The sequence below is a fragment of the Roseivirga sp. YIW32 genome (assembly GCF_057219245.1).
Window position 1 is genome coordinate 1,152,990 of sequence record NZ_JBXVVG010000002.1, and the last position, 56,328, is coordinate 1,209,317.

At 43.4% G+C, this 56,328-nt stretch carries 58 protein-coding genes, 1 tRNA gene and 1 other RNA gene (2 of these 60 running past the window's edge); 28 read left to right on the top strand and 32 right to left on the bottom strand.

Features of this window, described 5'->3' with window-relative positions:
* Positions 1–158, top strand: the 3' end of a protein-coding gene (locus AC2D6U_RS13910) for a hypothetical protein (protein WP_484721594.1). It extends 3,547 nt beyond the left edge of the window; 158 of the gene's 3,705 nt are visible here — the last part of the coding sequence; the start codon falls outside the window, past its left edge; it ends in the stop codon at positions 156–158.
* Here AC2D6U_RS13910 and AC2D6U_RS13915 read toward each other — a convergent pair.
* From AC2D6U_RS13915 to AC2D6U_RS13970, 12 genes are all read right to left on the bottom strand, one after another.
* On the bottom strand, positions 155–724 hold the full coding sequence (locus AC2D6U_RS13915; protein WP_484721595.1) for a 5-formyltetrahydrofolate cyclo-ligase: 570 nt from the start codon (positions 722–724) through the stop codon (positions 155–157). The two genes, AC2D6U_RS13910 and AC2D6U_RS13915, sit on opposite strands and share 4 nt — an antisense overlap.
* On the bottom strand, positions 717–2,303 hold the full coding sequence (bshC, locus tag AC2D6U_RS13920; RefSeq protein WP_484721596.1) for a bacillithiol biosynthesis cysteine-adding enzyme BshC: 1,587 nt from the start codon (positions 2,301–2,303) through the stop codon (positions 717–719). The genes AC2D6U_RS13915 and bshC overlap by 8 nt, the downstream gene beginning before the upstream one ends.
* Positions 2,304–2,363: 60 nt before the next feature.
* Positions 2,364–3,677, bottom strand: a complete 1,314-nt coding sequence (rimO, locus tag AC2D6U_RS13925; protein WP_484721597.1) for a 30S ribosomal protein S12 methylthiotransferase RimO — start codon at positions 3,675–3,677, stop codon at positions 2,364–2,366.
* Positions 3,678–3,815: 138 nt separating this feature from the next.
* Positions 3,816–4,076 carry a hypothetical protein gene (locus AC2D6U_RS13930; RefSeq protein ID WP_484721598.1) on the bottom strand — a complete coding sequence of 87 codons (261 nt, stop codon included), beginning with the start codon at positions 4,074–4,076 and terminating at the stop codon, positions 3,816–3,818.
* Positions 4,077–4,245: 169 nt separating this feature from the next.
* A complete protein-coding gene (ftsY, locus tag AC2D6U_RS13935; RefSeq protein ID WP_484721599.1) occupies positions 4,246–5,199 on the bottom strand; it encodes a signal recognition particle-docking protein FtsY in 954 nt (317 codons plus the stop codon).
* 77 nt (positions 5,200–5,276) lie between these two features.
* Complete coding sequence (locus tag AC2D6U_RS13940; RefSeq protein WP_484721600.1) at positions 5,277–5,432, bottom strand: DUF4295 domain-containing protein; 156 nt, start codon at positions 5,430–5,432, stop codon at positions 5,277–5,279.
* Positions 5,433–5,434: 2 nt separating this feature from the next.
* Entirely contained in the window at positions 5,435–5,617 is a 183-nt protein-coding gene (rpmG, locus tag AC2D6U_RS13945; RefSeq protein WP_484721601.1) for a 50S ribosomal protein L33, read from the bottom strand.
* Between the two features lie 140 nt (positions 5,618–5,757).
* Entirely contained in the window at positions 5,758–7,224 is a 1,467-nt protein-coding gene (locus tag AC2D6U_RS13950; protein WP_484721602.1) for an aminopeptidase P N-terminal domain-containing protein, read from the bottom strand.
* Between the two features lie 28 nt (positions 7,225–7,252).
* Positions 7,253–7,492: a 50S ribosomal protein L28 gene (gene rpmB / locus AC2D6U_RS13955; RefSeq protein WP_484721603.1), complete on the bottom strand. Its 240-nt coding sequence runs from the start codon at positions 7,490–7,492 to the stop codon at positions 7,253–7,255.
* Between the two features lie 94 nt (positions 7,493–7,586).
* Positions 7,587–9,098, bottom strand: coding sequence for a PH domain-containing protein (locus tag AC2D6U_RS13960; RefSeq protein ID WP_484721604.1), 1,512 nt, complete (start codon positions 9,096–9,098; stop codon positions 7,587–7,589).
* A complete protein-coding gene (locus tag AC2D6U_RS13965) occupies positions 9,070–9,609 on the bottom strand; it encodes a PH domain-containing protein (RefSeq protein WP_484721605.1) in 540 nt (179 codons plus the stop codon). Before AC2D6U_RS13965 ends, AC2D6U_RS13960 begins: the two co-directional genes overlap by 29 nt.
* Positions 9,606–9,767: a C1orf53 family protein gene (locus AC2D6U_RS13970; RefSeq protein ID WP_484721606.1), complete on the bottom strand. Its 162-nt coding sequence runs from the start codon at positions 9,765–9,767 to the stop codon at positions 9,606–9,608. Before AC2D6U_RS13970 ends, AC2D6U_RS13965 begins: the two co-directional genes overlap by 4 nt.
* 73 nt (positions 9,768–9,840) lie before the next feature.
* On the opposite strand from AC2D6U_RS13970, the gene rocD reads away from it, so the two are divergent.
* A complete protein-coding gene (gene rocD, locus AC2D6U_RS13975) occupies positions 9,841–11,112 on the top strand; it encodes an ornithine--oxo-acid transaminase (RefSeq protein ID WP_484721607.1) in 1,272 nt (423 codons plus the stop codon).
* Positions 11,113–11,235: 123 nt separating this feature from the next.
* Entirely contained in the window at positions 11,236–11,439 is a 204-nt protein-coding gene (locus AC2D6U_RS13980; protein ID WP_484721608.1) for a hypothetical protein, read from the top strand.
* Positions 11,440–11,442: 3 nt separating this feature from the next.
* Here AC2D6U_RS13980 and AC2D6U_RS13985 read toward each other — a convergent pair whose 3' ends face one another.
* Complete coding sequence (locus tag AC2D6U_RS13985; protein WP_484721609.1) at positions 11,443–14,316, bottom strand: outer membrane beta-barrel protein; 2,874 nt, start codon at positions 14,314–14,316, stop codon at positions 11,443–11,445.
* A gap of 65 nt (positions 14,317–14,381) precedes the next feature.
* On the opposite strand from AC2D6U_RS13985, the gene AC2D6U_RS13990 reads away from it, so the two are divergent.
* Positions 14,382–14,720 (top strand): DUF4870 domain-containing protein, encoded by a 339-nt coding sequence (locus tag AC2D6U_RS13990; RefSeq protein WP_484721610.1) that lies wholly within the window; start codon positions 14,382–14,384, stop codon positions 14,718–14,720.
* Between the two features lie 4 nt (positions 14,721–14,724).
* Positions 14,725–15,699 (top strand): porphobilinogen synthase, encoded by a 975-nt coding sequence (gene hemB, locus AC2D6U_RS13995; RefSeq protein ID WP_484721611.1) that lies wholly within the window; start codon positions 14,725–14,727, stop codon positions 15,697–15,699.
* Here the strand turns inward: hemB and AC2D6U_RS14000 are convergent.
* The 7 genes from AC2D6U_RS14000 to AC2D6U_RS14030 all read right to left on the bottom strand — a co-directional run bounded on the left by AC2D6U_RS14000 (position 15,696) and on the right by AC2D6U_RS14030 (position 23,979).
* Positions 15,696–16,796: a fatty acid desaturase family protein gene (locus AC2D6U_RS14000; protein WP_484721612.1), complete on the bottom strand. Its 1,101-nt coding sequence runs from the start codon at positions 16,794–16,796 to the stop codon at positions 15,696–15,698. The genes hemB and AC2D6U_RS14000 overlap by 4 nt on opposite strands.
* A gap of 118 nt (positions 16,797–16,914) precedes the next feature.
* A complete protein-coding gene (locus AC2D6U_RS14005; RefSeq protein ID WP_484721613.1) occupies positions 16,915–17,289 on the bottom strand; it encodes a co-chaperone GroES in 375 nt (124 codons plus the stop codon).
* An 83-nt stretch (positions 17,290–17,372) separates the two neighbouring features.
* Complete coding sequence (locus AC2D6U_RS14010; RefSeq protein ID WP_484721614.1) at positions 17,373–18,680, bottom strand: DNA recombination protein RmuC; 1,308 nt, start codon at positions 18,678–18,680, stop codon at positions 17,373–17,375.
* 43 nt (positions 18,681–18,723) lie between these two features.
* Positions 18,724–21,090, bottom strand: coding sequence for an alpha/beta hydrolase family protein (locus AC2D6U_RS14015; protein ID WP_484721615.1), 2,367 nt, complete (start codon positions 21,088–21,090; stop codon positions 18,724–18,726).
* Between the two features lie 46 nt (positions 21,091–21,136).
* On the bottom strand, positions 21,137–21,547 hold the full coding sequence (locus tag AC2D6U_RS14020) for a RidA family protein (RefSeq protein WP_484721616.1): 411 nt from the start codon (positions 21,545–21,547) through the stop codon (positions 21,137–21,139).
* Positions 21,548–21,593: 46 nt separating this feature from the next.
* On the bottom strand, positions 21,594–22,886 hold the full coding sequence (locus AC2D6U_RS14025) for an aminopeptidase P family protein (protein WP_484721617.1): 1,293 nt from the start codon (positions 22,884–22,886) through the stop codon (positions 21,594–21,596).
* Between the two features lie 58 nt (positions 22,887–22,944).
* Positions 22,945–23,979 (bottom strand): glycosyltransferase family 9 protein, encoded by a 1,035-nt coding sequence (locus tag AC2D6U_RS14030; protein WP_484721618.1) that lies wholly within the window; start codon positions 23,977–23,979, stop codon positions 22,945–22,947.
* A 108-nt stretch (positions 23,980–24,087) separates the two neighbouring features.
* Here AC2D6U_RS14030 and AC2D6U_RS14035 point away from each other — a divergent pair, with 108 nt between their 5' ends.
* Genes AC2D6U_RS14035 through AC2D6U_RS14050 form a run of 4 tightly spaced genes read left to right on the top strand, consistent with a single transcriptional unit; the run spans position 24,088 to position 28,821 of the window.
* Positions 24,088–25,323: a M16 family metallopeptidase gene (locus tag AC2D6U_RS14035; RefSeq protein WP_484721619.1), complete on the top strand. Its 1,236-nt coding sequence runs from the start codon at positions 24,088–24,090 to the stop codon at positions 25,321–25,323.
* Positions 25,323–25,964: an O-methyltransferase gene (locus AC2D6U_RS14040; RefSeq protein ID WP_484721620.1), complete on the top strand. Its 642-nt coding sequence runs from the start codon at positions 25,323–25,325 to the stop codon at positions 25,962–25,964. The genes AC2D6U_RS14035 and AC2D6U_RS14040 overlap by 1 nt, the downstream gene beginning before the upstream one ends.
* Positions 25,964–27,853, top strand: a complete 1,890-nt coding sequence (locus AC2D6U_RS14045; RefSeq protein ID WP_484721621.1) for a LysM peptidoglycan-binding domain-containing protein — start codon at positions 25,964–25,966, stop codon at positions 27,851–27,853. The genes AC2D6U_RS14040 and AC2D6U_RS14045 overlap by 1 nt, the downstream gene beginning before the upstream one ends.
* A 20-nt stretch (positions 27,854–27,873) precedes the next feature.
* Entirely contained in the window at positions 27,874–28,821 is a 948-nt protein-coding gene (locus AC2D6U_RS14050; protein ID WP_484721622.1) for a DUF3078 domain-containing protein, read from the top strand.
* Here AC2D6U_RS14050 and AC2D6U_RS14055 read toward each other — a convergent pair.
* Together AC2D6U_RS14055 and dnaX are read right to left on the bottom strand one after the other, a co-directional pair.
* A complete protein-coding gene (locus AC2D6U_RS14055; protein ID WP_484721623.1) occupies positions 28,818–29,267 on the bottom strand; it encodes a hypothetical protein in 450 nt (149 codons plus the stop codon). The genes AC2D6U_RS14050 and AC2D6U_RS14055 overlap by 4 nt on opposite strands.
* A 179-nt stretch (positions 29,268–29,446) precedes the next feature.
* Positions 29,447–30,562, bottom strand: a complete 1,116-nt coding sequence (dnaX, locus tag AC2D6U_RS14060; RefSeq protein WP_484721624.1) for a DNA polymerase III subunit gamma/tau — start codon at positions 30,560–30,562, stop codon at positions 29,447–29,449.
* A 166-nt stretch (positions 30,563–30,728) separates the two neighbouring features.
* Between dnaX and AC2D6U_RS14065 the strand changes: the two genes are divergently transcribed.
* Positions 30,729–31,157, top strand: a complete 429-nt coding sequence (locus tag AC2D6U_RS14065; protein ID WP_484721625.1) for a hypothetical protein — start codon at positions 30,729–30,731, stop codon at positions 31,155–31,157.
* 92 nt (positions 31,158–31,249) lie between these two features.
* Here the strand turns inward: AC2D6U_RS14065 and AC2D6U_RS14070 are convergent, their stop codons facing one another.
* Complete coding sequence (locus AC2D6U_RS14070; RefSeq protein ID WP_484721626.1) at positions 31,250–31,954, bottom strand: hypothetical protein; 705 nt, start codon at positions 31,952–31,954, stop codon at positions 31,250–31,252.
* Positions 31,955–32,007: 53 nt separating this feature from the next.
* Here AC2D6U_RS14070 and ssrA point away from each other — a divergent pair.
* Positions 32,008–32,374, top strand: a transfer-messenger RNA (tmRNA) gene (gene ssrA, locus AC2D6U_RS14075).
* A 298-nt stretch (positions 32,375–32,672) separates the two neighbouring features.
* Entirely contained in the window at positions 32,673–32,909 is a 237-nt protein-coding gene (locus AC2D6U_RS14080) for a GIY-YIG nuclease family protein (protein ID WP_484721627.1), read from the top strand.
* Between the two features lie 9 nt (positions 32,910–32,918).
* Here AC2D6U_RS14080 and AC2D6U_RS14085 read toward each other — a convergent pair whose 3' ends face one another.
* Together AC2D6U_RS14085 and pcaF are read right to left on the bottom strand one after the other, a co-directional pair.
* Complete coding sequence (locus AC2D6U_RS14085; protein WP_484721628.1) at positions 32,919–35,096, bottom strand: helix-turn-helix domain-containing protein; 2,178 nt, start codon at positions 35,094–35,096, stop codon at positions 32,919–32,921.
* A 118-nt stretch (positions 35,097–35,214) separates the two neighbouring features.
* On the bottom strand, positions 35,215–36,420 hold the full coding sequence (pcaF, locus tag AC2D6U_RS14090) for a 3-oxoadipyl-CoA thiolase (RefSeq protein ID WP_484721629.1): 1,206 nt from the start codon (positions 36,418–36,420) through the stop codon (positions 35,215–35,217).
* 130 nt (positions 36,421–36,550) lie between these two features.
* On the opposite strand from pcaF, the gene AC2D6U_RS14095 reads away from it, so the two are divergent.
* The 3 genes from AC2D6U_RS14095 to AC2D6U_RS14105 all read left to right on the top strand — a co-directional run bounded on the left by AC2D6U_RS14095 (position 36,551) and on the right by AC2D6U_RS14105 (position 38,598).
* Positions 36,551–36,796, top strand: a complete 246-nt coding sequence (locus tag AC2D6U_RS14095) for a hypothetical protein (protein ID WP_484721630.1) — start codon at positions 36,551–36,553, stop codon at positions 36,794–36,796.
* A 67-nt stretch (positions 36,797–36,863) separates the two neighbouring features.
* Positions 36,864–37,670, top strand: a complete 807-nt coding sequence (locus AC2D6U_RS14100; RefSeq protein ID WP_484721631.1) for an alpha/beta hydrolase — start codon at positions 36,864–36,866, stop codon at positions 37,668–37,670.
* 28 nt (positions 37,671–37,698) lie between these two features.
* On the top strand, positions 37,699–38,598 hold the full coding sequence (locus AC2D6U_RS14105; RefSeq protein ID WP_484721632.1) for a lysophospholipid acyltransferase family protein: 900 nt from the start codon (positions 37,699–37,701) through the stop codon (positions 38,596–38,598).
* A 45-nt stretch (positions 38,599–38,643) separates the two neighbouring features.
* Here the strand turns inward: AC2D6U_RS14105 and htpG are convergent, their stop codons facing one another.
* On the bottom strand, positions 38,644–40,539 hold the full coding sequence (gene htpG, locus AC2D6U_RS14110) for a molecular chaperone HtpG (RefSeq protein WP_484721633.1): 1,896 nt from the start codon (positions 40,537–40,539) through the stop codon (positions 38,644–38,646).
* A gap of 184 nt (positions 40,540–40,723) precedes the next feature.
* On the opposite strand from htpG, the gene AC2D6U_RS14115 reads away from it, so the two are divergent.
* Positions 40,724–41,257: an FKBP-type peptidyl-prolyl cis-trans isomerase gene (locus tag AC2D6U_RS14115; protein ID WP_484721634.1), complete on the top strand. Its 534-nt coding sequence runs from the start codon at positions 40,724–40,726 to the stop codon at positions 41,255–41,257.
* 43 nt (positions 41,258–41,300) lie between these two features.
* Here the strand turns inward: AC2D6U_RS14115 and AC2D6U_RS14120 are convergent, their stop codons facing one another.
* Positions 41,301–41,795: a DUF4293 domain-containing protein gene (locus AC2D6U_RS14120; protein WP_484721635.1), complete on the bottom strand. Its 495-nt coding sequence runs from the start codon at positions 41,793–41,795 to the stop codon at positions 41,301–41,303.
* 190 nt (positions 41,796–41,985) lie between these two features.
* On the opposite strand from AC2D6U_RS14120, the gene truA reads away from it, so the two are divergent.
* The 3 genes from truA to AC2D6U_RS14135 are packed head-to-tail and all read left to right on the top strand — an operon-like array spanning position 41,986 to position 45,035.
* The gene (truA, locus tag AC2D6U_RS14125; RefSeq protein ID WP_484721636.1) at positions 41,986–42,729 is read left to right on the top strand and encodes a tRNA pseudouridine(38-40) synthase TruA; all 744 of its coding nucleotides are present in this window, start codon (positions 41,986–41,988) and stop codon (positions 42,727–42,729) included.
* Positions 42,730–44,505 carry an ABC transporter ATP-binding protein gene (locus tag AC2D6U_RS14130; RefSeq protein ID WP_484721637.1) on the top strand — a complete coding sequence of 592 codons (1,776 nt, stop codon included), beginning with the start codon at positions 42,730–42,732 and terminating at the stop codon, positions 44,503–44,505.
* Positions 44,506–44,507: 2 nt separating this feature from the next.
* On the top strand, positions 44,508–45,035 hold the full coding sequence (locus tag AC2D6U_RS14135) for a hypothetical protein (protein ID WP_484721638.1): 528 nt from the start codon (positions 44,508–44,510) through the stop codon (positions 45,033–45,035).
* 94 nt (positions 45,036–45,129) lie between these two features.
* On the opposite strand, the gene AC2D6U_RS14140 is transcribed toward AC2D6U_RS14135, so the two are convergent.
* Positions 45,130–46,917 carry an ABC transporter ATP-binding protein gene (locus tag AC2D6U_RS14140; RefSeq protein WP_484721639.1) on the bottom strand — a complete coding sequence of 596 codons (1,788 nt, stop codon included), beginning with the start codon at positions 46,915–46,917 and terminating at the stop codon, positions 45,130–45,132.
* A gap of 147 nt (positions 46,918–47,064) precedes the next feature.
* Between AC2D6U_RS14140 and AC2D6U_RS14145 the strand changes: the two genes are divergently transcribed.
* From AC2D6U_RS14145 to coaE, 7 genes are all read left to right on the top strand, one after another.
* On the top strand, positions 47,065–48,168 hold the full coding sequence (locus tag AC2D6U_RS14145; protein WP_484721640.1) for a Glu/Leu/Phe/Val dehydrogenase dimerization domain-containing protein: 1,104 nt from the start codon (positions 47,065–47,067) through the stop codon (positions 48,166–48,168).
* Between the two features lie 101 nt (positions 48,169–48,269).
* A complete protein-coding gene (nusB, locus tag AC2D6U_RS14150; protein ID WP_484721641.1) occupies positions 48,270–49,415 on the top strand; it encodes a transcription antitermination factor NusB in 1,146 nt (381 codons plus the stop codon).
* Positions 49,416–49,721, top strand: coding sequence for a YtxH domain-containing protein (locus tag AC2D6U_RS14155; protein ID WP_484721642.1), 306 nt, complete (start codon positions 49,416–49,418; stop codon positions 49,719–49,721). It abuts the gene before it with no gap.
* Between the two features lie 13 nt (positions 49,722–49,734).
* Positions 49,735–50,262, top strand: coding sequence for a DUF1573 domain-containing protein (locus tag AC2D6U_RS14160; RefSeq protein WP_484721643.1), 528 nt, complete (start codon positions 49,735–49,737; stop codon positions 50,260–50,262).
* 7 nt (positions 50,263–50,269) lie between these two features.
* On the top strand, positions 50,270–50,593 hold the full coding sequence (gene yajC / locus AC2D6U_RS14165; protein WP_484721644.1) for a preprotein translocase subunit YajC: 324 nt from the start codon (positions 50,270–50,272) through the stop codon (positions 50,591–50,593).
* Positions 50,594–50,677: 84 nt separating this feature from the next.
* Positions 50,678–51,562, top strand: coding sequence for a YbbR-like domain-containing protein (locus AC2D6U_RS14170; RefSeq protein ID WP_484721645.1), 885 nt, complete (start codon positions 50,678–50,680; stop codon positions 51,560–51,562).
* On the top strand, positions 51,559–52,155 hold the full coding sequence (gene coaE, locus AC2D6U_RS14175) for a dephospho-CoA kinase (RefSeq protein WP_484721646.1): 597 nt from the start codon (positions 51,559–51,561) through the stop codon (positions 52,153–52,155). The genes AC2D6U_RS14170 and coaE overlap by 4 nt, the downstream gene beginning before the upstream one ends.
* Here coaE and AC2D6U_RS14180 read toward each other — a convergent pair.
* Positions 52,141–52,398, bottom strand: a complete 258-nt coding sequence (locus AC2D6U_RS14180) for a hypothetical protein (RefSeq protein ID WP_484721647.1) — start codon at positions 52,396–52,398, stop codon at positions 52,141–52,143. The two genes, coaE and AC2D6U_RS14180, sit on opposite strands and share 15 nt — an antisense overlap.
* Positions 52,399–52,424: 26 nt before the next feature.
* Entirely contained in the window at positions 52,425–52,802 is a 378-nt protein-coding gene (locus tag AC2D6U_RS14185; RefSeq protein ID WP_484721648.1) for a hypothetical protein, read from the bottom strand.
* A 200-nt stretch (positions 52,803–53,002) separates the two neighbouring features.
* Between AC2D6U_RS14185 and AC2D6U_RS14190 the strand changes: the two genes are divergently transcribed.
* Positions 53,003–53,545, top strand: coding sequence for a hypothetical protein (locus AC2D6U_RS14190; RefSeq protein WP_484721649.1), 543 nt, complete (start codon positions 53,003–53,005; stop codon positions 53,543–53,545).
* Between the two features lie 93 nt (positions 53,546–53,638).
* Here AC2D6U_RS14190 and AC2D6U_RS14195 read toward each other — a convergent pair.
* Positions 53,639–53,714 (bottom strand) — tRNA-His (locus AC2D6U_RS14195).
* Between the two features lie 76 nt (positions 53,715–53,790).
* Positions 53,791–55,128 (bottom strand): dihydroorotase, encoded by a 1,338-nt coding sequence (locus AC2D6U_RS14200; RefSeq protein WP_484721650.1) that lies wholly within the window; start codon positions 55,126–55,128, stop codon positions 53,791–53,793.
* 64 nt (positions 55,129–55,192) lie between these two features.
* Here AC2D6U_RS14200 and AC2D6U_RS14205 point away from each other — a divergent pair, with 64 nt between their 5' ends.
* A protein-coding gene (locus AC2D6U_RS14205; RefSeq protein WP_484721651.1) for a DEAD/DEAH box helicase crosses the window boundary here: on the top strand, positions 55,193–56,328 show its 5' portion. Its footprint extends 169 nt past the window's final position; the window shows 1,136 of its 1,305 coding nt (coding positions 1–1,136); its start codon is at positions 55,193–55,195; the stop codon falls past the right edge of the window.

Below are 56,328 nucleotides of genomic sequence, written 5' to 3' on the forward strand. Positions count from 1 at the left end.
CAGAGGGGAGAATGATTCAACAAAGGACTGTTGCAAATTACCAACAAGACCAGGAAGTTCTTGTGGATTTGCGCCTAGTACCTGACGGTCTTTATGTAGTGAAAGGCAGAAAGGGAGCTGATGAACTGACGGTAAAGCTCCTCAAGCGGACCAATTAAAAGGAGTAGACCTTAAGGTGGGTGATGCAATGATCCAATTTAATGTCTAGTTTTTCTATGTAGGGAATCTCATCTAAAGGAGGGGAGAGGCATAGTCCTATTTTGAGACAATCGGGGCTAACCTGACTTAAAAAGACGTCATAGAACCCACCACCATACCCAATGCGGTGGCCAGCTTTATCGAAGCAGATCATCGGAACAAAAACAACATCTAGTATGTCAGCAGGAAGCGATTCGTTTGAAATGGGCTCAGCGATTCCCCATTTGTTCGTGTGCAATGGATCTCCTTTTCTGTATTGATGATGCGTAAGTTGTCTGTTTGAACCGGTTCTGGGTAAAATAACTTCCGCATTATTCTCGTGTAGCCAATGAATTATGGGCCAAGTATTGACCTCGTAATTTTCTTGTATGCTACTGAAAAGATGAACTTTTCTGTGCTCCTGGAGATACTTTTCAAGAAAGCCTTTGCTCTTTTCAAAGATCAGGGAATTCCTTCGCTCAAATTCTTTATTCGTTAAGGTTTTGCGCTTTTCAAGATATACTTTCCGAAGTACTGATTTATTCATTCGTCGCAATCAAATGGAAGCGATAATCAAAAGGGTCAAAGGCTTCCATGCACAAGTCTATAAAATTCGGATCATTCAAGAAAAAATTGAGAAAATTGTCTTTTCTCTCTTGGGGAGCGCCCCCTGGAAAAAGAGATTCTTTGATGGCACTAATTCGGTTGACAAGTACTTCTTGATTTTTACGCTCTGCTTTCAGTAATTTCTTTTCCAATCGCTCGAGTGTCTTTTCTGCTTTCCGATGTTCCCCTTGTACAGTGCGTTCCAAGGTGGTGTCAATTTTTCTGGCTTGATCAAGGGCTTCTTCAAAGAGATCGTGCAGTCGCTTTTTCTGGTCATTCAGGTCGAGACTAAACTGTGTTTTTTGAGCGACCTTATCATTGATCAAGGTGTGCTCATTTTTGAAGAGATCCTCCCAGCTAAGTTCTGATTGGATAATTTTTCGTTGGGTAGACCGATTGATCACACCGGCAAAATTTCGTGGCATGAGCAAAGGAAAGCATACATCAAAATGATCAAAGTTATCTTTCAGCTGAAGCCAATACACCAGTTCGGATGGGCCTCCAACGTAAGCCAAATTAGGTAGAATATATTCCTGATAGAGTGGGCGGAGCACCACGTTTGGGCTAAATCTTTCCGGGTGTGTTTGGATCTCTGCTCTTAGGGTTTCTTCCGTAAATGAGATGTCACTGTCAACCACGATAAATGCATCGTTCACCTTTTCTATGCGGGCACGAAGATTATCTTTGAGGTAGAAGAAATTGATCTCACGAGCGTGCACTTGGGTTTTATACCCCAAATCTTCCAAGGCACCTGTGGTCTTTTGAACAGTTTGTTGTGGGCTATGCTCAAAAAGATCTGCTGTGATCACCTCATTGAATAACGATTTGAGCGCGGCCTCATCGGCATCAACCACCACCAATCCATGCTCACCGAAAAGGTGGTTCACGTATTTTCTCACGGCCTCTGCCAAGTTGCTGCTCTTGAGATACGCCTCTTGAAAAAAAGCAGGAATACCAGGGAATTCATCGATGAGTGTTTTCAGCTCTTTGGGATCAAAGTGACCTACGGCACCTGTTTGCTCCGTGTTCCACTGAAATTTTCTACCGTTATAGCGGAAATAGCTGATTTCCTCAAAATCATGATCTTCAGAGGCCATCCAATATACAGGCACAAAGTTATGCTCAGGATGAGCCTTTTTCAGTTCTTGACAAGCTCTGATCACCGTAACGATCTTGTAGATAAAGTATAGAGGACCAGTGAAGATGTTCAGTTGATGTCCAGTAGTAATGGTAAAGGTGTTTTTATCCTTCAGTTTGGAAAGGTTAGCATCTAGCAAGGCACTGATTTCTAAGCCTTCGTATTGCCTTGAAATAACGTCATGTAAGACTTGTCTGTTGGCATCTTTGAAATTTCGTTTTTTGATCTGCCTTCCTAAATTTTCAACGGTAGGGAGCCCATTATGAAAAGGCTCGAGGACTTTATTGCCTGAAATGTAGTCTAAGAAAAAGTCTGAAAAACTGTTGGTCTGTTCAAAGTTGGTCTTGTGTAGTAAACAGGCAGGTTGGTCCGAGACTTCCATAAAATGTTAAAAACGATTTCTGTAAAACTATTCAAAAGTTCTGTGTAGACAACCCCAAAATCACACAGACGGTTCGCCATAAAGGTCAAATTCAGTGGCATCGGTAATGCGAATTTCAGCGAAATCACCCACTCTGAGGTAATGTTTGCTGGCATCTATCAGCACTTCATTGTCAACTTCCGGGCTGTCATGTTCAGTACGGCCTATAAAATTTCCGCTTTCTTTTCTGTCTATCAACACTTTGAAGGTTCGGCCAACTTTGGCCTCATTAATTTCGCGAGAAATGCCTTCCTGCAAGTCCATGATGGCATTAGCCCGCTCTTGCTTGACCTCATCCGGCACATCATCCGAGTAACTGAATGCGTGCGTGTTCTCTTCGTGGGAATAGGTGAAGATACCCAGTCTGTCAAAACGTGACCTTTGGACAAAATCATACATCTCCTGAAAATCAGCATCTGTTTCACCCGGGTGTCCAGCAATCAACGTTGTGCGGATAGCGATGTCAGGAACTTTGCTTCTCATGGTATCAAGAAGGGCTTCTGTTTTTTCTCGGGTTGTTCCTCGCCTCATGAGCTTGAGCATTTTAGTGGAACCGTGTTGCAGCGGAATGTCAAGGTAATTGCAAATGTTATCTCGCTCGTTCATGACATCCAAGACATCCATCGGAAAACCTGTTGGGAACGCATAATGCAGCCTAATCCAATCAATACCTTCGACGTCGGAAAGGTGGCGCATGAGATCGGCAAGGTTACGCTTTTTGTAAAGATCCAACCCATAGTAGGTAGAATCTTGTGCAATGAGTAACAGCTCTTTTGTCCCATTTTTCGCCAAGTTCTTTGCTTCCGTAACGAGTTCTTCGATGGGGCGTGAAACATGTCCGCCGCGCATTAAAGGAATGGCACAAAAAGAACAAGGTCTGTCGCAACCTTCGGCGATCTTCAAGTACGAAAAGTGACTGTTCGTGGTGGTGATGCGCTCCCCAATGAGCTCATGTTTGTAATCGGCTTTGAATTTTTTTAACAGGTTCGGCAGCTCACGGGTACCGAAAAAGGCATCGACCTGTGGGATCTCTTTTTCTAGATCGTTTCTATAGCGCTCTGACAAGCATCCAGAGACATAGACCTTTTCTACCAAGCCCTCTTCCTTGGCATCAACATAGCGAAGGATGGTATCGATCGATTCTTGCTTGGCATTATCGATAAAACCGCAGGTGTTGATCACCACCACATTGGCATCGTCATTCTGCGCTTCATGGGTCGTTTCGATGCCGTTCCCTCTTAGCTGGGTCAACATGACCTCTGAGTCTACTAAGTTCTTAGAGCAGCCCAGTGTTACAATATTGACCTTTGTTTTCTGATTTCCCTTCGCCTTCATGCCTATAAATTAGTCTGCAAATGTACGGATAAATGAGCAGAGAACTATGGAGGACTTTAGGAGTAAAAAATAGGCGGCACGTGGCACAGAAGGTACTTACATCATAGTCCGTAACTCTTTGATCACTGAAATTTAGAATCAAACGCGCTTTTTACGGAAGGTGATCGGCACCAATTCATCCGTGGGCAGTCCTATCTGATAGAGCTCCCATTGGGGGTCGTATGTTGCCAAAATCTGACGAATGCAATCTACGCGATCGTCGCTGGGGTTTTCGCAGTCTGCCCAATAGAAAACCTCTACACGGTAATTGTAAGATCTCTTTTGTCCGTTGATTTTTACTTCTACCTCGATCTCCTGTTCGCCGGATATCTGAGGGATTTGAATGGCTATCGCGCTCATGGTTCGTTCATTTACTTTGTTGAAATCTGTAAATGGGTTTACAACTTACTTGCCAAACTCATAAAATATTGATAAACAATTGATTATGATTTTCGGAAAATCAAAGTTGAACGATATGATACACCAACATGTACGTTTCTGTGCAGGCTGACTGAATAGAGTGACAGTTTTACTTCTTAAAAAGCGAATCCACAAATTCGGCCTTATTGAAGACTTGTAAGTCGTTTACTTTTTCACCTACTCCGATGTACTTCACTGGAATTTTGAATTGATCGGAGATACCGATCACGACGCCACCTTTGGCTGTTCCATCTAGCTTGGTAATTGCCAATGAGCTCACGTCCGTAGCTTTTGTGAATTCTTTCGCCTGAATAAAGGCATTTTGACCTGTTGATCCATCGAGCACTAGCATGATCTCATGTGGTGCTTCTGGAATGAACTTCTGCATGACGCGTTTGATCTTCGAAAGTTCGTTCATCAAATTCACTTTGGTATGCAGACGACCCGCGGTATCAACAATGACCAAGTCCGCACCGCTTTCAACGCCTTCTTTTACGGCATCGTACGCAACCGCACTCGGATCGGTGTTCATGCCGTGAGCGACCACGGGAACACCCACACGTTCTCCCCATAGTTTCAATTGATCAACAGCCGCCGCTCGAAATGTGTCGGCAGCGCCAAGTACCACGGATTTCCCCTTTGCTTTGAATTGAGCCGCTAGCTTACCAATGGTGGTGGTTTTACCCACACCATTAACGCCTACTACTAGGATCACGTAGGGTTTGGGTCCTGCAGGTAATTCAAAATCAGCTAGGTCTTCGGTATTGTTTTCCGTTAAGAGTCCGGCAACTTCGTCTCGTAAGATCTGGTCGAGTTCCGATGTGCCCATGTATTTGTCTTTCGCTACACGTGCTTCGATTCGTTCGATGATCTTGACAGTAGTTTCTACCCCAACATCAGAAGTAACCAAGATCTCTTCCAATTCATCCAAGACCTCATCATCTACCTTGGATTTGCCGGCAACCGCCCTGCCAAGTTTTGAAAAGATGCTTTCCTTGGTCTTTTCCAGACCTTTATCTAAGGTTTCTTTCTTGTCTTTGGAGAATAATCCGAATAGGGCCATGTGATTGAGAATTAAAGTGTCGCGAACAAAAAAGTCCCTCAATGGGGACTTTAATTTATTACTTAAAAAGTAAAGTTTTATTTATCGGCTAAAACTTGTTTAACCATGTCTTCAGTAACCATTTCTTCCTTGAACGTGTAAGCACCTGTTTTTGGAGATCTTACCGCTTTGATCACTTTGGCGTATTTTACACCACCTTCTTGTTTCAGGGTTGCAACTACTTTCTTCGCCATAATTACTTAATTTCTTTGTGTACAGTGTATTTCTTCAAGATCGGGTTATACTTCTTCAACTCCAATCGTTCAGTTGTGTTCTTTCTATTCTTAGTCGTAATGTAACGAGATGTACCCGGCTTACCACTCTCTTTGTGTTCGGTACATTCTAGTATCACTTGAACTCTGTTGCCTTTCTTAGCCATTTCTCTATGCTTTCAAAATTCGGACTGCAAATATACGGAACTAGTTCTTATATAAAAACAGGCTATTGAAAATTATGTAGTTTTTTCAATCGAGGTGAAGTGCTTCACCAGTCCACCTAGTCTCTTAACGCTAGAAACGCCTATTTTCCACCTTTTAATTCAGGTAATTGAAAGGCCTCCAGAGGACTTGGTTCTTTCATCAAGGCCTCGATCTCTTCTGTGGTTCGGGGAGCGAAAGCCGAGAGCAACTCATAGCTGTCTTTTGTGATCAAAATATCATCTTCTATGCGAACAGCGATGCCCCACCACTTTGGATCGCAGTCGGCGCCTTCCGGAATGTAGATGCCGGGCTCCACAGTGATCACCATGTTCTCCTCTAATTTGTTGTATTCACCTTTATCGTGAACATCTAAACCGATGTGATGGGCGAGGCCATGGGGGAAGTACAGGTGTCGTGCACTTGGGCTATCAATAATGCCAAGCTCAGCAAGTCCCTCGTTAATGATCTGTTTGGAAACGGCGGTCATACTTGTAAAGGTAGTGCCGGGTTTGGCCATGTCCATTGCAGTTTGCTGCGATTTGTAGACAAGGTCATAGATCGCCTTTTCTTCTGGCGAAAATTTACCGTCTACAGGAATGGTGCGAGTTACATCTGCTGTATAGCCGTGGTATTCAGCACCAAGGTCCATCAGAATCATTTCTTTGCTTGTGACCAAGGGCTTGTTGTTCTCAATGTAATGCAAAATACAGCCGTTATTGCCTGCACCCACTATCGAAGGATAGCCCTCGTACTCGGAGCCATATTTTTTGAACACAAACTCATGAATTCCTTGTATCTCTGTTTCGGAAAGACCTGGTTTCATCGCCTTCATTACCTCCCGCTGACCAACAGTTGAAATGAACACGGCTTTTCTGATCAGGTCGAGCTCTTCTGGAGTTTTTATGCCTCTCAGCTCGTTCATGTATTGGTCGAGTGTCCGCATGTCGAGGTTGTTCTTCTTCGGTTCCACCCCAAGGGAGTTTGCTTCCATGCCATAGCCCACCTTAGTTTTGAACTGCTCGATGAGGCTGTAAAGATCTGCTTGATCTCTTGGGTTGTCTCTTACATCATTTTGGAAATCATAGAACAGGATCTTATCGAATTGCTCAAAGTTGATCTCAAAGTCTTTGAATAGGGAGCCGTTGAATGTGTTGAGTATAGCCAGTTGTTCTTTAACACCTTCGTCGCCAAGCCTGCGACCGTTCCACATTTCGGCCATGGGATTTCTTTCTTGCACAAAGAATAGCTCGTTAAAGGATTTACCCTCGTTCTCTTGCGCTTCTTTGAAGATGAAAAGCACAGCATGCGGTTCTTTGTAGCCGGTTAAGTAGTACAGATTGGGGTCTTGATGGTAGATGTAATCGACATCATTCGCACGGTTACGCACCGGGTTTGCAAAGAATACAGCCACAGAGTTGGCTGGCATTTTGGCCCTCAATGCTTCCCTGCGTCCTTTGTGAAATTCAGGTTTGAGGTAGTCTGTGGGAACAAGAACCTCTTGGGCAGAAATAAAAAATCCTGATAACAAGAACGTTACCAGGACAAATGTTTTTATCAATAGTTTCATGGTAGTACAATAACGTTCTAAGACGCTATTATACTAAAATGTTACCGTTTTGTCTTGCTTTTTTCAGTACAGCAGTGATTCCATTTTTATTAATGGTTCTTAACGCTGAAGTAGATACTTTCAGCGTGATCCATTTATCTTCTTCCGGAAGATAGAATCTCTTCTTTTGAAGATTCGGATAGAATTTTCTTTTCGTCTTATTATTTGCGTGAGAAACGTTGTTTCCTACTTGTACTTTCTTTCCAGTAATATCACAAACTCTTGCCATGATCTTGTTTAATTAGCCGCTTTCTGTAAACGGATTGCAAATATCCGAATTATTTTCAAACTGACAAACCTAGGCCAGTAAATAAGTCAAAAAATCACATCCATTCTCGCTTGTCTGATTCCACTCGATAAAGGATGTATTTTTCTAGAGCCCTAGCCATTTCAATTGGGATAAATGGAACGCTGAGCTCTCCCGAAGCGGTAGTCAATTCTATATCGGCCAAGTTTTTTCGTCGTTGGTACCAACTTTGCGTGATTTCTATGGCTTGTACTTTGTGGAGTTGTGTAAGTTCAAAGCGTGTTCCAAAAGCACCCGTGTTGTTTTTGAATACTTCTTCACTGATCTCAAAAGAGCGTTTTTGAAAGTAAAGATGTATGTAAAGGCTTGTGAAGATGGGCCAGCCAATGAACCAAAGGACGCGCCAATCGATCCAAATGAAGGCCACCAATGAAAGCAAGAAGGGCATTAAACTGACAAAGAAGAGTAGGCGATATTTTAAAAGAATGGAAACCTTGTGCTTGGTCAAGACAAAGTCTCTCATTTTTGGTAAGACCACTTCGAGTACCTTATCTACTTGCTCAAGGTAGCAGCCGGGTACGTTGATCTTTGATTTGACCTTTGCTGCATCTTCACTACTGGCTTGTTCTAAGGTTAACGTCCACATCTTGAACAATCGACGTATGGGGTTATCGCTCCAACTGACGACTTGAATTTTATGCTTATTGATTGAGGTTTCTTCTCGATTCAATAAGCCTTTCACAAGCTTCAGGCCTTTGTTGCTCAGATTGAGCTTAAGGTCATAATTGCCTAGTATGGTCGTGATCAGTGAATAGATGAAGGAGATGACCAGTATGACCACAACAAAGAACAAGAAGATCAACCATTGACTGTTGAGGATCAGGTCCGCTTGGCTACTAAGCTCCTTTTCTACGACCCCTTCAAAACTCTCGTTGAGGTCGTTCAAAATTGTGAGTGCGAAACCAAAAAGGATAGCCATTGAACGCAAATGGTTTTGGCTTACGCCCACTTTGATCAAGTCGCTGACCGATAGATGCAAAATGGTTCTTTCCATTGAGGCTTGCTCTTCATGACTTGTGTCAATGCGTTCTTGCAAGATCTCAGAGCGCATCGCCATGATATATTCACGAAGTGCCTCGGCATCTTTTTTGTCAATGGCATCGATGGTCAATTCGGCTTTGCTGGCACCCGCCGTGTCTATCTCGACGCTGACCACCCCAAAAAATTGATGCACCAAATTTTGTTTGAAGTTGATCGATTGGATTCGCTCAAACGGCACATTGGTTTTCGATCGCTTCAAAATGCCTTTATCAATACTGATGGCGTCCTTTTCGAGCTGAATGTAATACCTGAAATAACTCAGCACAGATCCACCGAGATTTAAAACAGAAATAACGATCACAAATATGCCGAGATAGATATCGAAGCGGTCTGATTTGCTGCCAATAAACAAGGAGAGTGCCAGCGGCCAGAAACTCTTGACGGTTTGTTTCAGGAATTTTAAGAGGATGATGAGAATGGCTATTCCTGCCTGTCGTTGTGGTTCTGCAAAACGTTGTTCAATGCGCTCCATCCTCTTCTTCTTCAATTTTATTGAGAATGAACTCCTTGAGCTTTTTTGCTTTCTCTTCGGTGAGACCAGGGATAGAAAGGTCGCTCGAACTACCGCCAGCTGTAAAAACGTTGAGATTATGTAGTTTATAGATGCGTTCGATAGGCCCTTGCTTCACTTCTGCATGTTGAATACGATTGAAGGGTACGGTAATTCGCTTGTGCCATAGCAAACCGGTCGAATAGATCAAGTCCCGTTGCCTTAGTACGTATTTCTTTCTTTTGATGGCCTTCGTCACCCATAGGATGTTGAGTCCCCAAAGCAATGCTGCTGTGCCGGTACTGGCAACATAATAGTGCCATTCGCTTTTTATTTCTTCTACGAACCAAAAAACAATGGGAGGACCAACGAGTAAAATGAAGTAAAATATACCCCAGGCGATCAGGACTACTTTCCTGTAATTGGGTGCAATGGATTCAAAGTCTTTTTCTTCTGCCTGTGGCAGGTCATCGAGATTGATGGGTAAGTTTTCGAAAAAGTCCGTCATTTTTTAAAGCCATATGGACAGTGCTTGCATCCATTTTGGCAACAATACCCTCTTTTTGTTAGGTAATGGGCTGTAAAAACAAATCTACCGTCTTTATCAATGTAGTAATCTTCTGTTTTACTGGCAAAAAGCTTTTTAGGTTTTGAGGGCTCCGACATTTTTTATGGCTGAAATAAACTCTATACCTTTGGTGTAGTTGCATTGTTATAAAAACCAGTAAAAAAATATCCTATGGAAATGGTACAATCAAGTGAAGCCGCAATTAAGTTAGAAAACAAACATGGAGCCCATAACTATCATCCACTACCCGTGGTCTTATCCAAAGGGGAAGGGGTCTTTCTTTGGGATGTTGAGGGGAAAAAGTACTACGACTTTCTTTCGGCCTACAGTGCAGTGAACCAAGGGCACTGTCATCCACGGATCATAGGAGCAATGAAGGAGCAGGCAGAAAAATTGACCTTGACCTCACGTGCTTTTCACAATGACATGCTCGGGCCGTATGAAAAGTATGTCACAGAGTATTTTGGTTTCGACAAAGTGCTGCCCATGAATACCGGTGCTGAGGCCGTCGAAACAGCCATAAAGATCTGTAGAAAATGGGGGTATGAAAAGAAAGGCGTTGAAGAGAATGAGGGTAAGATCATTGTATTTGATCAGAATTTTCACGGCAGAACTACCACCATCATTTCATTTTCTAGTGATCCGGATGCACGAAAGAATTTTGGACCTTTTACGCATGGGTTTATTAAATTACCGTATAGCGACAAAGAAGCACTAGAGGAGGCGTTGCAGAATGACAACGTCGTAGGCGTGTTGATCGAACCGATTCAAGGAGAAGCTGGGGTCAACGTGCCTGGTGAACAATTCATGAAAAACGTGGCGAAGCTGTGTAAGGAATATAATGTATTGTTCATGGCGGATGAGATTCAAACGGGTATTGGAAGAACCGGTGGGCTTTTGGCTGTGTGTGGAAACTGTACTTGTGAGGGACACTGCGAGAGGCAAGCCACCTACACAAGGCCCGATGTACTGATTTTAGGAAAAGCCATTTCAGGAGGTGTTTATCCTGTCTCTGCCGTTTTAGCTGACGACGCCATTATGAATGTCATCACACCGGGTACACATGGTTCTACATTCGGTGGAAATCCGGTGGCAGGTGCCGTAGCCACCACTGCCTTAGAAGTGATTCGAGATGAAAAGCTTACTCAGAATGCGCGCAAATTAGGGGTGCTGTTTAGAGAACGAATGAAGAAACTCATAGAAAAGTCTGACCTGGTGACTTTGGTTAGGGGTCGAGGCTTGTTGAATGCCATCGTGATCAATGACCATCCGTCGAGCTCGACGGCTTGGGACATTTGTGTTGCATTGAAGGAAAACGGATTGCTGGCTAAACCGACGCACGGAAATATCATTCGTTTTGCTCCTCCCTTGGTGATGACGGAAGAGCAATTGCACGAGTGCTGTGACATTATTGAACGAACAATTCAGGCCTTCGAAAAGTAGGTCTTAGTCTTGTTCATTTTGTGAAAAAGCCAAGGCACCTTGGCTTTTTATGTGTTCATACCGTGGATTTTTGTCTAAGGGTTTGGGTCTCCCTGAATTGTTTAAGAACCAAACGATAGAATTTTGCTGTCTTCAACCAAACGACGTATTCTGAATATCATCAGTTTATCCTTGGCCATTTTGGCTTTAGGAACTGGTTTAGTTATGCGTTATTCTACGCCCGATCCGGGTTTTGAGATGGTTGACTTGGGAGATGTAAAAGAACTAGTGGTAGAAAGAGACACAACAGTTTTTACAAACCCTTACTCTCAAGCAGACCCAAACTAATTTTTATCCTCTGCCCATCCCTCTCCTCATCTGAGGGCTTCCTTGATTTAATGCGGGTTCAGCACCTGATTTGAAATTTCTTATGTTAAAGACAAAGCTCAGCATAAAATATTGTGTAATGATTTGCGTCTGCCTGTCTTCAATGTAGGAGCCGTTGATGGTCCTGTTGATGTTTTGGTTTTCCTTGAGTAAATCAAAGATGGTTAATTTCAATTCGGCTTTGTCTTTGATCAGCTTTTTGCCAAGCTCCATATTCCATAAGATGAAGTTCTGATCAAAACCATCACTTAAGCCAGTGGTGTAGGTATGGTTGATCGTTGAACGAAAGACGAGGCCATGATCAAAGATCAAATTGAGTCGCAATCGTGTGGCCTGGTTAATGAACTGATTGTCGTTAACAGTTTGTGTGGTGTTGGTCACATTGCTGTAGCTGGTATTACTCGATAAGGTGAAATCTACCTTTTCGCTGATGTTGCTGCTGAAGACCAATCCAAAGCCAAGTGTCGGTGCCTCGGCATAGTTTAGCACACCATTGATTTTTTCAGGTGTTCTGTTGAACGACAGGTTACCCGTAAAGTTAATATTCGACTTGAGGCCACCGACCGGAAGACCATAAGCAACAAATGAGCGCAAATTCAGCTGACCCGGTAGGTTTTCCGGTTTGATGTAACGGGCGCCGGGGGCTAACGTGATCCCATCGATGTCTATTGGTCGACTACCCGCCACTGTCGTGTTATTCCCAATGAAATTGTCAGAGTAATTTGCCGAGAGGAGGGTGAAGAACGTGCGTGAGGACTCCATGTTCACTTGATTGTAGCGGATGGTCGCTGTATGCGTGTAGTTCTGATCCAGTAATGGATTTCCTGCCCGAATATTTAAGGGGTCACTGTTGTCCAACACATTTTGAAGCTGAACCAGGCTTGGAGGACTTGTCCGAGCGCGGTAATTGAAGTTGATGGATTTGCCTCTGTCAAAACGATAGCGATACACAACATTGGGAATAAAGTTGTCGAAAGTTCTTTCCACTTGGCCTTCTGTAGGAAAGGTCTGTTGATTGTCTATTGTTGCCGTTTGAAAACTTCCTCGTGCTGTTAAGGTGCCTTTTTCTCCACGCAGGTTATAACCCATTGTAGCCAAGTGAGAAATGTAGTTATTCTCGAATGTGTTGGACAGTAGTGGGTTTAGGTCAATGTAGTCATTGGCTGATTCATTAAAATCAAATGCTTCCTTGTCAGAATCGTTGAATTGATACCCATAGCGATAGGTCCATAGCAATTGACTTCGTTCTGAGATGGGTTCAGTGTAGGTAGCCGTTAGGGCAAGATTAAGGCCATCTTGAAGCAAGGTAGACTGTTGGTCAAATGGTACTTCAGTTCGACCTCCATTGTAAAATATATTTTCTGAAAGTAGTTGTGCGTTGCCGGTATTTTGATTCAGGCTGGTGTTCAGGTTCAGTGAGAACGTCCTTCCTCTTTTTTCAAAGGAGTGCCTCCAAAGGATGTTATTATTCAGCGTATAGGCCGAGAGATCGGAGCTATTCAGGGTGGTCGTTTCATTCAAAGGGCTTCCATTGAGATCAGTAAACCCGCGTGTAAAGCTGCTACCGTCATTTGCTTGAAAAGTGAACCTTGGACGCATAATGATCGAATTCCTTTCATTGATCTTATATTCTAGCTCGGCACTAATGCGATGGTTGGTGTTATTACTTTGGTTCAATGAAGATTCATCATAGGTCTGTCCCTCATTTTGCGGAATGATGAATTCTCTAAAAATGGATTCATTCGCATTGTTGTCGGACTGATTAAAAAAATAGCTCGCGCTAACCTTGAATTTACCTCCATCTTCAAAAGAATAGTTAATGCCTGCAGCACGTGTTTCGGAAATACCTGCCTGTTGGCCGACAAGGAAATCAGCGGTGTTTCCACCAGCTGCTCCGCCGCCTCTACCACCTCTTCCTCCTCCGGCACCGCCAGCAGCACCTCCACGACCTCCGCCACCACCTCTTCGACCACCACCTGAGGTAATGCCGAGAAGATCGCTCGTAGAGAAATTCTGAATGTTGATGTTATTGGTCTGTCCTAAAATGGTTGTCCTTGAATTCGGACGAAAAAGATTAATGCTTCCTCCGATATTGTAACGGTCATCCGTGCCGGCTCCTGCATAGACTTTCCCAAATTCACCATTTCGAGCGCTCACCTTTGTGATGATGTTGAGCGTTTTGGAAGTTTCACCATCTTGGAATCCTGTGAACTGCGCTTGGTCACTCGATTGATCGTACACCTGTATTTTTTCAATAATGTCGGCGGGTAAATTTTGTAAGGCTGCATTGGGGTCATTTCCAAAAAACTCTCGACCGTCAACCAATACCCTGGTGACGTCTTCTCCTTGGGCCTGAACTTGGCCATTTTGAATGGTAATACCGGGCATTTTTTCTAAGAGATCACCTGCGGATGCGTCGGGGTTCACTTTGAAGGCTTTGGCGATCAGCTCGGTAGTGTCTCCGTTTTGGATCACTCGGTCCTCAAGACCCTCGACGGTGATGTCGTCCAATCTTTTGGAATCAAGTGCGAGGATGATACTACCTAAATCAAGGCTCGCATTGTTGACGGTCAAGCCAAGTTGGTAGGTTTGAAAACCAACAAAGCGGACGGCTAATTGATAATTTCCATTGACAACACCTGTGATCCGAAAATTCCCATCCAAATCGGTAGACCTGACTTTAATGGTGGAATCTGCTTGGTTGAGTAAAATGACCGTGGCTTGTGCCAATGCCTGTTGCTCCGTGCTGTCTTTTACATTTCCCTTTACTACCCAGAATTGGGCCTGACTAAAAAACGTTAAGAAACTGCCGAAAAAAATGATGTAAAGTACTCTCATAGAAGGTCGAATGGCGTTTAGACAGTACTTTAGTGAATAGGTTTAACTTTAAGTAAAAAACAAGAATGACAGCAAACGAAAGACCCTGGGTGCTTGGCGCCCACATCGGTACGTTATTAGGCTATTCCATCGCATTTGGGAATTTTTTAGTGCCTCTGATTATTTGGTTGACGAAAAAAGAAGAATCGGAAACCATTGCTCAACATGCCAAGGCTTCATTGAATTTTCAACTTTCCATGGCCTTGTACTTGATCATCTCTGCATTTTTTGCCTTTCTGCTTATTGGAATTCCATTTTTGGTGATCATTCCTCTTGTCAATTTGATTTGTGTAATTTTGGCAACAATTGACGCAAGTAATGGTAGATTATATCGGTACCCCATTACCATCAATTTTGTGAGATAGCTTTATGGAGATTAGACCTAGACGAAATAGAAAATCAAGTGCCATTCGTGCCTTGGTGGAAGAAACCAAGCTTAGTACAGACGATTTCATTTTTCCATTGTTCTTACTAGAGGGCGCCACAGATCGAGTTGAGGTGGCGTCAATGCCGGGTATTTTTCGGATGGGAATTGAGCCTATGCTCAAAGAGATCGATTCGTGTATGTCCTTAGGCATCAAAGGATTTGATGTGTTTCCCGTTGTCGCCGAACATTATAAGGATAAGAGTGGAAGCCGTTCTTTTGACCCTGACTTTTTCTATCAACAAGCCATCAAAAGAATCAAAGCGGAGTTTCCTGAAGCTGCGCTTATGACGGATGTAGCCTTGGATCCTTATAATTCGGATGGGCATGATGGTCTGGTGAATGAGCAAGGAGAGATACTCAATGATGAAACGCTCGAGGTATTGGGAAAGCAAGCACTTTCACAAGCGCAAGCAGGAGCGGATATTATTGGACCTTCCGATATGATGGATGGAAGAGTGGGTTACATCCGGGAGGTATTGGATGACAATGACTTTACGAATGTATCAATCATGTCGTATACTGCGAAATATGCCAGTGCCTTTTATGGGCCATTCAGAGACGCTTTAGATTCTGCACCGAAAAGTGGTGATAAAAAGACATACCAAATGAATCCTGCCAATCAACGAGAGGCTTTAATAGAAGCCGATTTGGATGTTGATGAAGGTGCGGATTTCCTAATGGTAAAACCAGCCTTGGCTTATCTTGACGTCATTAAACTATTGAAAGACAACTACAGTCAACCGATAGCGGCCTACAACGTTAGTGGAGAGTATGCCATGCTTAAGGCAGCAGACGATAAAGGCTGGCTTTCTTATGATCACGTCATGCCAGAGACCCTTTTGAGTATCAAAAGGGCAGGGGCGGACATCATATTAACGTATCATGCAAAAGAGTTCGCGCTCATGCAAAAGCACTAGGCAAAAGATTCTTCTCTTCCCAGTTTTTTCAACATTTGGCCATGCGCTTTTAAGGCAGCAAAGAACGTCTCTTTTGAATGGTAAGGAAGTCCATACTCTCTTGCCTTCTCTTGAACGATCTTACTGATCTTCTGGTAGTGCACGTGGCAAATGTTCGGGAATAAATGGTGCTCGATCTGAAAATTTAACCCCCCCACATACCAACTGAACAATTTGTTGTTTGGTGCAAAGTTGGTGGTTGTATGTAGCTGATGAACAGCCCAGTTATTTTCCATATTCCCCTTTTCGTCCGGCATTGGATAGTCAGATGTTGGCATGACATGCGCTGGTTGGAAAATCATACCCAAGGCTAAACCTGTGATGTAATGCATGATAAAAAAGCCGATCAATATGATGTACCAAGGTGCTTGAATAAATACCATAGGGATTACCAATGCATAACCGTAATAGAGGATCTTCGATAAGATCGTTTCGATCAATACGCCGTTATAGGTCCTTTTTTGTGCTTTCAGTAAACCAAGTTGTTTGTAACGGTAGAGTTGTCTAAAGTCTTTTGTGGTCAACCAAAGGAAGGTCATCATGCCGTATAAGAACCAACCATAGATGTGTTGATGCTTATGGACTTTCAAAAGAGGGGCATGAGGGGATAACCTCATGAGTTTTCCAGGGTCGATGTCTTCATCCATGCCTTCGATGTTGGTGTAGGAATGGTGTAGCACGTTGTGTTGAATCTTCCAATTGAAGGTACTCGCTCCCACCATGTTCATCACATAGCCGAGGTATTTATTGACATACTTGTTTTTAGAATAGGCATTATGGTTAGCATCGTGCATAACCGATAAACCGATTCCAGCCGTACCAAATCCCATAAAAACCCACATGAGAAGAACAAGCCAATTATTGGTCACCACCCCGAAGATCATCAAGGTGTAGGGCACAAAGAATAGCGACAACATGAAGATCGTTTTAAGGACCATGTTGGCATTGGCATAAGTAGAGAGGTTTCTGGAATCGAAGTAATCTTTGACGGATTTTCTTAAATCAGTAATAAAATCTACTTGATTGGTTCTGGAAAATCTAACGCTTTTGTAATTCATGTAATCGTCTTTGTATTGTCAGTTCTATGACGAACTGTTATTCACTCTTGTTCAAAAACTAATATACGTTTTTGAAAAAACAAAGATACGCCAAATTAGTTAACTGTGCTTGGTCTATCTAAAGTAGCTGCTCCCTTTCGAGCATGAGCACTGAAGATTGAGGGACAATGAAGAGTTTTTCACCCTCATACATCACCTCTACGGCCCCATTTTGGAGAAAAATAGCCAAGTCGGCTTCTTGCGCTTGCAAAGGGATGTATCGTACTTTTTCGTCCTGATCTTCCCAATATTCATCTTCCTCAGTTGGCATGGGAATCGGATAGCCCGGTCCTACTTTAATGATGTAACCGCTCCTGACTTTTTCTTTTTCTTCGACACCCGGTGGAAGATACAAACCACTAGCTGTTTTTTCAGAGGCTTTGTTTGGCCTGATGAGAATGCGATCGCCTACGACAATGAGTTTTTTGAGTCTGTTGTCTGCTGTCAACTCCATAATGAAACGCTTTGTGGCAAATATAGAAAAGAGCGCATTAACAAAAGGGTACTAGTGCATAGGAAAATGACGTTTGCTAAGCGCTAATCTTCTGCTCTGTCAACCAGCCGCTGATCGAGCTGCTTGCTTGTTTTGGCACCCAGTTTTTTGATGTCCAATGCTCTTTTGACCAAGTTGCCTGTGCCTTCGTACAGTTTTTTCATAGAAGCCTCGTAGGTGGTTTGTGTTGCTCTCAACTGTGTCCCAACTTTTGTAAGATCATCCGTAAAGGCAACGAATTTGTCATAAAGTGCGCCTCCCTGTCGGGCAATCTCCATCGCGTTTTTATTCTGGTATTCTTGTTTCCAAATCGATGAGATGGTTCGAAGCGTAGCAATGAGGGTGGTAGGGCTCACGATCACGATGTTCTTGCTGTATGCCTCATTGAATAACTCTGGATCATGCTGAACGGCTAAGGTAAATGCCGGCTCGATCGGAATGAAGAGCAGGACAAAGTCAAGTCCTTCTACGCCGTACAGGTTCTGGTAGCTCTTTTCGCTAAGGCCTTTAACGTGCGCTTTGATGGAATTGATGTGCATTTTGAGTTGAGCAACCTGTTCTTCAGGGCTTTCGGCATTGACCATGCGCTCATAGGCGATCAAGGACACTTTAGAATCGACAATGATATTTTTATTGTCTGGCAAATGCACCACAACATCGGGCTGATAGCGTTTTCCATCTTCCCCTAATTCAGATACTTGTGCTTCGTATTCTCGTCCTTTTTCTAATCCTGATTTTTCAAGAATGCGCTCCAGAATTACTTCTCCCCAGTTACCCTGCGCCTTGGTATCCCCCTTCAGCGCTTTGGTTAGGTTTTCTGCTTCTTTAGTGATCTGCTTGTTGAGGTCGCTCAATAATTTGATCTGTTCAACAAGTCCGGCATTCCGCTCCGCATTCTGCTTGTTGGTGTCCTCTACCTTCTTCTGAAATTCACCAATCCGTTCCTTGAGAGGGGATAAGATCTCGGAAAGGTTTGTCTTATTCTGTTCAGCGAATCGTTTTCCTTTTTCTTCGAAGATCTCGTTTGCCAAGAGTTTGAATTCTTGATTGAACTTGTGATTGAGTTGTTCGATCTCCTCTTTTTGGGTGTTCAGTTTTTCTTGTAGGTTCTTATAATCTGAACGAAGGTAGGCCAGCTCATTACTCAGCTCATTCTTCGCTGTGCGTTCTTTGTTCAATTCTTCTTTCTGAGCCGCAAACTCTTCCTGAATGAGTTTTTGTTTTTCTTCCGCATGGATAAGTGCCTGCTCAAGCTGATCAGTCGCTGTGGTGTCCGGCTTTTTCATCCGGGCGATGAGCCATCCGATGATTCCTCCTAAAACTACCCCTGAAACAAGCCAAATGATTTCCATTGTTGATCGATTTTCACAAATATATCCCTTAAGGGAATTAATCTTAATGGAATGCCAGTTTGTCTAAAATCACCACTCCATTTTTTTTCTGATCAAAGATAAAGGCTATGCCTTGAAGAGCGGTGTGATCAAATGAAGGATTTCTTTTTGCGATGCTGTTTAAGTCGAAAAAGAAGGTTTGATAAACCGCCTCTGATGTTTTATTGGTTTGCAACGATTTATTCTTGTAAATGTCCACGGTAATTTGGGGCTGTAGTAAGGCATATTCGTGCAAATCAAATTGTACATGTTCCCCATGCTGATCATATATGGCAATACTGATATTGATGGGCTCAGACGCTTTGTCCTTATCCTTTTCAACGTCTTCTTCCTCTTCTTCATTAGTGACTTCCACGTCGTTTTCATTTTCAGCGATGTCCACTTCTTCGTTGTCATCCTCCTCTTCTTTTTTTCGCTCATCTCTGTCTTTGTCAGGGTAGCTTTTTTCCTTGGAATGTGCCATTTCGAAGCTGAACCATGGCTGTTCCTCGAGCTGCCGTGGCTTTTTAAACTCGATAACGTATCTGGCCGTGTCTTGCGGGTGGGCAGTACTGTCCCAGCCAATGTAAACAGCCCGTGTGTCTTTATTGCCCCATTTCATCTGAACGAGTTGTTCCTTCCATACCGTGAGGTTTTCAGATGAGATCGAAGCCATGTCACCTGCTGTGGTCAGGTCAAGATCCTCGTCAAAATCGGTGATGACCTGCCAGTCATTGGTTTCGAATTGATTGAGGTAGATGGTTTCCGGTAGCCAGCTTTTTGCTTGACGAAGGTCTTTGAATACTGCTTGGAAGCCTTTTTCGTCTTGAAGTGTTGCCTTTAAAAATGAATTGATCAAGACTTTACCGACCGTGAGCTGATCCTCCATGGGCATCAAGGCTTTGACATTTAACAATGATCCCCAAGGGTTTGGCGAGTCGCGGTTGCCCCAACTCGTATTGAATTGGCCATGATTGGCTCCATGGATGTAAATGGCGGCTTTAAAGTGATCAGAGGAATCTGTGAATGTGAGTCTTTCATACTGCCTTAAACCGGCAAAAGATTGTACATCGCCATCATTCGCCCCATGAAGCACTAGGTAGTTCACGTCCTGAAGAGGAGTGCCTATACTTCCTGGTTTGTATTGGCCATCTACCGGCGCTATGGCGACCACGGATTGGATGTTAAAACCAAAATTGAATCTTTCCTTGGCATCGTCAGGATAATGGGTCAAACCATTGAAAAAACCAGCGATCGCTGCTGCTTCTCCACCTCTGGAATGTCCCATCACTGCGATATTGTCCATGTCAACCTTTTGATAAAAAGGGTGGTCATTCGTTTGGTTCCACTTTCTCCACTCTTCCAAATGCTTCAGGAGCAACCAACCGCGTGCATCATTCTCTTCATCCAAACCGTTCGGAAACATGTCTGTCCAGCCACTATTGATAAAATTCTCATCCACACTGACCATGATCATTCCGTGACTGGCCAAAAGTTCGCCTAGATAAGCGTAACCACCGTCGGAATAATCAAACATGCTATGGTTGCCATGGACGATCAGGGCAATAGGAAAAGGGCCTTCACCTTCAGGATACCAAACTCTACCATTGAGTGGTAGCGCTTCATCGTCAAATCCCCAATACCATGTTCTGAGCTTGCCGGCCAATCCTTTCCAATTGTCGATGAGTCTCGACCCATCGACAGAGTCAGTCCTAAAAGCTACCTCATCAGCAAATTCAGGTCGATGCAGGTCTTTTCCACTTCCATAGCTTAAGTAGTCTACCTTATACTTACCCGATTCCGCAGGGTTGGGAAGATCCAGTTCGGTGGGTTGATATGTACTTGCTAAAGCGGCATTATTCAGTGGTGGATCTGGCTCGAAACCGGTTTGAAAAGCCCACTGAACACCCCATATGAGGCCGGCTAAGCCAATGAGTCCGCCAGCTATGGCCACAACTTTTTGTCTCAACGTATTTTGCGTTCGATTGGTCTTTGTCAAGGTGAAGAGAGCAGCACCTAAGCCGCCGGCAAAGACCAGAACAAATAATGGAAATTGCCATTCCAGATCTCCCTGACCAAAGACCATGCTCAGTATCAGAAAGCTCCCAGGCAGTACCCAGACCATGGCTTTAGGAATACTTGCCAGTAATTTGATACCCAGATAGGTCAATCCACCCAAGAGCAAAGCAAGAGGTGGAAGTAAAATGACGGGGACAACGCCAAACCATGTGCCAGGGTCGATCAGAAAAAACGAACACGCAGCAAGTAGCCAGATGATCAATGTGGTGGTTGCGATGGCACGAGCAGCACCTCTTACTGCAACCTGACCGGGCCGAACAGTTCTATACAAATTACCGAACCATTGCTTGGCTTGTTGAAAAAGTGATTTCATGGTTGATGGTTAAGATTCAACCATAAGTTAGCAAATCAGCTTATTATCACACAGTCGCGATGCATTTGAGTTCAATTGCGATCGGTGTAGGGAGTTTGTTGATTTCTACTGTCGTCCGACAAGGCTGATTCTCCTTAAAATACTCCGCATAGATCTGATTGTAGGTTTTAAAATCATCATCCATATTGGTAAGGAAAACGGTGACATCGACCAATTGGTCCCAGCTGCTTCCGGAGGCTTCAAGGATCAGCCTTACATTTTTGAATACAGAATGGCATTGAGCGGCGATGTCGTATGAGACGATCTCTCCCTTTTCGTTGAGTGTTACTCCGGGAATCTCTTTCGTTCCTCTTTCTCTTGGACCTACACCGGAAAGAAAGAGAAGATTACCCACTTTTCTGGCGTGCGGGTAAAGACCGACTGGCTCAGGTGCTTTTTCGCTATTGAATTTTTCCATTGTCATCGATTTGAGCATATAAATTGGAGGTGAAATGAACCTTGATTTATGAGTTCATCAGTTCTTCGATCTCTTCCACTTCAATTGGAATGTCACCCATTAAATTCAGATGGCCTTTTTCTTGAATCACAATGTCATCTTCCAAGCGAATGCCAATGCCCTCGTCTGGAACATAGATGCCGGGTTCTACTGTAAAGACCATTCCCGGTTTGAATTCAGTATAGATGCTGGCCACATCATGGACATCTAAGCCGATATGATGTGACGTGCCATGCATGAAGTATTTTTTATAAGCCGGCCATGACTCATCCTGATTTTTCACTTCTTCCATGCTCAGCAAACCAAGATCTACCAATTCTTTGGTCATCAATTCGCCTACTTGCTTGTGGTATTCAGGAATGCGATTTCCTACTGTTAAGAGTTTGGTCGCCTCATTTTTTACACGAAGTACTGCATTGTAAACTGCTTTTTGTCGGTCGGTGAAGCGTCCATTCACTGGTATCGTTCGGGTCATGTCTGACATGTAATTCGCATATTCTGCGCCCACGTCCATCAGAAGGAGGTCTCCGTCTTTCAGTTGATCGCGATTATCTACATAGTGCAAAACACAAGCATTCCCACCACCAGCAATAATAGGCGTATACGCAAAACCTTTGGATCGATTTCGTACAAACTCATGTTGGTATTCTGCTTCCACTTCGAATTCCCAAACGCCTGGTTTTACGAAATCGAGTATGCGTCTAAATCCACGCTCTGTAATTTTACAAGCTTGCTGCATGACCTCTATCTCGCGTGCTTCTTTTTGTGTCCTCAGGTCGTAGATGATTGGGGCGAGTCGCTCATATTCGTAATCAGGATAAGTAGTTTTTACCCATTTGTTCATTCTGTCTGAGCGAGTTTCTACCTCTGTTGCATTGCGGATGTGCTCATTGGTGTAGAGGTAAATGTTTTCTGTTTCCGCCAGAACGGTTTTGAGCATGAGCTCAAACTTATCGAGCCACTGAATATTTTTTACACCCGATTCTTCGGTGGCTTCGTCCTTTGAGTATTTGTGTCCCTCCCATACGGCGATGTGCTCGTTAGTTTCAGTCAAGAACAACATTTCCCGCAACGCTTCATTAGGAAAATCAGGTGCCATGAGGAGAATGCTGGCGTCTTGGTCAATGCCTGATAGGTAAAGCAAATTGCTATTCTGTCTGAAAGGCATGGTGCCATCGGCATTGGTGGGCATCACATCATTTGAGAAAACCAAAACAGCTGAATTGGGCTTTAATCTTGCCGCTAGTTTGGCTCTGTTCTTGATGAAAAGGTCTTTTCCGATCGCTTCGTATCTGTTCATAGGCTTGTTTTCAAATGGAGCCCTAAATAACGAGGAAAAAGGCAGAAAATGAAGTTGATCAGCCTTCTTTTACCGAAGGGATACTCAGTAGAAAGCCACATTTGAAGTGGCCTTCCGGACAGGCCTTTTTACCATGAAGCCCGCAGGGTCGGCATGCAAGTTTTTCTTGCACTTGAATGATTTGGGAATTGTCTGATAATGGGCCGAAGCCAAATTCAGGTATGGTCGAACAGAAAATAGCAGATGTAGGCGCATTCATGGCGGAAGCCAAGTGCATGGGCGCACTATCGTTTACATAATTCATGCGCGCATCTTTCATTAATGCAGCTGACTGTAGTAGGTTGAGCTCACCACAAAGATTAATGGCCAACTCGTTTTTGCTCGATGAAATGATTTCTTCGCAGAGTTGTTTATCGTCTGGAGCTCCAAGTAGATAAATATTTATACCACTTGGTATATTATTAATCAATTCGATCCACTTCTCTTTTGGCATTTGCTTAGTAAACCAGACGGAGGCAGGAGCCAAACAAACAAAAGCCTGTTTTTTCAGGTAGTCGACTTTTTCATAATCAGCAAGCGTAGGATAGAGCTTTGGTCTTTCTGCCTTGCCAGGGGCAATGGTTTCAATGAGTTGTTGGTTGCGTTCTACTTCGTGCAATCCGTTGTTGACCTCGTGAGGCACTTTATGGTCGAAGGCCCAAGAAAAGGGGTTTTTGTCATATCCGATCTTAACCCTTGCTTTGGAAAAAGCGGTGAGAAAGCCGGAATTGGCGAATCGTTGGACATTGATGACATGATCGTAACGCACAGCCCGTATTTCTTTCAAGAGTCTGAGCAGGTCTTTGTATTTGCCATTCTGTTTATTCCAGACCAATAGTTGGTGCAAAAAAGGGTGCTTGTTGAAAAGTCCTTCGTTTCCTTTTCTCACCAAGTAGTCAATCTGAGCATTGGGAAACTGCTGGTGTAGTTTTTCTAAGATACCTGTCGCTAAAATCGCATCGCCGATAAAGGCGGTTTGTATGACAAGTATATTATGTTTTGCACGCATAGGACTAAGTTCAAAGATAATGGAATTGGCATCAAGTTTTCTCATTTCTCAAACAATGGACATTCAATGGATGAAAAGCCTAATTATCAGACATTGCTGAGGATTGACCCTCTGGATTTTATAGTATCTTTGTGCCGTTCAGGAGAATAGGAGATGGAAGATTACAATTTACTGCAATTGCCCAATGGCATTCGCGTGGTACACAAAGAAGTGGCCAATACGCAGATCGTGCATTGCGGTTTTATCCTTGATATCGGCAGTCGTGACGAACGTGAAAACGAATTGGGCATAGCGCATTTTTGGGAGCACATGGCCTTTAAAGGAACGCGTAAACGCAAGGCTTTTCACATCTTGAATCGATTGGATTCTGTGGGCGGCGAGCTGAATGCCTATACCACCAAGGAAAAAATCTGTTTTTATGCCTCCGCTTTAGACAAGCATACAGAGAATGCATTCGAGATCTTGCAAGACATTACCTTTGATTCTGTTTTCCCGGAAAAGCAAATTGAGAACGAGCGTGGTGTTATTCTCGAGGAAATGAGCTTGTACCGTGACAGTCCTGAAGATGCCATTCAGGATGAATTCGATCGTGTTGTTTTTGGTGAACATCCGCTTGGTCAAAACATCCTAGGAACTCCCAGCAGTGTACGTTCTTTTCATCGTCACGATTTCCAAGAGTTTTTGAAGCAGAACATGAATACGGAACAAGTCGTCTTTAGTTGTGTTGGGAACATCCCCTTCAAAAGGGTCAAAAAATTAGCGGAAAAGTATTTTGGTCACGTTCCAACCCTCAGTGGTCAGCGGCAGCGGGTACATTTTGGAGGGTATCAACCCAGAACGGAGGTCATCACCAAACAGATATCGCAAGCACATTGTGCCATCGGTAGCACGGCCTATGATTTAGCGGATGACAAAAGATTGCCTTTTTTTATGTTGTTGAATATTCTGGGAGGACCGGGTATGAATTCGAGGCTTAATTTGGCCTTGAGAGAAAAATATGGCTTTGTTTATAATGTAGAAGCCGTATACCATCCATATTCTGATACCGGATTATTTGCCATTTTTTACGGTACTGAAAAAAAGCAAGCAACACGCAGTCAGCGGTTGGTCTTAAAGGAGCTGGACAAGTTGAAAAACAACCCACTAGGTACCCTGCAGTTGCACAAGGCGAAAGAGCAGCTAATTGGTCAATTGGCCATGTCAGAAGAGAACAATGCCAATTTAATGTTGATGATGGGTAAAAGCATTTTAGATCTTGGACGTATCGAAAGTCTTGAGTCCATTTTTCAACAGATCAGATCAATTTCTAGCAACCAGCTATTAGAATTGGCAAATGAGTCTTTCGATGAATCAAACATGAGTTTTTTAACTTTTTTACCTGAAGCCTAATGGATTTTATCCCGGAAAATATCCAGCATTACTGCGATGCGCATACCGATGAGGAGAATGCCTTGCTTCAGCAGATCAATCGGCAAACCCACACACAGGTGATGATGCCTCGAATGTTGTCTGGTCATTTTCAAGGTCGGGCATTGTCGATGCTTTCACACATGATTCGACCTCAACGTATTTTAGAAATAGGCACATATACTGGGTACTCAGCACTCTGCATGGCGGAGGGGCTACAACCTGGAGGAACCCTAACGACTATTGACATCAACGAGGAATTAGAGGAGATGGTACGCGCTTTTTTTGCTCAATCAAGTTATGGGTCTGCCATTGATTATCGTTTGGGCAATGCGCTCGACATCGTTCCAAAACTAGAAGGACCCTTTGATCTGGTTTTTATCGATGCGGACAAGAAAAATTACCTCAATTACTATAACTTAGTTTTCGATAAAGTGAGATCCGGTGGATATATCATCGCCGATAATGTCCTTTGGAGCGGAAAGGTGGTACAAACCGAAAAGAAAATAGATAAGGACACACAAGCAATACTTGATTTTAACCGTTGGGTACAAGAAGATGACCAAGTGGAGAATGTCCTATTTCCAATTAGAGACGGACTAATGGTCGCAAGAAAAAAGTAGTGCAAAAAAACTTATGGATCATCGTGTTTACGTTCATGGCTTCGCTAGCATTTGCGCAAGCCCCGATGATCGTCCCTTCTGAAGTAATGGTTGCCGGCGTCAAGCTTAAGTTAAATGGCGAGGCGAAGAAAGATGTAGAAGAAACCTTGGATCTGTTGACTAGGAGTCAATACCATTTTCAGCTGAAGGTCGATCGGGCCAATTTATACATGGGTTTTGTTGAGGAGATATTAAAAAAAGAAGGAATACCTGATGATTTCAAGTACTTGGCTATCCAGGAGGGAGAGTTTATCTCAGACGCCGTTTCTACTTCTAATGCCGTTGGTTTCTGGCAGTTCAAGAAGGCATCTGCGCAGGAATTGGGTCTGCGCGTTGATGACTTGGTCGACGAGCGGAAACACATCATTGCCTCTACCGTTGGCGCGACAAAGTATTTGAAGCGATCCAATTTTGTTTTTGACAACTGGGTGTTGTCCATGCAGTCTTACTTGCAAGGGCTCACAGGTACTCAACGTTCCGTGTCTGATAAGCTTTATGGTGCCAAAACCATGAACATTACCGGCAAATCCCATTGGTATGTGAAAAAATTCATTGCGCACAAATTGGCCTTTCAAGATTTTGTAGGCGAGGGGAGAAAGCATCCTGAAGTACGACTGGAAAAGTTTGAAGCACGGGGAAAAACCTTGCGTCAAGTGAGCGGCGAAGTAGGTGTGGAATTGGAAGAGATCAAGCGCTTTAATAAATGGCTCAATCAAACGAGAATACCAACGGATAAGTCGTATCCTGTTATTTACCCGCTCAAATCGGGCCAAAAGGTCATTGCTCAGCAAAAGAAGGAAGAGTCCCGTACGCCAAAAGACAAACCAGTCGAGAACAAACGGCAAACTACCCAGCGCCCAACCATGAAGGTCAGCACCACAAGGAGTACTTCTGAGCAGGTGCGTGACTATTACGGCATCAAACCACTGGAAGGAAATACAGGCTATTATCCTGAGATAACGGGAAACGTCAAGTTTGCTGAAGAGCCGGGATTCATTGAAATGAATGGTCTTCCAGCGATCAAGGCCAAAGCTGGAGATGATTTTGACCGGCTTGCTCAACGAACAGGAACATCAGTAAAAAGGCTCAAAAAGTACAATGATATCGGTAATAGAGGAGACGTAAGGCCTGGGAAGTATTATTACCTAAAAAACAAACGCACGAAGGGGAAGGTACACTATCATGTCGTCCGTTCCGGCGAAACCCTTTGGAGTATTTCCCAGGATTATGGGCTACGCCTGAAGCATTTATTGCGCAAGAATAGAATGAAGGATACTGAGGAACTGAAAATTGGCCGGGTGCTTTGGCTGAGGTTCATTAGACCAAAGGATGTACCGGTTGAGTATTCCAATGTCTTGGTTGAGAGCAAACAACCGGGTGCCGAGGAGCGATTGATCAATGAGGTGTATTCAGCCGACGAAACCACTGAAAAATTGCGGAAGGCCATCAAGCCTAAGCGAGTAGAAGATATTCCGGAAAGAGAGTTACCCAAAAAGGTTCCGGTGTTAACACCCGGAGAAGGCGATGAGATTGTTGTTCACATCGTGAAGCCAAAGGAGACATTTTTTGCCATTGCAGCTCAATACGAGGTTGAGATTGATCAAATTTTGGAATGGAATGCTTTACGACTCACCGATGGTCTAAAAATAGATCAATCCTTGCAATTGCTGTTGAAGAAAGCCCCAAAGGCCGAACCAAAAGTAGTGGTTCATGAAGTCCAAAAAGGGGAGACACTTTGGGCAATTGCCAAAAAATATGGGGTAAGTGTTGAAGATTTGCTTCAATGGAATAATAAAACGGACAGCAGCCTTGCCCTTGGAGAAAAGCTCAAGATATTCGCAGAAGAATAAAGATTCTTCCATAAGACTCAATGATTAGAATACTTAGGTTAACATTTCTTACACTTTTTATCTCGTCGAGTGCGCTTTTTGCTCAGAACAAGAATGCGATCAAAGACACGGTGACGGTATTTGGCATTCCCATGCTGATCGAGAGGGATACCGTAAATTATTGGAAAACCAGTGCCAACATCAACCTCAACGTACAACAGATCGGCTTGATCAACTGGACAGCAGGGGGAGAGCCTTCTTTAGGTTTCGGAACAGTGATCGAGGGTGATGCCAATTACGAGAAGGATAACGCGGTTTGGTCGAATAGAGGAAGACTAGCTTATGGTGTTTTGCGGCAAGGTGATGACTCCAATCGTTTTGAAAAGACGGATGATAACCTCTTACTCAAATCGCAATACAGCCAGAAATTCAGCGAAGAGATCTTAATGACTTCACAGCTGCTTTTTCAAACACAGATAGATCAAGGCTTCAAAGTAGAAAATGCTGCCAATGGCCGGCGCAGGGTGCTGATCTCAGATTTCATGGCTCCTGGTTACTTGCAGGCCTCTCATGGAATCACTTTTCGTCAAGGCAAAGAATACGACATTACCCTGTCACCTTTTTCTGGTCGTTTCACGTTTGTATTGAATGATTCACTTTCCACGGCGGGAGCCTTCGGTGTTGAACCCGGCAAAATGATCAGATCAGAAGCGGGGATAAGTTTGACAGGCACGATCAACAAGCAGATCGTCGAAAATGTGAAGTTAAGAGTAGTCGGAAACTTGTTCTCGAACTATGAGAAGTTCCCTACTACAGTGGTGAACCTTTTGGTGAACCTTGATCTTCAGGTCAATAATTACATTGGGGCAACCATCAGTACCCAATTGATCTATGATGAAGATGTGCAGATCACCTTCGATGATGGCTCCCAAGGCACGGGCATTCAGCTCAAAAACGTCATCAATGTGGGGTTTAATCTGAAGTTTTAGAACTCGGGATCTAAGCCAAATTTTTCTTGCAGGTCTTTTAAGGCAGGGTATTTTTTCTTGAGGTGTTCGAATTTCTCCTTATCCGTATACAACATGTCTTTTTTATCCGGTTCAATGATCTCTGATTTGATCTGAATGTGATCATTGTTTAGGTGATCGCGAAGTCTGGTCAAGAGGTCGCTTCTCATCCGGTCAAAAGTCCCTTCTAGAGCTTCATTACTGATCTTTACCGTAATGAGTTGTTCATCGAGGGTAACCCTCTCTTTCAACAGCAATGCTTCATGATGTTGTCCGTTTTGCTCATATTCTTCCACGATCTCATGAAGGTGGGTTTTTAATTGTTCATTGCTGAACGAACTGTTGCGCTTTTGCTGATCTTCCGGCTCTTTTTCTTCTGAGGATGTATCGACTAAGGGTTCATTGACGATCTTTTGTGCATCACTCAAATTGGTTGGTATACTGAGCGTTTTACTTTTCGTTCTTTTTCTTACACTGACCCTTTCTACAGGAGGAGGGATCTCTGCTGTTTTTTCCTGCGGCTCTTCTTCGGCTGGTGGTTGCTCTTTCTTAGGTTCTTCTTTAGATACTACCTGCTTTTGATCCTCTTGTTGGGAATCAGGGGTTGTCAGGCTTTTTTTTTTGATGCTTCAGGGGAAGCATTATTCATTGAGGCCAGAGACAAGGCAGAATTGAGGTGTGCTATTTTCAATAAGGCAAGTTCTACATGCAAGCGTTGATTTTTACTGCCTTTATAGTTGAGGTCACATTGATTGGCGATGTTCAAGGCTGAGAGTAAAAATGAAAGTGGAACCTCTTGTGCTTGTTCATTATAACGCGCTTTGATGCTGTCTGAAACAGTCAATAAGCTGATGGTTTGTTGATCTTTGCAAACCATGAGGTCTCGGAAATGACTAGCTAGTCCGACGATGAAATTATTGCCATCAAAGCCTTTTTTCAGGATATCATCAAAAAGTAAAAGTACTTCTGCTGTTTTTTCCGCCAGTAAGGACTCGGTCATCTTGAAATAGTAGTCATAATCCAAGATGTGTAAATTATCTATGGTGGCCTGGTAGCTCACTTTTTTGCCACTAAAGGTCACGATGAGGTCGAAGAGAGAAAGTGCATCTCTCATGGCCCCATCTGCTTTTTGAGCGATAAGGTCCAGGGCTTCCTGTTCTGCTTCAATTCCTTCGTTTGTTGCTATTTTTTGCAATTGCTTGCTGATGTCGCTTACCTCTATTCGATTGAAATCAAAGATCTGACACCTTGAGAGTATCGTAGGAATGACTTTGTGTTTTTCAGTTGTCGCCAAAATAAAAATGGCGTAAGATGGAGGCTCCTCAAGCGTTTTTAGAAAGGCATTGAAGGCTTGATTGGACAACATGTGCACCTCATCGATGATGTACACTTTGAATTTGCCTTGCTGCGGAGGATATCTTACTTGATCAATGAGATTCCGAATGTCGTCGACTGAGTTGTTTGAAGCAGCATCGAGCTCGTAGATGTTGAACGTATCATTCTCCATCAGCGGATTGTCGATACGTTGGTCATTGATCAACCTGGCTACGATTCTCGCACAAGTGGTCTTGCCCACTCCCCTTGGACCACAAAAAAGTAAGGCCTGCGCCAATTGCTGGCTGTCGATGGCGTTCTTTAGTGTGGTGGTAATGTGTTCCTGACCTACAACTTCCTCAAAACCAACGGGTCTATATTTTCGGGCTGAAACAACGAAGTTATCCATTACGGCAAGATATAAATCTTATTTTATAAGTGTATTAACAGGCTGAATTTTGTCTAAAACTCAAGAAAATTCTTTTAACCAAACGGCATGAATACTCGTTTAACAGCAAAGATAAACGTTGCTATAACCTTCGTTTTTCGGTACAATTATTGTAGATTATTAGAGTATGTTCAAAAGACTGGTCATTTGTTTCTTACTTCTAACATGCCTGATGGGATGTGAAGATGATGAGTTTGGAACTAATCCTGCCACTTTGCCGGGGTTATTCATAACGTGGCAGCTGACTTCCACCACAACCACTTGCAACGACGGAGTACCGGTGGTCGTAGAGCCGCAGGATAAGATCATTATGGTCATTCGTAAAAGCAATTATACCGTAAACGTCAATGGAGCCTTGGCCTATGAGGGGTCAATCTCATTTGATGGAAAAGACATGTTCTTTGCGCCAAGTCCTTTCCCGAATAACGCATTGGGAGTTGCTTCCTTTGCCTTTAATGGTGCAGATCTTGTCATTAATTCCATTGAAAATAAGGCCGCTGGGGAGATTGAAAACTGTCGAGTTCGGCGAGTCTATCGAAGTGCGGATCGTACCTAGCTAAAGCCTGTTCAAATGCACGGATAAGCCAATCCGCAAATCATAGGTCCATTTTGGAATGGGGATGATGGGTTGATTGTCATGATGGACATCTACAGAGAGTTTGAGGGTGATCTTTTTTGACAATCGATCCCTGATCTCGAGGTGTGTGTTGATCCGGTTGCGCCAAAGCTCGTCATCGCCATCATAACCACTTTGGTATTGCCAATAACGTTCAACGTGACGTGATCATTCAGATCGACTTCGCTTCCTAAGTATAGATTTCCTTTGATCAGTTTTTTTTCAATGATCTGCTGTTCAAGTGTGCGCCAAAGTTCCATTTCATAAAATGCACCTATGCCGAGGTACAAGGCGTGCTCTCCTTTGATCATGTTGATTCGTGTATTGGCGCCGTAGAGCAAACGTTCTTTTAAGTTCCGACTCTGGTCGTATTGTACTTGCACAAAGGTTTCCCCTGTAAAGGTGTTTTTTCTGAACCAATTGACATTGAAATGAGACACGCCGGAGTTGATAAAGGCACCCTGTCCTGGTTTGAAGTACCTGAAGTTATTTATACTCAAGAATGCATGCTTATCTGACAGATACGCGACATCGAGTTTAGAAAAGAAACCGATGTAGATGTTTTCTTGTTGTGGAGTTGAACTGAGGTTATTGAAGATGAATTGGAAATCGATAGTGCCGGCCCAATAATTGCTGGTATCTTTATCAAGATGCGATTTATCAATACTCAGTATCTGGGCAAAACAGGACGTAGCAGTGACTAAAAAGAGGAAAAGAGGGATAAGTAACCTTCTCATTGTTACAAAGTACTAAAAACCTATCTTTGCCAACCTATAGTTCATTGAAATATGGGGCCGACCGGAATTGACAGTAAGTGCAATGCTGGTATTAGCATGTCGGGAGTTGTGTGTATTTCCTGTAAATCAAACACTCATCTATTTTAATTGGCGAAAGACAATACGCCCTTGCTGCCTAATCAGATTTAGCTAGCAATGTGTCTCCCAGTCCTCCGTTCTGCCGGACTGGAATCGAGGCATCACATGCGGAACTGGCTCAGGTGGGTTTTGTGACACCTGGGTAAGATCAATCACAAATAAGGTGCTGATCAGGTAGGTTGCTGACCTTGCTGCACTCGAAAAATAACTAGCAAATAAACATGTAGAGGGTACTATGTATTCCTTAGCTGGACGAGGGTTCGAATCCCTCCGGCTCCACAGTCAAGCGCAGACTAACTGCGCTTAAGAGTAAAGAAAACTACTAAGCTTGCTTGAGTGGTTTTCTGCATTTAAGGGGCTGTGCTAAAAGCACAGCAGGCTGCATTTGCAATACGGGAGTAATTGAGGAATCATCACTTGATAATCACTATGGCTCCACCTTCGCCCTCTGAAGCTCGCAAGAGCTAAGGAGGGCGTTTTTATTTACAGAGACCTAATTGTATTGATCTGATTATACACTAGGGCTTCCGCGGAGGAACTCCATAGATAATTTTAAAAATTGAACTAAATACACACACCTATGCAAACTGTTTACATTCTACTCTGTGCAGATGAAGGATTTTATGTTGGATCTACTTCTGATCTTGAAGCACGTTTAAAAAGACATAACCAAGGTAAAGTACAATCCACTAAATATCGACTGCCCATGGAGTTAGAAACACATACAGTGTTTCGAGACAAGTACAAGGCCTTCAAATTTGAAAAATATCTAAAATCAGGTTCTGGAATTGCTTTTAGAAACAAGAGGCTAGTTTGATATCACAATTCATTCATTCAACCGCTTCCACTCCTCCATTGCGATCTTCACTTCACCGTAGCTGTACTCATCGCCTAGTTGACTTTTGATCTCTCCGGTCCCAGTAGTTTTTGGTGTGATTAGACTAAGGACGTTTTGTAGTTTTTGTTCATCCATTAGCTCTGTAGCTTTTATTTCTCCCGTTGAGATGTATTTGCATAAGTGACCTTCAATGGTGGAAGGGACGAGTGCTCTTTCTTCAGCGATTTCTTCGATCGACTTCCCTTGTTTGTACAGTTCGAAGCTGATCTCATGTGTGGGTGTCTTTTCCTTTTTGGTCTTTGGAATAATTAATTCACTCAACACCTGTTGGACGTCTTTCTTGGATGGCGTTTTGTTCTGACTCAGGAAACGAATAAACAGACTGGTACGGTGTAAGGAGAGGAGTTGATCAAATAGCTGTTCTTTTATTTCCATCAGTTCTTCTCTGTATGCTTTGAGTTGAGCCATTTTCTTTAGCTTTTTCTCCTGGATGCTGAACTCCTCATGTCCTTTCTTTAAGATGTCGGTAAAGTACTCAGTTGCCTTTTCAACTCGTTCGTTGAGCAAGGCTAAATCAGCTTGTTCAAAAATGATCTTATGCGCTTGGGATTGGAAGCTTTTGCCTACCTGGGATAATGCCAACAAGGGCTGACTTTTCTCCTCTGTCCAACTGAGATGCAGCTGTTTGAGTGAACGGTTTTCTTGTTTATTGAAACTAGCCAGGTGTGTCTTTAGTATGCTCTCCAAATGAGTGAAGTCAAAATGACGTTGAATGAGCTCAAATAAATACTTCAGTCGGTCTTGCTTCAGTCTTGCACCTAACGACTGGAGTTCGGGTTTATCGGCAATGAACGATTTCATCGAGTCAGAAATATCAAGGCCATCGGATGGTATTTTCGATGACAAGATCAAGCCCTCAAGAGAGGTAAGTCGAGATAGCGCTACATAAACTTGTCCTTGCGTAAAGGCACCGGAAAGGTCGAGTATGGCCTTTTCAAAAGTGAGGCCCTGGCTTTTGTGCACGGTGACTGCCCAAGCGAGTCTGATGGGGTAAAGCGTGAAACGACCAAGTATTTTTTCGTCGATTTCTTTGGTGTCCTTATTCAGGCTAAAGCGTTTGTTTTCCCAAGTGTATTCAGAAACAACGACTTCCTTGCCATCTTCAAACTGCACAATGATCTCATCAATTGACAATGAGGAGATACGTCCGATCTTACCATTAAAGAATTGTCCTTCACCTGAGGGGTCGTTCTTAATGAACATAACCTGAGCTTCTTTCTTTAATTCAAGTACGGGGTCCAAGGGGTAGGCATTTTCCGGGAAGTCTCCGGTAATTTCTGCTTTAAAAGTGTGGGTTTTGCTTTCCAGCGATTGGAGCCTTTTTTGATTGATCTCATCAGCTTTTCGATTGTGTGTGGTCAAGTGAATGAAGCCTTCAGGGGATTCCTCGGCACGTTTCGGATCGTAATGTTCATTAATGAAGTCAAGGTCTGCGGGGCTTTGTTGGTTTTCCCTGAAACGATTCAAAAGGTCTATGAACTGCTGATCACTTTGGCGATAAACCTTTTCTAACTCCAAATGGATGAGCGATGAGGAGGCCAAGGCCTTGGCTTCAAAAAAGTAGCTCGATTGATAGTGGTCTTTGAGAATCTGCCATTCATGCTCTTTTACGACGGGAGGAAGTTGCAATAGGTCGCCAATGAATAATAGTTGTACACCTCCAAAAACCTCATGCTTTCTTCTGCGAAGGTGACGCAACATATGGTCGATACAGTCGAGTAGGTCGGCGCGAAGCATGCTTACTTCATCAATGATCAAGAGTTCCATCTCTTGAATGAGTTGTCGCTTTGATCGATTGAAGCGCAACCCGGAGAATAGGGTCAACAAAGTAGTGAATTGCGCATTGACCGCTGGCGGAGGTACATGTTCGGGGATGAAGGCTCCAAAGGGTAATTGCAATAGAGAATGAAGCGTTACACCTTTCGCGTTAATAGCAGCAATACCGGTTGGTGCAGCCACTACTGTTTTCTTATGGGTATTTTCGGTGATGTACTTAAGAAAAGTTGTTTTTCCTGTTCCTGCCTTTCCCGTCAAAAACACGTGCTGGTGCGTAGTGTTGATGAACTCCGCGGTGATCTTGGCAACTTCATTGGGCTGATCGTTCATGCGTGTGTTGGTTTTTCTTTTGCATGATACATATTCCTTTGTTTTTGGGCAAAGATCAGGTACTTCTTAGCATTGGAATGAAAAGAAGAATAATGGACGAGTCAATAAGAGGCAATAATTAAACGCGCTCAATAATGGTGGCGTATCCCTGACCTACACCCACACACATGGTGCACAAGGCGTAACGTTTGTTTTGCTCTTGTAATTGAATGGCTGCGGTTTGTAACAGCCTTGCCCCTGACATCCCTAACGGATGCCCCAAAGCGATGGCACCACCATTCGGGTTGATGCGAGGGTCGTCATCTGCTAAGTCCCATGAACGAATACAGGCTAAACTCTGCGCAGCAAAGGCCTCATTCAATTCAATGATGTCCATGTCTTCCATGGATAAGCCGGCCTTGGCAAGCGCCCGATTTGATGCTTCGACGGGGCCAATGCCCATGATCCGAGGTGCAACACCTACTACTTGAGAGGCTACAATTCTCGCCACCGGATTTAGGTCATAGGTTTTTACGGCATCTTCCGAAGCGATCAACAAGGCCGCAGCGCCATCGTTTAATCCCGAGGCATTTCCAGCCGTGACGGTTCCGTTTTCTTTGAACGCCGGTCTTAGGGAAGCCAGTGCTTCTAGGGTAGTGCCTGCCTTGATGAATTCGTCGTGTTCGAAAATGATGGGCTCTTGTTTTCGTTGAGCAATACTGACCGGCGTGATCTCTTTTGCTAGCCGACCACTGTTAAGTGCATGTGCTGCTTTCTGCTGGCTGCGCATCGCAAATTGGTCTTGGTCAACTCTGCTGATGTGATGCTCAGTTTGTAAGTTTTCCGCGGTTTCGCCCATGGCTTCGGTTCCGTAGAGACTTTTCATCTTGGGGTTGACAAAACGCCAACCAAAGCTGCTATCGTAGAGTTTCGCATCACTACCAAAGGGCATGGCCGATTTCGAAAGTACTAATGGGCCACGGGTCATTTGCTCTACACCACCTGCAATGAACAAGTCACCGTCACCCGCTTTGATCGCCCGATTGGCATGAATAGCCGCCGACATGCCAGAGGAACAAAGTCGATTTACCGTTTCTCCTGGGACATCGATCGGTAAGCCCGACAGCAATGCCGACATGCGCGCCACGTTTCTATTGTCATCACCTGCCTGATTGGCACATCCCAAGATCACATCATCAATTCTTTTAGGGTCTATCGTTGGATTTCGGTTCATTAGTTCCTTGATGACCAAGGCGGCAAGATCATCAGCTCTAACGGGCGAAAGAGTTCCTCTGAATTTTCCAATGGGTGTTCTGATGGCGTCAATGATGTAGGCTTCTTTCATAGGTGGTTTTGATAAAGAGAGTTCGTTGAATTAAAGGTCAAAATTAAGCTTTGCTTCGCATTTAGCAATTGAGCGATTCATTTAAACAATCTTTCAATATTTAACTTCTTATCGTTAACATGCGAAAATCATGAAGTGTTCTACGGGTAAATACCAATACATGTCAGAAGAGCTGGCAGAAACCGCTTTGATCGATCAACACATTTACAAGGGATTCCAGCTGCACGAGGGCCCGCAAAATGTGTATGAGTGCGACCATTGTGGCTATTGGCATCTTACCTCCAAATCGATGAGCCGAAACCTTCGCTTAGAAGAGATGCACACAACTGGTGAGATGAAAAGAAAACAACAAGCGCAGCGTTGGGAGCGATTTTAAATTGTTCAGATCAAGCCAAGACATGAAACCATACATTTACCGACTTCCACATTTTTTAATTTGTTGCATGTTGGTGGCAAGTGGGACCATTCAGGCACAGGAACGGCGTTCTACTGCAGCCTCCAATGTATTCGTATTGGAACAAGACTTTGACCTGCCAGGCCTTGAGCGCACCCGCCAAATCCGATTGTATTTACCTCCAGGTTACGAAACGTCTACGACGCGATATCCGGTCATTTACATGCACGATGGCCAGAATCTTTTTGATGAGGCTACCTCTTTTGTTGGCGAATGGGGCGTAGATGAACTACTGAATGACATGGCCAAAGAGGGAGGTCCTCAATTCATTGTAGTGGGAATTGACAATGGAGGAACCTTGCGAACGGAAGAGTTAACGCCCTATCCAAACCCACAATATGGAGGTGGAAAAGGAGCGTCATACATGCAATTCATAGTGGAGGTGATCAAGCCTTACATAGATGAACAGTACCGCACCATTTCTGATCCGGACCAGACCTATCTGATCGGGTCCTCATTAGGAGGCTTAATTTCTCATTATGGCATCTATGCCTATCCAGAGGTTTTTGGTAAAGCGGGTGTTTTCTCTCCCTCTTACTGGTTTTCTTATGAACAGATGAAGGACCTGACCATGGATAACCCACTTCCAACGACCCATCGCTTATATTTGCTGGTGGGCAAAAAAGAAGGACCTAACATGTATTTGACCATGAACAGCATGGTCGATGTAATCAAAAATTCTGGTCATTCTGAAACTAATCTGATCGCCAAAGTGGTTGAGGACGGAGAACACAATGAGAAATTCTGGAGGTCTGAGTTGAAAGAAGCTCTCCTCTGGCTCTCCCAAGAGGAATAAATCAATAAACATTTTTCTTAGTAGTGACATGTTGTACGTTGTAGTCAACTTTTTTTCACGTTTGCCTTTTGGATTCCTCTACTTAGTAGGAGATTTCATGGCATGGTTGGCTTATTACGTGACCAAATACCGTCGTGCCATTGTGTTTACCAATTTGAACAACTCCTTCCCCGAAGCGAGTGCTAAAGAGATCAGCCAGAAGGCGCGAAGCTTTTACCGTCATTTCTTTCAAGTGCTTGTTGAAACGCTGAAGGCGAAACACTTCCAAGATGAAGATTGGCGCAAGAGAGTAAGCGCAACGAACCCAGAAGTATTAGCGCCTTATTTAAATCGAGGCCAATCGATCCTATTGATGACGGGACATGTTGCCAATTGGGAATGGGCAGCAGGAGGAGTGAATGTGTCAATTGATGCTCCCTTAAGTGTATTGTACAAGCGCATCAAGGACCCTGTTTTTGGTCAATTGATGCACGACATCAGAAGCAAAGGAGGGGTGAATTTGGTGGAAAAGGACAGTGCCTTAAGGTACTTGGTCAAAACCAAAAATGATCAACAGGTCATTGGTATCATTAGTGATCAAATTCCCTCAAGAGGAGCGGAAAAATATTGGATCAATTTTTTAAATCAAGAGACTGCTTTTTATAGAGGAGCAGAAAAATTTTCCAAGTTGCTCAAAACACCGGTTTTCTATTTAGACATGCGAAAAACGAAACGTGGCTTTTATGAAATTAGCTTTGAAGAGTTGTATGAAGGCACTTCCGAGCTAAGTGAAGGCGACGTGATTCGCCGGTATGCAAAGAAGCTTGAAGAAACCATCACAGCAAGGCCATCGGATTATTTGTGGTCACACAGAAGATGGAAATATACGAAGGAGGAGGCCATAAAAGTGACGGGTAAGCCTTTCCAAGTGATAAATGCGGGGGAATAAAAAAGGCCAGTCAACTGACTGGCCTTTTTCGAAAAGGTGGTGTCCTTATTTCGTTAAGAGCTCTGTGCTTTTCTTAATGAATTCGGTAAGGTCTTTGCCTTCTAGCAATCCTTGCGATAGTAGTGCAAGATCAAAAGCCTGTTTGGCAATTCCTTTTTGGCCGTCATCGCCATCAGCCTTCAAGATCTTATCTGCTAATGGGTGGTTACCGTTCACTGATACGTCGTAGCTGTCTGGCATGGAGCCGAACATGTTGAACCCGCCTCCACCTCCGGTGGCCTGCATTTCCTTCATTCTTCTCATGAATTCAGGCATGGTCACGGTAACAGGTGCATCAGAAGGAGAGAGTGCCTCGATATTCACCGTGTAATTTTTGTTATCGATCGCTCCGTCAAAAATGCCTTTGAGCTTTTCCTTGTCATCATCAGACAGCACCAAGTCTACTTTTTCATCTTTCTCAATGAGTTTGTTGAGGTTGTCTGCATCCACACGTTTGATCTGGGTTTTCTCCAATTTCATTTCCATGTGGTTGATGAAATGCGAATCGATCGGCGAGTCAAAGACCAAAACATCGTAGCCTTTGTCTGTCGCTGCTTGTACAAAACTGTCCTGACGAGCTGGATCTGATGCGTATAACCAGATCTTGTTGCCGTCTTTGTCCGTTTGGTTCGTTTCGATCTGCTTCGCGTACTCATCGAGCGTAAAGGCCTTACCTGCTGTGTTTTTCACTAAGGCAAAGTCTTTGGCCTTTTCATAGAATTTCTCTTCTGAGATCATTCCGTACTTCACAAAAAGTCCGATATCATTCCATTTGCTCTCGTAAGATTCACGTTCTTTTTTGAACAACTCACCCAGTTTATCTGCGACTTTTTTGGTGATGTAGGTATTGATCTTTTTAACCGCACCATCCGACTGTAGATAGGAACGAGAAACGTTCAACGGAATGTCTGGAGAGTCAATGACACCGTGAAGAAGCATTAGGAATTCTGGTACTACATCTTTCACCTCATCAGTGATGAACACCTGGCGAGAATAAAGTTGAATCTTATTCTTCTGCATCTCGAAATCGTTCTTCAATTTCGGGAAATACAAGATACCAGTAAGTTCAAATGGATAGTCAACATTCAAGTGGATCCAGAACAAAGGGTCTTCTGAGAAAGGATAAAGCTCCTTGTAGAATTTCAAATAATCCTCATCCGTCAGATCCGAAGGCGATTTGGTCCAGATCGGATCGGTATTGTTGATGATGTTGTCCTTCTTGACGGTTTTGTATTTCGGTTTACCATCCTTGTCTTCACCATCCTGTACTTGCTCATCTTTCTCACCGAATTTTACTTCTACCGGTAAGAACTTTGCATATTTGTCCAGAATTCCCTGAATTTTAAAGTCATCTAAAAACTCTTCGGAGTCTTTGTTCACGTGAAGAGTGATGGTGGTTCCTCTCTTCTTTCGTTTGCCATCTTTGATTTCAAATTCGGTAGAGCCATCGCAGATCCACTTAGCCGGCTCAGCACCTTCTTGATAGGATAGAGAGTCGATCTCTACTTTATCGGCTACCATAAAGGCGGAATAGAAACCCAATCCAAACTTACCGATGATCTCTTTCGCGTCTCCCGCGTCTTTGAATTTCTCTACAAATTCAGTCGCTCCGGAGAAAGCAATCTGATTGATGTACTTTTTGATCTCCTCAGCAGTCATTCCAATACCAGAATCGCTGATGGTGATGGTTTTTTTCTTCTTGTTGACGCTAACTTCTACACGAGTTTCTCCCAGGTCTCCTGTATATTCTCCAAGTGAAGCCAAACGCTTGATCTTTTGTGTGGCATCCACAGCATTTGACACTAATTCTCTTAAAAAGATCTCATGATCGGAGTAAAGGAACTTTTTAATGATCGGGAAAATATTCTCGGTGTGTATCGAGATAGTACCTTTTTCTTGCATAACGTTTTGTCAGTTTGTTGAACTGCTTCCTCCAAAGTCAAATGCCATACCAAGGTAAAAAGTGTGACAGATTGTCAAACCGTAGGAAGATATTGTCAGTTTTTGTTCCTGTCCAACGATTGTTGATGACTAACAGACGGCTTGTCACTTTTCATCGTTAATTTTACACCAATAAATGAAAGGAATGATGAAGAAGTGGATGTTGAGCTTGGCAGTGCTCGCACTTGTCGCATGTAATAATGATGATGATTTTGAGGTGTACGATGCTGAAGCGCAATGGGCAATTGACAAGCAAGTAATTGCCGACTATTTGAGCGGAGAAGGAATAAGTGCAAAAGAGGATTCCCTTACAGGTATTCGATACGTGATTTTATCAGAAGGTCCGGAAGAGGTTTATCCGGAAGTCGGCGATAGTGTTTCCGTGGATTACGAACTCTATAATTTCGAGGGCGAACTGCTGGATACATCGGTGGAGGAAGTGGCACGCGAAGGGAATATCTACAATGAAAATAGAAGTTACGCTCCGTTGGTTTTTGTATTGGGGACAAGAAATTTGATCGCAGGCTTTCAGCGTGGCACCCAATTACTGAATGAAGGAGGGTCCGGAGATTTTTACATTCCTTCGGTCTACGCCTACCAAAACAGAGGTTCAAGTTCAGGCAACATTGCTCCCAATGAGAATATCCTGTTTAGGATCAGTTTACTTAAGCTGAATTAAAAAATAGTATGTTGTAGTAGCTCCTTTGATCAAAAGGTCAAGTTTATCTTAAACGATCGACTGACCTGACGAGCTTCTCATCTTTACGAATGAAACGGTTAGAGAGCAAATTGAGCAGCATGGCGCCAGCAGGCAGATAAAACCCTGTGGTGATACTTCCTTGTCCTTCGATCAATGGTTCGTTTTGATAAATGATGTAAAAACTAATGCCTAAGGTGGCCGCCATGATCAGGGCATTGAGTGCGCCAAGTTTCATTTGGGTTAACCTATTCTTAAAGGAGAAGATCGAAGCAAACGCAATGATGGAAGCTAAAAAACCTAGAACTCCAATATACCATTTCGACTCGCTGCTCAATACGACATCATCTGAGGTGTCGTTGAGGGTTCCATTGGTGTCGATCAATTCTAATTTGAATCCAGAAAGCAAACGCAGTTGATCATTTGCTGCATCCAATTCACCCCAAATGTTTGAAAAAGCCACCATGGCCATGGCAATTGCCACTAACAAAAGTAAAACTGTCTGAACGCGCTGTATCATTTTCTCAATTTTGCTGCAAATATAGGTAGTCATTTATTGCGATCTACCATTCTTAAAAGAGAAGTGACTTTTTAGCATTAGGAATTAGTTTTTCTTTCACCATGCACCACGTACCGGACTTACAAACTCAAACGCTCAACTCAAGTCAGATTCCAATCCTTCTGCTAAATTTGAAGTTTCAAGCTTAACCATGCGCTACTTCCTAGACATTTCTTACAAGGGCACTAACTACCACGGTTGGCAGATTCAGCCCAATGCGCACACGGTGCAGGCAGAACTAGAGGGCGCCTTGACCAAACTCTTTCGGACGCCAACCCCGCTAACGGGAAGCGGAAGAACTGATACAGGGGTTCATGCCTTGCAACAAGTGGCGCATTTCGATGCGGAAGAGCTCATGCCTCCGGAGCAAATTGCCTTTAAGCTTAATGCCATGCTGCCAAATGATGTGGTGGTGAAGACATGCTGCGAGGTGCAACCAACGGCCCATGCGCGTTTCGATGCCATTGAACGTGGCTATATTTACCGAATCAAAACCGAACGATCGCCTTTTGGCGCTCATGAATGGCTCTATATTCGACATAAGTTAGACATGGACCTGCTCAACGAGGCCAGCCAAACGCTCGTTGGTACCTATGATTTTGAAAGTTTTAGTAAGGTGAAAACAGAGGTCAATCATTTTATTTGCGACCTTCGCGTGGCCAAATGGGAACGAAACAAGGATGAGTTGGTTTTTCATGTGCGGGCAGACCGTTTCTTGAGAGGAATGATCCGTGCGCTGGTTGGAACATTGATAGAGGTTGGGCGAGGAAAACTTAGTGTGGAGGAGTTTGTTGCTATACGAGAGGCGAAAGACAGAAGGCAGGCTGGTAAAGCCGCATCGCCCGATGGTCTTTATTTAAATAAAGTAGAATACCCATTGGAAATATATCGCTAATTGGAACAAGAGAAGACCAAAGTAAAAAGCGGAAACGTAGTCGATTTTCAGGTACTGAAAAGACTCTTCAGGTTTGCTAAGCCTTACATGAAGCATTTCTACTTTTTAGTTTTTCTTACGCTGTTTTTAGCCGTTTTGACTCCCATTCGACCGATCATAGTCCAAAAGGCGATCGACGAATATGTTCCCGCAGGTGATTATCCCGGCTTAGTCTTTATGATGGGAATCCTGGTTGTTCACCTGATCATCTTAGCGATCGCCCAGTATTCTCATACCTACTTGGCAGGTTGGTTTGGTCAAGTCATCATTCGTGACATTCGGACGCAACTCTATCAGCACCTGATCAAATTGAAACTCAAATTTTTTGATAAAACCCCAATTGGTCGATTGGTTACCCGAAATGTATCTGATATTGAAACCTTGGCCAATGTGTTCTCCGACGGCATTGCTGCCCTTATTGGAGACCTCTTGCAACTTGTCTTCCTCATGGGCTTTATGCTTTATCTCGATTGGAAGTTAACTTTGGTCAGTTTGTCTACTCTTCCATTGTTGATCTTGAGTACATACATTTTCAAGGAGAAGATCAAGGTCACTTTTAACCAAGTGAGAAATGCAGTTTCTAACCTCAATTCCTATGTGCAAGAGCATGTAACCGGAATGAGCATAGTGCAAATTTTTAATGCAGAAGAGCGCGAGTTCGACAAATTCAAAAAGATCAACGCAGAACACAGAAGGGCCCATATTCGATCCGTATTGTATTATGCCATTTACTTTCCTGTGGCTGAGATCATTCAAGCCATTGCCATCGGTATGGCCGTCTGGTATGGTGCACGGAGCATTCTAGTGGATGTGACAGAGGGACCAGGAACCATCATTGCCTTCATCATGTACATCCAGATGTTCTTTAGGCCCATTCGTATGATCGCGGACCGTTTCAATACACTTCAAATGGGTATCGTCAGTTCGAATAGGATCTTTGATTTACTGGATAATAACGACCACATCGACGATAACGGGAGCCACGCTCCGGAAGAAATAAGAGGAGACGTTAGTTTCCAAAACGTATGGTTTGCCTACAATGACGAAAACTACGTGCTGAAAGACCTGAGTTTCGAGGTCAAAGAAGGGGAAACCGTTGCGTTGGTGGGTGCAACGGGCGCAGGAAAAAGTTCCGTGATCAATTTGCTTTCTCGGTTTTATGACATCAACAAAGGAAAGATCAGCATTGATGGCCACGACGTTAAAGAGTTTGATTTAGGGGCATTGCGTCAAAATATTGGGGTCGTGCTACAAGATGTTTTTCTGTTTTCTGACACGATTCGTCAGAACATTACCTTGGGCAACAACGACATTACTGACGAAAAGATCAATGAGGCGGCAGATCTGGTTGGGGCCAGAAAATTCATTGAGCGCTTACCGGGAGGATATGAATACAATGTGATGGAGCGAGGCGCTACCTTAAGCGTTGGCCAGCGTCAGTTGATCTCATTTGTACGGGCTATGGTTTATGATCCTAAGATCATCGTGTTGGATGAAGCCACCTCTTCAGTCGATTCCGAGACGGAGGCCCTCATTCAGCAAGCCATTGAAGTGATGATGAAAGGCAGGACATCCATTGTGATTGCGCATCGCCTTTCAACTATTCAGAATGCAGATCGAATCATTGTGTTGGACAAAGGAGAGATCAAAGAAAGCGGTACGCACAAGGAACTATTGGCCTTGAATGGGTTTTATGCCAATTTGTATCAAATGCAATTCAACGAAGTAGTTGTTTAAAGATGAGTAAGAAGAAATATATCGGCCTGACAATGCTGGTGACAGCAGTCATACTTGTGTCGCTCTACGTTTACCTTGGCGGCTTGAATAAAGTGGAGTATTCCGTCGAAAATGTTAGAGACTACAATTTAGTGGGTCGTCATTTTGAAGGGAAAGCGAAGAGCAGCGAAATAGAGGCTTATTTTTTTGAAGCAAGGAATCTTCTGGCCAACGGTCAATTAGACGGGATTCTTACCTTGGTTCATTACAACGACACGACGTTGGCCGAAGGACAGGTCAAGTTATTCGTGGGTATTTTACTGAATCAGGGCATCGATGCCTTACCTGTAGATTACGATCGCTTGACCATACCCGCTTTTCGAGCGATGCGTGCGACCATTGAGGCACACAATATTGTGATGCCCAGTCCTCAGACCATTGAAAATACACTCAGAGAAAAAGCGGCTGAGTATAGCATCAGATTGCAGGATTTTACCATTGAACAATACCTTGGTGAACGCGAATTGTTGATCGATATGCCGGCGCGTTAAGCCGAGGTTATTGGTTGATTTGGAAGAATGCAATCGGTATCAGGCAAAATAAAGACGCGCTGCATTCGTTTCAGTTGATCACCTAAGTAGCTTTCTAATCAACTGCGTCCTCTTGCTGCAGCTGTTTTTCATAGAGTTCCTTGTACACACCATTTTGAGCCAGCAGCGAGTCATTCGTCCCATGCTCAATGATCTCACCGTCGTCTAAAACAATGATCTTATCAGCCAACTTAGCAGAAGAAACGCGGTGCGAAATGATCACAGAGGTTCTGCCTTTCATAATTCTGGCAAGACTTTGTAAGATGGTGTTTTCGGTATTGGTGTCAACGGCACTTAGGGCATCATCCATGATCAAGATTTTCGGGTTCCTGACAATAGCCCGAGCTATTGAGGTCCGTTGTTTTTGCCCCCCAGATAAGGTGATTCCTCTTTCCCCCAGCATGGTTTCGAAACCGGCAGGAAAATCTGCAATGTTGTCGTAGAGATCCGCATCTTTCGCTGCCTGAATAATTTCTTCTTGGCTGATGGCTTCTCCTCCGAAGGAAATGTTGTTTTTGATGCTATCCGAAAATAAGAAAACATCTTGCGGCACATAGCCCATTTGCGAACGCAGCGAAGAGGTGTTGTATGCTGCGATTTCTCTGTCATCAATGCTTATTTGACCACTTACACTGTCGTATAAGCGCAGGATTAAGTTGGCGATGGTGCTCTTTCCAGATCCCGTGGTTCCGATGATGGCGATAGATTCACCGGGGTTGACACTGAATGAAATGTTTTTTAGCGCCTTGATACCTGAGTCAGGATATGTAAAGCTGACGTTATCAAAAACTAACTTGCCATCAATCTCTTTTTGCAGGTTTTCAGTACTTTGAATGTGATTTTCCTCTATTAAGAATTGATTGATTCGTTTTTGTGAAGCGGCAGCTCGCTGAATGATACTTGTGATCCATCCCAAAGCGGTTACCGGCCAAGTCAACATGTTCACATAAAGTACAAATTCGGCAATGTTTCCGTAGGTGATCTCACCGTTGATGACCTTGGTGCCTCCGATGTAAATGGTGAGGATGATGCTGAGGCCAATGAGGGCCATGATCAAAGGGAAAAACAGGGCATTGACAAAAGTGAGTTTAAGTGATTTGTCTTTGTACTCCTCACTTTGTCGGCTAAAGTGCCTGGCCGAATCCATTTCACGTACGAAGGCTTTGATGACTCTAATGCCGGAAAAAGCTTCTTGTACATGGGTGGACAAATCGGACAAGCTTTCTTGAATCTCTTCAGAGCGTTTATTGATGATGTTATTGACAAAGTAAATGCTAGCCGAGAGTAAAGGAAGGGGCAAGAGTGCATAAAAGGTCAACTCTGCATTGACCCGGAGCATTTCATAGATCACCATGGGAAACAGAATCAACAAGTTGATGCCGTACATTATGCCGGGTCCCAAATACATGCGCACCCGAGTGACATCTTCTGAGATTCGGTTCATCAGGTCACCCGTGTTGTTTTTTCGATAGAAACTCAGCGGTAGGTTTTGGTACTGCTCATAGACCTCATTCTTGAGGTCATATTCGATCTTGCGCGACATCACAATGATGGTTTGCCTGACAAGAAACAGAAAGAACCCACGCAACAAGGCCATCAGGATCATCAATCCCCCAATGATGAGAATGCCGACTTGAAATTCATCAAATAACACTTCGCTCAGGCTGCTGCCTTCAAAGGAGCGATAAAGACCAAAGCTTTCAGTCACGTAGTCAAGCGCATAACGAACCACCCGAGCCGGCCATACCGCAAAATAGTTGGAGATCACCAAGAATATGATGCCAAGGATCAGGAGATTTTTGTACTTGAATAAGTACTTATTTAAGTGACTGAGTTCTTTCACGTTCTTTCAAACAGCATCAATTGATGATTGGTTGCCCTTCAACCCTTATTCTTTAGAATATATGGTTGAATTAATTACATTTGCGCCCGAGGAAAAGCCCTTTCATAGATGCTGAAGGGCAAAAATAAAGGAAACTGACGAAATAGAATGGAAGGTATTCAAGAATTAGAAAAAGTCGGCAGCATTTCGGTTTTTTCTGAAGCCGCAAAATTGGGCCATGAGCAAGTGGTCTATTGCCATGATGAGGCCACGGGTTTAAAAGCCATCATTGGGATTCACAATACGGTATTAGGTCCTGCATTGGGTGGAACCAGAATGTGGAATTATGCTTCGGAAGAAGCAGCAGCAATTGATGTGCTACGACTTTCTCGAGGCATGACCTACAAGGCTGCAGTTTCCGGACTCAATTTAGGAGGCGGCAAAGCCGTGATCATTGGAGATCCGAAGCAATTAAAAAATGAAGCCTTTCTTAGACGCTTTGGAAAGTTCGTCAACAGTCTAGGCGGTAAATACATTACTGCTGAAGACATGAACATGAAGACAAGCGACATGCAGTACATTGGGATGGAAACCAAGCATGTCACAGGCCTACCGGTGGAAATGGGCGGAAGTGGAGATCCATCACCCGTAACAGCCTACGGTGTTTACATGGGGATGAAAGCTTCGGCCAAAAAAGGCTTTGGCAGTGATTCACTAGAAGGGAAGAAAGTTTCTGTACAAGGGGTTGGCCAAGTAGGCATGTACCTTGTCGAGCACCTGACCAAAGAAGGAGCAAAAGTGTTCATTACAGACATCAATGAGGAGCGCTTGCAAATGATCGCCAAGAATACAGGTGCTACTGTTGTTGGGAATGAGGAGATTTACGATTTAGATGTTGATATCTATGCGCCATGTGCTATGGGCGCAACCTTGAATGATGATACCTTGAATCGCATAAAAGCACCGGTCATTTGTGGAGGTGCTAACAACCAATTGGCTGATGAAAAAGTGCATGGACAGCGCATAATGAATGAGCAACGCGTTTATGCGCCTGATTTCGTAGTCAATGCAGGAGGTATCATCAATATCTCCTCAGAGTTGATGGGCAATTACAATCGTGAATTGGCCATGTCTTGGACTGAGAAAATTTATGATACGACGTTGAATATTCTGAACTTAGCAAGTGAAGAAAATATTCCAACGCAGCAAGCGGCAATGCAGATTGCTGAAAAACGAATAGAGGATGTAGGTAGAGTGAAGCTCTCCTTCTAAATTTACTCTCCCTTGCCTAGGAAAATAGGGAAGGGAATTTTTACTTTACTGATACACAAGCTAGCAAAATGCTTAACAGAAGATCTTTGAGAGTCAAGGCCATGCAGTCTCTGTTTGCCTATTATCAATGCAGAGAAGCAAATTTCAACCTCGGACTTGCCGAATTGGAAGAGGAGTTTAAGCCCGATCTTAATTCAATGGAGCCGCAGGATAAAGAGCTGTTGAAGACTCAAAAAAAGGAAGCCAAGAGCTTATTTGCGAATAAGATCCAGGCGATACCCTTACCAGAGAACTTCGAAGCCTCGGTTGAGGCCGAGAGAGCAGCCCAGATAGCCTACAAAAACTTTTTATCCAATGCCAAGTCCGATCGTGAGCGATTAAAGAAAGCCATGATCTTGGATGCTGAATCCTTGAATGACTATTTTTTGTGGAGCATTAGTTTGTTGATTGCCTGGAGTGACTTAAGTAAAACGGAGGCAGACAAAAAATCGAAGCTCTCACCGGAAAAGATGCAGACCGGCGATTATAATTTGTCTAAGAATAAGGTCATCGACTACTTCCGAAAGTCGTCTAAATTCCAAATGGCTGCGTTAAAGCGAAACATTGATTGGTCTTCAGAAGAAGATACGGTCAAGCACTGGTACAAGGATGTCATTAAACGTGACGAAGAGTATGCCGTTTACCGAAGAACAGCAAATCCAGATTTTGAAAAGGACAAGGAAATCGCTGAGTACTTGGTGAAGCAGGTGCTGTTCAAGGCAGACGTGATGTTGTCTTATTTCGAGGAAAAGGACATCAGATGGGTGGAGAATAAGTCGATCATTCGCAGTTTGGTGGCTAGAACGATACGTGATTTAGAAGCGGATGATGACCCCAAGGAATTTGACCTTCCTGACTTTTCGAATAACTGGGAAGAGGATAAGGAGTTCTTTGAGCAAATTTTTGATTGGAGCATCGACCATGACAAAGAATATAGCGAGATCATCGCTGCAAAAACCAAAAATTGGGAGATTGAACGTTTGGCCGTTACGGATCAGATCATATTGAAAATGGCAATATCTGAAATGCTGAATTTTGGCAGTATACCCGTTAAGGTCACTATAAATGAGTATATTGAGCTCTCAAAAAATTACAGCACGCCAAAGAGCAAGCAATTTGTGAATGGTATATTGGATGTAGTATCAAACGAGTTCAAGGAAAAAGGTCGTTTGAAGAAAACAGGAAGAGGACTTTTAGACAATAAGTAAATGAGTAAAGGATCAAGCAATTTATTCGCTTTTGTATTAGGAGCAGCAGCAGGTGCCATTGTCGGCATTCTCTATGCCCCGGATAAAGGAGTGAACACAAGAGATAAACTCTCTTATCAACTCGATAAATACAAAAAACAGTTAGAGACTTTATTAGAAGACCTGATCAACGGAAAAGTGGAGGTGTCTTCTATGGCCAAAGAAAAAGGCCAAAAAGTAGTGGAGGAAGCAAAGCAAAAGGCAGAGCAATTACTCCATGATGTCGACGAGCTGATCGGACAAATCAAATCAACAGAAACAGATTAAATTTAAAATAGCCATGAAATCAAAACTAACGTTAATGAGAGCATTGGCCTTTGTCTTATTGCTGGGCTCATGCGGTGATGCCGAAACAGACAAGAGGTTAGCCAATCTTGAAAGAAGAGTAAATCAATTGGAAAACGGTAATGTGGTCAGAAACACCCAGAGCCCTGTGAGTACACCTTCTGCTCAAGCCATAGAAACCAATGTGTCAGCAAATGCTGCATTTAAGTGGGATAACACCCTATACAATTTTGGTAACATTGCGCAAGGCGAAGTAGTGAATTACACCTTCAAATTTACTAATGTGGGTACGGAAGATCTTTTGATCAAGAGTACTTCTGCTTCATGCGGATGTACAGTACCACAACATACGAAAGCACCAGTCCCTCCGGGTGGAACAGGTGAGATCGTTGTTCGATTTGACAGCAAGGGTAAAAATGGTCAGCAGAATCCTGTGATCACAGTTGTGGCAAATACCAATCCGGCTCAAACTAGATTGAGCTTGAGAGGATTTGTGCAAGTGAATAGCGAGCCTAGGCCATAATTAGCATATGATATTTGATATAGTCTTGCAGTCTCAGCCACAAGGTGGCGGGTGGATGTCCCAACTCTTATTATTCGGTGGGATCGCCTTGGTGTTTTATTTTTTTATGATCAGACCTCAGCAGAAGAAGCAGAAAGATCAGAAGAATTTTATCAATGAGATCAAGAAAGGAGACACCATTGTAACGATCGGTGGGATACATGGTAAAGTGTATGCCCAAGATGAAGAAACAGTTACACTGGAAGTTGATAAAAGCACCAAAATGACTTTTGAAAAAACAGCCATTTCACTTGAGAATAGCAAGAAGAAAGCTGAAAAAGCCAAAAGTTAAGTGAATGCTGAAGAGCTAATCGAACGCTTAAAAAAGTCTTTCTCTGCGCCAAGCAAGAAGGACGAAAGAATAAAGGTGGTTTTGATGTGCATTGTCATATCAACCACCTTTTGGTTTTTTAATGCATTAAATCAAGACAACTATACCTCACAAATTGATTACCCCATTACATGGGATTACGACGCCAGTCGTTTTATTGCTGTCTCGGAAATGCCGACAAGTATTCCGATAGAGGTAAATGGCGGAGGTTGGGACCTTATGACAAGGTCGTTTGGTTTCAATATGAATCCGATGAACATTGCCCTAAACGAACCGGATAATTCTACCTACATGCTGACTTCACAATTGCGTGCAGAATTGAGCAGAAACCTTGACCCTGTTGGTATCAACTTCCTAATTCAAGATTCTTTAAAATACGATATTCAACCCAGGGTTGAACGGCGCTTACACTTGATGTTTGACCCAACTGGGGTGCAATTGGATGCTGATTATCGCCTCAGTGGTAGCTTTCGTTTAAATCCGGATTCGATCACTGTAGAAGGACCAGAGCGCATCGTGCATGAACTGCCTGCTGACCTGATGATCAAGGCCAGCGTTGAAGGAGTAGATGGAGACTTCAAAGGAGAAATTTCACTTCCTGCGTTGCCAGAATTTGTTCAGGCAAAGAGAGAAAAGGTCACGCTCTCGTTTGAGGTTATGCAGTATTTGAAGATGACAGAAAGTAAAACTGTTCAACTCGTTAATTTTCCTGATGATACCTGGCAGACTAATCCTGAGGTCGTACAAGTCGAATATGAGTTAGGGGAGGCTGTTTTTGATGCGACGGATACCAGCCGTATCTCAGTCATAGCAGATTACAACCGATGGAACCCTCAGGATTCAACACTTCTTCTAGAGGTGATCCAAAGAGAGTCCCTTATTGAAAACATTACCCTTTCAAGCCCTACAGTCAAAGCCATTAAAAAGTGAATGCTCCTTTAAAAGTCGGTGTTACCGGTGGCATAGGATCCGGTAAATCAACAGTTTGTAAAATTTTTGAAAGCCTGGGTATTCCAGTTTATTATGCAGATGATCGTGCGAAAGGCTTGTTGGTGGAAGACGAGACTTTAAAGCAAGAGATCATCAGTTTGTTTGGTGCAGCAAGTTATGCCGGGAATCAATTGAATCGTAGCTACTTGGCAGAACGCGTTTTTTCGGATGAAGAAGAGCTGAACAAAATGAATCGAGTGGTACACCCTGCGGTCGCCAAAGACTTTGAACAGTTTATCCACCGACACCAAGGAGAGCAAGTCGTGTTAAAAGAGGCGGCTTTGCTTTTTGAAACGGGTTCTTATCAGCAATTGGATCAAAACATCGTGGTATTAGCCAAAAAGGAAATTAGAATACAACGGGTGCTTTTGCGAGACTTACAACGAACAGAAGAGCAAGTGCTTCAGATCATGAAGAAGCAAACGTCAGATGCACAACGGAAGAAACTAGCCGATTGGCAGATCAATAATAATGGGGATGAATTGATTATTCCGCAAGTGCTAAAGATCTATACTGCCCTAACTGGCAATTGACGAAATACGAATTTGGTCGGCATAAAACTTCATACGGCTGTGCCCATAATCCAGTGGACTTATTTTTTCGATGCGATCAAGTTTGTGATTGTAGAATACTTCGACGTAATGATCATGGATCAAGTATAAATTGATTTTATAGCCATAGTAGCGAATGGAAACCACAAAGGATCCGTCCAAATAGAGTGACTTGATCTGTTGCTCCAGATTAGCTGATAAGAATTGCTCAAAGGCCTTTGGCATAGAATAATTTAGGAAATTATCGCCAATTAGGAATGCAGGACATGATAAAAATGCTTTTTGTATGGGCTTGGAATTTTATAGACGAACAAATAGTGCCCTTTGGTATGGTAGTGGTGATAAGGTGATTTGAACACGAAGCGATACTTACAAAGGGAAGAAAGCGTGTCAACGGCTTCTCGAAAGGAATCTAAACGCCAAGATTTTAAGTGCTTACACTCCAAGTCTTTCATCACTTTCGCCTGAATTTCCAACAAGTCTTCCCCACAAGCTAAGCCTACTCTCCAGATGGTGCCTTCTTTGTCATAGATCGTGTTCGTGTCGATCCAAGATTTAATTTGTTTTAGGGCGCTTGAATCTTTTGAATTGTGGTCGATCATATGTTGGGCTATACTGGTTGTTTTCATATAGTAAGAATTCGAAAGTGGTAGAGTAGCTTCATCTTTGATGAAGGACTTGAATCAAAGAATTAGTGAGTCAATTCCTAATTATGGCCTGACTAAGTATATAGAAATTATTTATAAGACCTGTTTTTACCCATTGGTAGGTATTGAATAGGGTGTTTATTCCAGTTATCTCTGTGCCATAACCGTAGCAGATGGAAGAAATGAGTCTTCAGATTAGACCAAATACACCAAATGAGCAATTCTTGTTGAATGATCAGGATTTTGAAAAACTAGATCGTCAACAGCTCGCCGCTAAACGAGTTGTTGTGCTGAAGAACTGTCGTTTTGACGAAGTCAACTTAGACCGTTTAAGCCTAAAACACATTGAATTGGTGGGATGTCAAATTGCCAACTTGTCCATTTCGTCTTTGATCGATTTACAGACCATTTCAATTCGACACTGCGAAATAAGAAGACTTGAAATAAGTCATAATAAGTGCTTTTCCGAATGCACAATTGAGAAGACCTTGTTCAAATTCGGTAAGGTTCTTTACAATTATGGAAGAATGGATTCAATGATTCATTTCGATCTTTTTGAGAATGAAACGAAGAAACTTCATATCATTTACAATTCGGCAGGGCGTCTCCTGTTGAATCTCCATGGTTATGCGAGAGCCTTCCATTTAATGGGCAATGCTTTTGATCAGATTGAGTTCAAAAATTCGGATGCTCCGCTTGGCGCTGATAAGATGCGCAAGGCTTGAGCAGTTTGTTTGTCTAGGTTAGTAAAAGTTGGACCCGAAAGGGTCCTTTTTTGGCATAAAAAAACCAGTTACTTGAGTAACTGGCTTATTTCTGGGTGGAAGACCGGACTCGAACCGGCGACCTCCTGAACCACAATCAGGCATTCTAACCAACTGAACTACAACCACCGTTTCAACACCATAGGTGTTTGGGTTGGCAAAGGTAAATCAATGGATTGAAATTGCAAACAACTCTTTTTACATTATTATCGGTCAAATGAAAGTCGGTGTCCTAAAACAGAATCGTTCAATACGCCTTGTTCATAGGCATGGTGTCCTGAAACAAAGGTGTGCACAACGGCTGACTTGAACTGGTGTCCTTCGAAAGGCGACCAACCGCATTTGTAGAGCAAATTGGCTTTGGTTACCTCCCAAGGGCTATTCAGATTCACGATGGCCAGATCGGCAAACTGTCCTTCGCGAATGTAACCTCGGTCTTTGATCTCAAACAGTTCGGCTACGGCATGCGCACTTTTAGCCGCAATGGTCTCTAAACTAAAAACACCTTCATGGTAAAGGTCGAGTAAAGCGGGCAGTTGGTGCTGAACCAATGGACCACCCGAAGGGGCTGAGAAATAGCTGTTTTGCTTTTCCTCCATCGTGTGAGGGGCATGGTCTGTGGCCAAAACATCGATGCGGTCGTCGTTCACGGCCTTTCTGATCTCCGCTCTATCCTCAGCTGATTTGACTGCAGGGTTCCATTTGATCAATGTCCCTTTTTCAGCATAATCGGTTTCCTCGAACCATAAATGATGCACGCAGGCTTCTGATGTGATCTTTTTGTCCTTTAAGGGTATGCTATTATCAAACAAGTGAGTTTCCTTGCCCGTACTGATGTGTAAAATGTGTAATCGAGCCCCTGTTCGCTTGGCCAATTCGATGGCGGCAGAAGACGACGCGTAACATGCTTCCTCGTCTCTGATCACCGGGTGCATCGCAATGGGTACGTTTTCGCCATATTTTTCACGCGCAAGTGCCGTATTTCTTCGGATGACTTCTTCTGATTCACAATGCGTTGCAATGATGGTGGGTGAATTGGCGAAAATTCCTTCCAGTGTTTTTTGATTATCCACCAGCATATTCCCTGTGGACGATCCCATGAATATTTTCACCCCGCAAATGGTTTTCGGATTGGTCTTTAGTACCTCATCCAAGTTGTCATTGCTAGCGCCCATGAAGAAACTATAATTTGCTAAACTGACCTCTGCTGCCCGGTCATATTTTTCCTGTAAGAGTTCTTGAGTCAAGGTATTGGGGACAGTATTGGGCATTTCCATGAAAGAGGTTATCCCACCAGCTACCGCGGCACGTGATTCGGTAAAGATCTCAGCTTTATGGGTTAAGCCAGGTTCACGAAAATGCACCTGGTCGTCGATCAAGCCCGGCATGATGTGCAATCCACTCGCGTCGATCACTTTGTCAGCCGCTTCGTGTTGTAGGTCCTTGCCTATCTTACTGATCCGCTGTCCATCGATCAAGAGATCGAGCTCTTCTATTTTATTTTCGTTAACGACTTTACCATTTAAGATGAGTACTCTAGCCATAAGATTTTAATTTGCGTTCGGTTTGACGTAATTGCATTACAAACCAAGCAAGATTCAGAAAAAAATGGCAGAGAAGGCGAATAATTTTGATGAATTAAAGCTCAATAAGCAAATCCTCAATGCCATTGAAGAACTAGGCTTTGAGCAACCTACTGAGATCCAAGCCAAAGCTATTCCCTTAGCGATTGCCGGTCATGATTTATTAGGGATCGCCCAAACGGGTACAGGCAAAACCTTGGCCTTCGTAACGCCATTAATCATGAAATTGAAATATGCACAGGGCATGGACCCTCGTGCGCTGGTCCTAGCACCTACCCGAGAATTGATCATTCAGATTCATGAACATTTCATCCAATTATCAAAATACACAGACCTGCGGATTCAGGCAATCTATGGAGGGCTAGGTCCAAAGCAACAGATCGCTTTACTGGAAGGTGGCGTAGATGTGATCATCAGTACGCCAGGTCGCTTTTTGGATTTATATAAAAAGGGTGCCTTTATCCCAAAGGAAATTAAGACCATGGTGCTTGATGAAGCGGACAAAATGATGGACATGGGCTTTATGCCTCAGATCAGGAACATCTTAGAAATTGTGCCGGTCAAACGCCAAAACTTACTGTTCTCTGCCACCATGCCCAAAAATGTGGTGGAATTGACGCATGAGTTCCTGGAGTTTCCTGAGCGCGTTGAAGTGGCACCACAAGCTTCAGTTACTGAGACCATTGCTCAGCGATTGTACGAAGTGCCGAATTACAAGACCAAACTGAATTTACTGAGGCACTTCTTAGGATTTGAAGAGTTTAAGCGGGTGATCGTCTTTGTCAAGACAAAAACCAGTGCCAACGACATTGGCAAATTCTTGGGGCGTAAGATTGAAGGTGGTGTTCGGATGATTCATGCCAACAAAGGACAAAATTCGCGCATGAATGCCATTAAAGAGTTCAGCGAAGGCGAAGTGCGAGTGCTTGTGTCAACAGATGTTACCTCTCGGGGGATGGACATTAGTATGGTCTCTCATGTCATCAATTTTGATCTTCCCATTGTCTATGAAGATTATGTCCACCGCATCGGTAGAACCGGAAGGGCAAAACAGGAGGGAGTCGCTATTACATTCGCCAATGAATGGGAGATGGTGCATATTCCCAGAATAGAAAAGATCATTCAAGAAGCAATACAGGTGTTCCCCATTCCTAAAGAGGT

What these genes read in the sequence shown, in the direction of transcription:
- AC2D6U_RS13915 (WP_484721595.1), bottom strand. Translation starts at nt 724, where the DNA reads ATGAATAAATCAGTACTTCGGAAAGTATATCTTGAAAAGCGCAAAACC.
- bshC (WP_484721596.1), bottom strand. Translation starts at nt 2,303, where the DNA reads ATGGAAGTCTCGGACCAACCTGCCTGTTTACTACACAAGACCAACTTT.
- rimO (WP_484721597.1), bottom strand. Translation starts at nt 3,677, where the DNA reads ATGAAGGCGAAGGGAAATCAGAAAACAAAGGTCAATATTGTAACACTG.
- AC2D6U_RS13930 (WP_484721598.1), bottom strand. Translation starts at nt 4,076, where the DNA reads ATGAGCGCGATAGCCATTCAAATCCCTCAGATATCCGGCGAACAGGAG.
- ftsY (WP_484721599.1), bottom strand. Translation starts at nt 5,199, where the DNA reads ATGGCCCTATTCGGATTATTCTCCAAAGACAAGAAAGAAACCTTAGAT.
- AC2D6U_RS13940 (WP_484721600.1), bottom strand. Translation starts at nt 5,432, where the DNA reads ATGGCGAAGAAAGTAGTTGCAACCCTGAAACAAGAAGGTGGTGTAAAA.
- rpmG (WP_484721601.1), bottom strand. Translation starts at nt 5,617, where the DNA reads ATGGCTAAGAAAGGCAACAGAGTTCAAGTGATACTAGAATGTACCGAA.
- AC2D6U_RS13950 (WP_484721602.1), bottom strand. Translation starts at nt 7,224, where the DNA reads ATGAAACTATTGATAAAAACATTTGTCCTGGTAACGTTCTTGTTATCA.
- rpmB (WP_484721603.1), bottom strand. Translation starts at nt 7,492, where the DNA reads ATGGCAAGAGTTTGTGATATTACTGGAAAGAAAGTACAAGTAGGAAAC.
- AC2D6U_RS13965 (WP_484721605.1), bottom strand. Translation starts at nt 9,609, where the DNA reads ATGACGGACTTTTTCGAAAACTTACCCATCAATCTCGATGACCTGCCA.
- AC2D6U_RS13970 (WP_484721606.1), bottom strand. Translation starts at nt 9,767, where the DNA reads ATGTCGGAGCCCTCAAAACCTAAAAAGCTTTTTGCCAGTAAAACAGAA.
- rocD (WP_484721607.1), top strand. Translation starts at nt 9,841, where the DNA reads ATGGAAATGGTACAATCAAGTGAAGCCGCAATTAAGTTAGAAAACAAA.
- AC2D6U_RS13985 (WP_484721609.1), bottom strand. Translation starts at nt 14,316, where the DNA reads ATGAGAGTACTTTACATCATTTTTTTCGGCAGTTTCTTAACGTTTTTT.
- AC2D6U_RS13990 (WP_484721610.1), top strand. Translation starts at nt 14,382, where the DNA reads ATGACAGCAAACGAAAGACCCTGGGTGCTTGGCGCCCACATCGGTACG.
- hemB (WP_484721611.1), top strand. Translation starts at nt 14,725, where the DNA reads ATGGAGATTAGACCTAGACGAAATAGAAAATCAAGTGCCATTCGTGCC.
- AC2D6U_RS14000 (WP_484721612.1), bottom strand. Translation starts at nt 16,796, where the DNA reads ATGAATTACAAAAGCGTTAGATTTTCCAGAACCAATCAAGTAGATTTT.
- AC2D6U_RS14005 (WP_484721613.1), bottom strand. Translation starts at nt 17,289, where the DNA reads ATGGAGTTGACAGCAGACAACAGACTCAAAAAACTCATTGTCGTAGGC.
- AC2D6U_RS14010 (WP_484721614.1), bottom strand. Translation starts at nt 18,680, where the DNA reads ATGGAAATCATTTGGCTTGTTTCAGGGGTAGTTTTAGGAGGAATCATC.
- AC2D6U_RS14015 (WP_484721615.1), bottom strand. Translation starts at nt 21,090, where the DNA reads ATGAAATCACTTTTTCAACAAGCCAAGCAATGGTTCGGTAATTTGTAT.
- AC2D6U_RS14020 (WP_484721616.1), bottom strand. Translation starts at nt 21,547, where the DNA reads ATGGAAAAATTCAATAGCGAAAAAGCACCTGAGCCAGTCGGTCTTTAC.
- AC2D6U_RS14025 (WP_484721617.1), bottom strand. Translation starts at nt 22,886, where the DNA reads ATGAACAGATACGAAGCGATCGGAAAAGACCTTTTCATCAAGAACAGA.
- AC2D6U_RS14030 (WP_484721618.1), bottom strand. Translation starts at nt 23,979, where the DNA reads ATGAGAAAACTTGATGCCAATTCCATTATCTTTGAACTTAGTCCTATG.
- AC2D6U_RS14035 (WP_484721619.1), top strand. Translation starts at nt 24,088, where the DNA reads ATGGAAGATTACAATTTACTGCAATTGCCCAATGGCATTCGCGTGGTA.
- AC2D6U_RS14040 (WP_484721620.1), top strand. Translation starts at nt 25,323, where the DNA reads ATGGATTTTATCCCGGAAAATATCCAGCATTACTGCGATGCGCATACC.
- AC2D6U_RS14050 (WP_484721622.1), top strand. Translation starts at nt 27,874, where the DNA reads ATGATTAGAATACTTAGGTTAACATTTCTTACACTTTTTATCTCGTCG.
- dnaX (WP_484721624.1), bottom strand. Translation starts at nt 30,562, where the DNA reads ATGGATAACTTCGTTGTTTCAGCCCGAAAATATAGACCCGTTGGTTTT.
- AC2D6U_RS14065 (WP_484721625.1), top strand. Translation starts at nt 30,729, where the DNA reads ATGTTCAAAAGACTGGTCATTTGTTTCTTACTTCTAACATGCCTGATG.
- AC2D6U_RS14070 (WP_484721626.1), bottom strand. Translation starts at nt 31,954, where the DNA reads ATGAGAAGGTTACTTATCCCTCTTTTCCTCTTTTTAGTCACTGCTACG.
- AC2D6U_RS14080 (WP_484721627.1), top strand. Translation starts at nt 32,673, where the DNA reads ATGCAAACTGTTTACATTCTACTCTGTGCAGATGAAGGATTTTATGTT.
- AC2D6U_RS14085 (WP_484721628.1), bottom strand. Translation starts at nt 35,096, where the DNA reads ATGAACGATCAGCCCAATGAAGTTGCCAAGATCACCGCGGAGTTCATC.
- pcaF (WP_484721629.1), bottom strand. Translation starts at nt 36,420, where the DNA reads ATGAAAGAAGCCTACATCATTGACGCCATCAGAACACCCATTGGAAAA.
- AC2D6U_RS14095 (WP_484721630.1), top strand. Translation starts at nt 36,551, where the DNA reads ATGAAGTGTTCTACGGGTAAATACCAATACATGTCAGAAGAGCTGGCA.
- AC2D6U_RS14100 (WP_484721631.1), top strand. Translation starts at nt 36,864, where the DNA reads ATGTTGGTGGCAAGTGGGACCATTCAGGCACAGGAACGGCGTTCTACT.
- AC2D6U_RS14105 (WP_484721632.1), top strand. Translation starts at nt 37,699, where the DNA reads ATGTTGTACGTTGTAGTCAACTTTTTTTCACGTTTGCCTTTTGGATTC.
- htpG (WP_484721633.1), bottom strand. Translation starts at nt 40,539, where the DNA reads ATGCAAGAAAAAGGTACTATCTCGATACACACCGAGAATATTTTCCCG.
- AC2D6U_RS14115 (WP_484721634.1), top strand. Translation starts at nt 40,724, where the DNA reads ATGATGAAGAAGTGGATGTTGAGCTTGGCAGTGCTCGCACTTGTCGCA.
- AC2D6U_RS14120 (WP_484721635.1), bottom strand. Translation starts at nt 41,795, where the DNA reads ATGATACAGCGCGTTCAGACAGTTTTACTTTTGTTAGTGGCAATTGCC.
- truA (WP_484721636.1), top strand. Translation starts at nt 41,986, where the DNA reads ATGCGCTACTTCCTAGACATTTCTTACAAGGGCACTAACTACCACGGT.
- AC2D6U_RS14135 (WP_484721638.1), top strand. Translation starts at nt 44,508, where the DNA reads ATGAGTAAGAAGAAATATATCGGCCTGACAATGCTGGTGACAGCAGTC.
- AC2D6U_RS14145 (WP_484721640.1), top strand. Translation starts at nt 47,065, where the DNA reads ATGGAAGGTATTCAAGAATTAGAAAAAGTCGGCAGCATTTCGGTTTTT.
- nusB (WP_484721641.1), top strand. Translation starts at nt 48,270, where the DNA reads ATGCAGTCTCTGTTTGCCTATTATCAATGCAGAGAAGCAAATTTCAAC.
- AC2D6U_RS14155 (WP_484721642.1), top strand. Translation starts at nt 49,416, where the DNA reads ATGAGTAAAGGATCAAGCAATTTATTCGCTTTTGTATTAGGAGCAGCA.
- AC2D6U_RS14160 (WP_484721643.1), top strand. Translation starts at nt 49,735, where the DNA reads ATGAAATCAAAACTAACGTTAATGAGAGCATTGGCCTTTGTCTTATTG.
- yajC (WP_484721644.1), top strand. Translation starts at nt 50,270, where the DNA reads ATGATATTTGATATAGTCTTGCAGTCTCAGCCACAAGGTGGCGGGTGG.
- AC2D6U_RS14170 (WP_484721645.1), top strand. Translation starts at nt 50,678, where the DNA reads ATGTGCATTGTCATATCAACCACCTTTTGGTTTTTTAATGCATTAAAT.
- AC2D6U_RS14180 (WP_484721647.1), bottom strand. Translation starts at nt 52,398, where the DNA reads ATGCCAAAGGCCTTTGAGCAATTCTTATCAGCTAATCTGGAGCAACAG.
- AC2D6U_RS14185 (WP_484721648.1), bottom strand. Translation starts at nt 52,802, where the DNA reads ATGAAAACAACCAGTATAGCCCAACATATGATCGACCACAATTCAAAA.
- AC2D6U_RS14190 (WP_484721649.1), top strand. Translation starts at nt 53,003, where the DNA reads ATGAGTCTTCAGATTAGACCAAATACACCAAATGAGCAATTCTTGTTG.
- AC2D6U_RS14200 (WP_484721650.1), bottom strand. Translation starts at nt 55,128, where the DNA reads ATGGCTAGAGTACTCATCTTAAATGGTAAAGTCGTTAACGAAAATAAA.